The sequence below is a fragment of the Salinimonas sediminis genome (genome assembly GCF_003429285.1).
GTDB lineage: Bacteria > Pseudomonadota > Gammaproteobacteria > Enterobacterales > Alteromonadaceae > Alteromonas > Alteromonas indica.
Window position 1 is genome coordinate 57,672 of sequence record NZ_CP031769.1, and the last position, 57,671, is coordinate 115,342.

Here is a 57,671-nt window from a genome sequence, read left to right on the forward strand (position 1 = left end):
GTGGTGGATATTTCTTTTACGTTAGTCGTACCCGACCAGCTAACCGTATCGTTTAAATAAAGTGTACCTGTGTTACTTATCTCACCATCCAATAATTTGGCATTTAACTGATTCACTGAGATGTTATTTTTGTTCAGCTGAATATCCAGCGTTACCGGCACCTGGCCTATCGAAGGAATGGCCGCCGCGCTGTTGGCTTTTACCTGATAGGCGCCCATCGTTCCTCGGGCTGAAAGCTGGCCTTTAAACAGCTTGCCATCGGGCAGGCCCGGCAATGCCTGTTGTGGCCAGGAAGCGGTTAGCTGTAAAGGCAGCGAATCGTCCAACAGATTGGCGGTTAATTTCAGGCTGGCCTGATACGCGCCAGTGGCATTTATTGAGACGGTCAAATCGTCCAAAGCCCCATCGGCCTGCATGGTTATGCGCTCACTGATACCTTGCTGCACCGTTAGCGCCGCATTGCCGGTAAGCGCCAGCGGATAATTAGCTTTAAGCGTTGCTTCGCTAGTCAGATTGAGCTGCCCCTGAGGGTGTTCTACATGTAATTTCGTAAGCTGCAGGTTGGCTTGTGAAAATTGCAGTTGCTCAAAGGTAATAAGGTTTACTGTTTGGCGCGTATCGCCTTGAGTCAAGGCGATATCGGTAAATGAAAAATCATTAATAACCAAGGCAATTGGCGTGGCTATCTCAGGCAACTGAGGGGCGGTGTAAGACAGCGCATAAGAAGCAGACTGAGCAGGCGCGGTGTTCTGCTTAGCCGGTTCCAGCTCAACCTCAAGGCCGCTAAGCGTTACCTCATTCAGAATGACTTTTTTATCAGCATGTCCGTTTAAGCGAAGCGACTGCAGAGATATTTGCTGGCCAGGCAGGTTTACCTGTGTTTGCTCAATACTAATATCATTTAATTTAACAGCAATAGGCAAAGAAAACGGCTCTTGCGCCGGGGGCGTAGGTTCGTCATCTTCGGTAACGCTTAACTGCGTTAAATGAATACCCTTAGTATGTAACTTATCTACACACACCTTGTTGGCCAGCAAGCAACCTAATACCAGATTAACGGTGGCCTTATCGGTGGTCAGCTGCCAGCTCTCGTTCTGCCAACTCACGCCTTCAACCGTGAAGTCACTTAATACGGTACCGTCGATATTATCAATGCTCAGCCCACTAACGGTATTGTTGGCAATCAGCCGAATCATCGGGGCGCCAAACGGGCTGAGAATAAAAGCCAGTAACACAGTGATAAACAGAATCGGTAGCAGTATCCACCAGGCAATTGTTCTTTTTCTCATAGCTCCGGGCCTAACATAAAGTGGAAACGCCAGGTATTTTCATAGTCTGAATAACCTCTGGCAATGTATAGCCTGACCGGGCCAATAGGGGATAGCCAGTGTACACCGGGGCCAATACCATAGGCCGGGTCTTCTTCAAACTCATTAGTCGCCGTTCCAATATCGGTAAATGCCGCAATGCGCCAATTATCAGCTACCTGGTAGGCATACTCCAGCCCTACTGCAGCTAGATATTTTGCCCCGGCCGCTTCACTTTCGCCGGTAGCCGGGTTAAAAATAGTTCCTTCTGGCGCAATATCGCGATAACCAAAGCCGCGCACGCTTTGGTCTCCGCCAGCATAAAAACGCAGTGAAGCGGGAACTTCAGTAAAGTTGTTGGTTTCTATTGCGCCCGCTTCTGCCCGCACCATAAAGCGATGCTTACCTGATGACCGGATAAGACGAGATTCCATTACTGCTTTGTAGATATCGATATCCGACCCAAAGCCTTCCTGACCAGCCTGAATACCGGCGCGAAAGTATGTGCCATGCGTAATATTCAATGTGTCGTCTTTAACCAGATATTGGATAGCATAGCCAGGCAATACCAACTGAGTGGTTTGGGAAGGAGAGTCTTCGACTGTGTACTGTTCGCGAAGATAAGTAACTGAGTAGTCGCTTTGCCAGGGGGAGTCGTCATCCTGCACTACCCGATGTACCGACAACGAGAGGGTCTCACTTTCTGTATTGGTATTGCTATAGTCTAAAAACTGGTAGCCGGCTTCGTACTTCAGATAGTCATTTTTAATATCCCCGATAGGTACCAGATATTCAGCTGTCAGCGATTGTTCGGGCGCCGAGATAAACAGTTCAGCAGACGCCGAATGGCCGTGGTCATTAATCCAGGGCCGCTGCCATTTAAGCCGTAAACGTGGGCCGGTATCGGTGGCTGCGCCAAGCCCTACATTGAAGTTATCGCGGGATTTGTGGGTAAGGGTGATTTCGATTGGTACCTGTAAATCTTCTGCCTGGCTGACCACCGGGCGCGCGATAACCCGAGAAAAATAACCCGCTTGATTAAGCTGACGATTGAAGTCGGTTAGTTTGGCGGAAGAATACGGTTCGCCTGGGGCAAACGGGCGTAACCGTTCAATGATATCTTTAGCCCGGGTATCGCCTTTGAGCTTAATGTTACCAAATTTATATTGAGGCCCACTTTGGGCAATTAATAATATGTTGGCTTCGCGCTCTTCGCGCACTAAATCCAGCCGGGTGGCTTGCCAGTGAAAATCAAAATAACCATGCGAGAGCGCATAATTGAACATATCCGACTTAAACCTTTCATATACCGGCTGCTGTAACGTGTCGCCTGCCTTTAAGGCAAAGCTGTTAAAGACTTTGCGAAAATTTTCATCATTTCGTCCTGCACCGATGATTTCGCGGGTAACATTGGCAATGTGTAAGGGGGTATCCAGGGAAATCTGCAGGATGACCTCGTCATCATCAATGCTACCCAAAACGGTTTGGCTGTTGTAATAACCAAACGGTTCCACCGCGGTGGCTACGGTTTGCGCAACTTCGTCTTGCCAGAACGGATCGCTTAAAGCCTTTTGGCTTATTTTCAGGCTTTTCAAATGAACACGAATATTATTTTTCAGTTTATCTTGCTCAACCCCTTCAATTTTAAAGGATAATTCCGCATAGACAGGGCTTGCACTGAGCGTGAACAAAGCAAGCAGCAAAAAGAAGACGATTGTATGTAATTCGACCCGACGCATGAAAATGTATGAGATACCCTAAGTTGATAACGCAGCAGTGCGTATAGCGGTAAACTGACTCGTAATGTGCTGTGACCCTAATAAAGTATAGTGGTCAGTAGTGGCAGGTATTAACTGAGTATGACTACGACGTCAGCAATATAAATGAGTTCAGTGAATGTACAGTTAAAAGGCTAAAAGTGTACTGTATTGCGCTTCCTTTTCTCTATTGATTATTACACTGATAACCGCTGAAAAGATTGCGGGCAGTATACAAAATTAATCTAAATTGACGGATTTTAATTTTGTCATGTTTGGGCTAAGTATGCAGTGGTGTTGTTAAGCGATAGTGCCACTTTAGAACGCCGTTGATGCATGCCCGGAGCTATTGATACAGCAAGACTGGAAAATTACCCAACCTTTGCTTACTAAAATATGCTCAATTAACCTTCTGGTACGGTCAATAGCCCTCGTGTAATGATAACCAATATTCTACTATGTTGCTGTATTACGCTGCCCCGATAGAGGTTTAAAATACAGTCATAAGTATAGTTTGAAATATCGACTTAAACCGGTAGTATCAGCTATGGTTAGCTCACTTAAAAGGATAGTGAGTATACGTAATGCTGGCAAAGGTTTTTGCCGGACCAGCATTAAGATATCAAGGATGAAATGATGAAATATTTTCAGTGGTTCCCATTTTTAGTGTGTGTGTTACTCCTGTCGGCCCCCCTGCAGGCAGCGTCCCCGGATTCAGCTTATACCGCCTATAGCGCTTTACCCAAATTCCAGAATGTACAGCTTTCCCCCAATGGGCAAAAAATTGCTTATGTACAAAATACCCAGGTAGATGGCGAATCGACAGCGGTATTGCAGGTTTATGACTTTGAAACAAAAAAGTCGTATTACCTGCTAACGTCCGACAATAAAAAAATTAAAATAAACTGGTACCGCTGGGCCAGTGAAGAATATTTAGCCGTCAGTGCGCGCTATGAAGTGAGACAGCGCACCCAACGATATTACAGTACCCGTATGTATATTATGGATTACCAGAGTACCGGGAAAGAACCTCAGGCGGTGATTAACGTCAGGCGGTTACGCCAGACCAACCGGCTGGACCATAATCCTCAGTTTTTAGATACCGTAGTGGACTGGCTACCGGATGATCCTGAGCATATTCTCATGGCTATCGATATGGACGAGCCGCACTTACCTTCTGTCTATAAAGTCAAGTTAGGCTCTAATCGTCTGCGTCTGGTAGAAAAAGGAAAACGCTTAATTCGAACCTGGATGACCGATCAGCAAGGCAACTTACGGTTGGGCGTTAGCAATAATTATACAACCGGCGAGCGCAATGTCCTGATCAAAAAAGACGATGACTGGGAAAACCTGTTTACCTACAACGCAATGAATGAAAAAGGATATTATCCCCAAGGCTTTGATAAAGACCCAGACATCCTTTATTACAGTGCGTACCAGGGAGATTATCTGGCGCTATTTAAAATGCAGTTGAGTACGGGTGAAAGTGAGCTGGTGTTTAAAGATGACCATTACGATGTCAATGGTAGCCTAATCTACTCCAATAAAACCGGCGAAGCTATCGGCATAAATCATCCGCAAGCCCCTGGCGGAAAGCACTACTGGGATCCACGTTGGGCCACGCTACAGCAAATGCTGGATGAAGCCTTGCCTGAGTTTGATAACTATTTAGTAAGCTTTAATCAGGATGAAACCCGCTATGTTTTATATTCCGAAGCTGATAACAAAGCGCCTTATTATAGCTTGGGAGATACCCAGACCAATAAACTGAATGTATTATTTGGCCAATACCCACACTTACTTGATGTGGATATCCCTGAACATAAGAAGGTGAAGATTACCGCGCGCGACGGGCTTCAAATAGAAGCGTATTTGACATTACCTGTCACCGGTAATGCGCCTTATCCTACTATAGTTCATCCCCACGGCGGCCCAGGGGCTAGAGATTATGCCGGTTTTGATTACTTTACCGCTTATTTCACCAGCCAGGGTTACGCAGTGTTAAGACCTAACTTTCGCGGATCCTCTGGTTATGGGTTTAGCTTTGCCCAGGCACAAATGCAAAGCTGGGGCCTGGAGATGCAGGACGATATCACCGATGCGACGAACTGGCTGGTAAAAGAAGGCATCGCCAAGGCAGACAAGATGTGTATTGTAGGGGCCAGCTATGGAGGCTACGCAGCCATGATGGCCACTGTAAAAACGCCGGACTTATTTCAATGCGCAGTGAGCTTTGCCGGTGTCAGTAACCTTAAAGATCTCGTCCGCTCGCATCGCTGGACGTTAGGAAAGGAATATATAAAAAATCAGCTGGGAGATGACAGTGATGATCTGGAAGCTCGTTCGCCCTATTACTTTGTGAAAAATATCCGCACGCCGCTGTTATTGGTGCATGGTGACGAAGATCGTTCGGTGCCGGTGGCGCAAAGCCGCGATATGGCAGAAGAGCTGGAAGACCATGAAAATAAACATTTCCGTTATGTAGAACTTGATGCGGGCGACCATTATTTATCGATACAGACAAACCGACATCGTTTGTTTGCCGAAATGGACGCATTCCTGAAAACCTATTTGTAGCGTGTTACTCCCCAATGCCCTGCATGGGGCACCGTCAGTCGCTTGCTGAGCGTCTGGCGGCGGGGCCGATACCGCTGGTCGTTTACCCGGTTTTCTATAGGCCCAGCCACAGCTAAGTGAGTAAGCATAAAAAAACCACAGCCTTTCGCAAAACCTTACAGAAATGTGGGGTATTTCGTGTAAAATACCGCCTCCTATTTTCCCCCATCTACATTATTACCTCGCGTTAGCGCATTAAGGACACCATGGCAAACCCGGTTACTAGTGGTACTACGACCAAAGCGACCCCGACTTTAAACCTGTATGAATTTGTAGCGCTGATGGCAATGATGACTTCATTGGTCGCTCTCAGTATCGACTCAATGTTACCGGCGTTGTCGCAAATTGGGCAGGCACTGCAAGCCAAAGATGACCATGAAGCGCATCTTATTGTATCTATCTTTTTTGCGGGTATGGCGTTTGGGCAGTTGTTTTTTGGCCCCTATTCAGATGCGCGAGGCCGCCGCGAAACGATATTGGTTGGGTTATGTGTATTTGGCGTGGGAACACTGGTGTGCATGCAGGCCCAAGACATGAATACTATGCTGGCAGGCAGGCTGATACAGGCGTTTGGGGTGTCGGGGCCGCGAATTGCGGCAATGGCGATCATTCGCGACTTATATGTAGGTGATGCCATGGCCCGAGTTATGTCATTCATTATGATGGTCTTTATACTGGTGCCCATGCTGGCGCCTGTGGTCGGCCAAGCGGTGCTTTATTTCTTCAGTTGGCAGCATATATTTACGTTATTTTTAGTCGTGGCATTTATCGCGGGCAGTTGGTTTTTCAGCCGACAACCTGAAACGTTGCCGGCTACGCGCCGAGCCGCCTTTTCATGGCGACAATTTTGGCGCTCCTCCGGGTTTATTCTTACCCATATGTCGGTAATGGGATATACGCTGGCCATGGGCTGTATTTTTGGCGCTTTCTTAGCGTACTTAAGTGCCTCGCAAACTATTTTTCAAGAGTTCTATCACACCGGCGAATTGTTCCCCTATATTTTTGCTACCCTGGCCTTTTCAATTGGGCTGGCATCATTTTTTAATGGCACTATGGTGGTTAAGCTCGGTATGACACGGCTTATTCGGGTGGCCCTGATTGGGGTGATTGTTTTTGCGCTCGTATTTAACGCTATTTTATGGTTTTACAAGGGGTTACCGCCCCTGGCCGTAACCATTAGCGTAATGTTTTGTGGCTTCTTTTTTGTGGGTATCTTGTTTGGTAATTTAAACGCCATGGCCATGGAGCCATTAGGAGATATGGCAGGATTGGGCGCTGCGATTATCGGGTCTTTATCCAGTATGATTGCCGTGCCCGTGGCCTTGTTTATTGATAGTTTTCTAACCTCCACACTGACCCCAATTGGCATTGGTTTTCTAGTGTTTTTTGTATTAGCGGCGGTGGCGGTTAAAACCGGCGAGCGTTCACGGCAGGCACACGGTGATAGCCTCACTGCAGAAGGCTAGGCTGGCTGAACAGGGGTTGGGTAGAAGTACACTACAATAGCCATCGGGTGCATATTGTGCCCCGTCAGGTAAAGCTGGGTTAGCTCACCCGAAAAACATCGCCGGTGGGGTTATTGGGGGCATAAAAAAGCCCGACCAAAATGGTCGGGCAAAAGGGCTTTGGTTAAGCACCTAACGACAGAAATCGTTACACTCCGATAATGGCTTTCATGTCAGTCATGTAGCCGCGCAGAACTTTGCCTATCTGTTCTACACCTTGGTTTCGGATATCATCATTTACCTCTGCCAGGCGGCGGTTCTCCACCTGGTTTGAGCTATTCTTCAGGCCTTTTCCAATTACCTCGGTAGTCAGCTTTGGCATAAAACTATCCCGTAGCAATGGCACTGCTGCATTAGCGAACAGGTAGTTGCCATATTCTGCGGTATCAGAGATAACCACATTCATTTCATACAACCGTTTACGGGCAATAGTGTTGGAAATCAGCGGGGTCTCGTGTAGCGACTCATAATATGCCGATTCAGGTAGTATGCCGGCCTCTACCATTACGTCAAAAGCAAGCTCGACACCGGCTTTAATCATTGCTACTAACAAAATACCGTGGTCGAAAAATTCCTGTTCATCAATTTCGCCTTCATACACCGGCGCATTTTCAAATGCTGATTCACCGGTTTCTTCACGCCAGCCTAGTAATTCGGCATCGCCGTTGGCCCAGTCGGCCATCATTTTGCGAGAAAACTCACCGCTAATAATATCATCCTGGTGCTTTTCAAAAAGCGGGCGTAATGTTGTTTTAAGCTCTTGCGACAGGTCGTAAGCTTTTAATTTGGCCGGGTTGGATAGCCGGTCCATCATATTGGTCACACCACCAATCTTCAGGGCTTCAGTAACCGTTTGCAAACCGTACTGGATAAGTGCGGCAGCATAACCAGGGTCAATGCCATCGGCGGTCATTTTTTCAAAGCCCAAAATAGCGGCGACTTGCTGCATACCGCACAAGATGGTTTGCTCACCCATCAGGTCCGATTTAACTTCCGCAACAAAAGAGGACTCAAGCACGCCAGCACGGTCACCACCGGTAGCGCTGGCCAGGGCTTTAGCAATCGACCAACCTTCATTTTGGGGATCATTTTCAGGATGAACCGCAATAAGGGTAGGTACCCCAAAGCCGCGTTTGTACTCTTCGCGTACTTCTGTACCAGGGCATTTGGGTGCGCACATTACAACCGTAATATCACTGCGAATCTGCTGGCCTTCTTCCACAATATTGAAACCATGGGAATAACCTAATGCCGCGCCTTTCTTCATCAACGGCATGACCGCTTCGACCACACTGGCGTGTTGTTTATCCGGCGTCAGGTTATAGACTAAATCAGCCTGCGGTATCAGGTCCTGATAAGTTCCCACCGTAAAGCCATTGCTGGTTGCACGCTCATAGGAGTCGCGCTTTTCGTCAATGGCGGCCTGACGTAGCGCATAAGCTACATCCAAGCCTGAATCTCGCATGTTCAGACCTTGATTGAGGCCTTGAGCACCACAACCAACAATGACAATCTTTTTGCCTTTTAGAAATTCACAACCGTCGGCGAATTCACTGCGATTCATGAACCGGCAGCGACCTAACTGGTCAAGCTGCTGACGTAACGAAAGGGTATTGAAATAATTAGCCATAAATATTTCCGAACATCTTCTTTATCTAGTCATTATCAGTGCGTTAGTGCCCTGAAGACCTCGTCTGCGACGACTTGATACGAACAATATAGGAGACTTCTTGTTTTGAAAAATGATATATTTGCAAAATAGTATTTCATAATTTGCAATAACGTGGATTTTCGTAGCCTACAGCTGTTTAATCATCTGGCCAGCAGCCTGCATTTTGGCGAAACCGCCCAGGCAATGTACGTGTCAGCCTCAACTTTAAGCCGGGCCATTCAGCGTCTGGAAGAAGAGTGTGGTTGTGTGCTGTTTTTGCGGGACAACCGCAAAGTGGCCCTCACCCACGCCGGCCATAAAATGCTGGCCTATAGCACGCAGGTGCTCAAAGACTGGCAGATACTTCAAGCCGAATTGCGCCAGGATAGTCAGGCATTACAGGGAGAGCTAAGTCTGTTTTGCTCGGTAACGGCCAGCCAAAGCCATTTGCCCGCCTTACTGCAGCGCTTCAGGGTACAACACCCCGGCGTGGATATTCGGCTTATCACCGGTGATCCGGCGCTGGCAATTGACGCTGTAAAGCAACAAAAATGCGATGTGAGTATTGCTATTCACACTCCCGACTTTCCCACCGATTTATCGTTTTCCCGGCTTGATCGTATCCCTTTGGTATTAATTGCGCCGCGCGACTGGCGGCTAACCCAGTTAAGCCAAATAGATTGGCGAAAACACCAGGTGGTAATGCCAGAACACGGGCCTACCCGTCGTATTGTTTATCATTGGTTCGCTGAGCAAGGCATTCGGCCCAACGTATACGCTTATGTTGGCGGCAACGAGGCGATAGTGAGCATGGTAGCCTTTGATTGCGGTATTGGGTTTGTGCCTAAAATTGTCTTGGCTCACTCGAGTATGGCTGCCAGTGTGACCCAAATTGCGGTAGATGATATCGAGCCCTACGAACTGGGTTTGTGCTGTTTACAGGCCCGCCGCCATGAACCGCTCATCAATGCGTTGATTCAGCTGGAACTTAGCTGAGTAATAATTTTATCTAACGCCCGGTAACCCAGCGCTTCTGCCAGATGCTGCCGGGTCACTACTGCGCTGTTGTCAATATCAGCAATGGTGCGGGCCACTTTTAGAACCCGATGAAAAACCCGCATAGATAACTTCAGGGTATGGCATGCCTGTTGTAAAAATGTCATATCAGCAGCGGAAAGCTGACAAACGCCAGCCAGCTCGTCAGGGTGTAACTGGCTATTCAGTTTTTGTTGGCGCGCCATTTGAGCTTTGCGCGCTAAGGTCACCAGCCTACTTGCCTCAATGGCTGAATCGGGCCCAGTGGACTCAGGCGGTGTCAGCACGTAGCTTGGCAGGCGTGGGACTTCCACCTGAATATCAATACGATCCAAAAAGGGGCCGGAAAGACGGTTGATGTAGCGTAGCGTTTGATCAGCCGAGCTGCGGTTATCGTGTAAGTCACCCGTTGGACTGGGATTCATTGCAGCAATAAGCTGAAACCGGGCGGGGTAGGTGGCCTGGCTATGCGCTCGGCTAATACATATATCACCGGTCTCCAACGGCTCGCGTAATACATCTAATGCGCGCCTGCCGAATTCTGGTAGCTCATCTAAAAATAGTACACCATGGTGGGCAAGCGATATTTCGCCGGGCAAGGGCTGGCTACCCCCGCCGGTCAGGGCCACGGCAGAGCAAGTATGGTGTGGCGCGCGAAAAGGTCGCTTAAATAGATGGGTAAGCCCCAGTGGCTCGCCTTTTACCGAATGAATGGCAGCGACCTCTAATGCTTCATCCACAGACAATGGCGGCAGCAAGTGCAACAAACGGTTCGCCAACAGGCTTTTACCGGTACCAGGCGGTCCAACAAATAAAAGGTTATGACCCGCGGCCGCTGCCAGCAACAAGGTGCGTTTTGCTTGCGATTGGCCGATAATATCATCCCAGCGTGGCGCGGGGCCAGGCGCAAAGAGGCCAGCACTGGCAGTTGCCGAGGGCGCTTTTAAAGCCAGAATACCTGCAAAATGGTTGTAAACCGAGAGCAGATCCGGTGCACCAAAGCCCTTCAGCGTATCGATAAGTTCAGCTTCACTTTGGTTAGGGGCTGGGTAAAACACCCTGCTATTTGCTGCGCGCGCCGCTAACAATGCCGGTACAATACCGCGCACAGCCTTTAACGTACCGTTTAAACCAAGCTCACCAATTAGCTCGGTATTAGCAAGTTGTTGCTCAGGTAATATCTTGCAAGCGATTAAAATACCAATGGCGATAGGTAAGTCGTAACGGCCGCCCTGTTTGGGAATGGTCGCTGGAGCAAGGTTTACCGTGATACGCTTGGCCGGAAACTCGAAACCACTGTTGATCAGTGCGCTGCGCACCCTGTCGCGAGCTTCTTTCACACAGGTTTCTGCCATACCTACCAAATGAAATGCCGGCAAGCCGTTGGCTAGATGGACCTCAACCTGCACCTGTGGTGCATTAACTCCTTCACCCGCCCGAGTGGAAACGACCGCATACCCCATGTTGGCTACCTGCCTATAAAAGTATCAGGTTAGCCCTAATCCCCAGGGTTGCCTACTGGCTCTACGGCCAGACTCAGCCGCCTGGACGCTTGAAGATAGGCACTTCCCAGTTCCAGTGCAATGCCCCCATTCGCAAAAAGATAGTGGTAGCCAGAGAACCCAGTATGCAAAAAATATAAGGAACTGATAAATAAAACAAACCAGCATACATCAGGCCACCGCTAAGGCAGGCGGTGGCGTATAAATCGCCGCGCATTACCATCGGAATTTCGCGACAAATCACATCCCGTATCAGGCCCCCAAAAATACCGGTAGTGGTTCCCAGGGTGATAGCAATGACCATTCCGGTTTCGTTGATTAGAGACTTCTCGATACCAATGATATTAAATAGGCCCAAACCAAAAGCATCTACCACATTGAGGGTATAACTGGGAAATTCCCAACTCGTCCGCTGTAAAATAATGGTAACAATTGACGCTGCATAGGTAATATACAAATAGTCAGCCTGGGCTATCCAGAACACCGGTTGGTCGAGCAGGACATCACGTAATGTTCCGCCGCCCACGGCGGTGATGGAGGCAAGTACCACCACCCCAAAGCCATCGACATCTTTTTCAAATGCCATCAGTGTTCCCGAGACCGAGAAAAAGGCCACACCGATTAAGTTAAGTACATGAAACCATTCGTCAGACACTAGTGACGCCTCATAAGTTGGTTTGATTATTTGTAAAGCCAGCGGAGGAAAGTAAGTGTAAATGTCTTGAATATTACATCTACTTCATGCTATTTATTGCCACTACGCCGCTTGGTGGATCAGCCATTTCACCAATTTTAGGAAATTTTCTGCGGTACATCCGACTATCTTCTTAAAAACTGTCCTGCTAAAGACGGTTCAAATCTGGTTTGTGCAAAGCCTGCACACCTCCTTGTCTGTGCGTGAATTTCAAAACAGAACGTGCATGGTAATACTGCTTAGCTGTAAAAAATGCTGTCCACCTGTCGAATTGTTCAGACAGGCCGGTTGGGCGATTTTGCGACCTGCTGTATGATTTACCTGAACGATTAATTTGCTGCTACTTGCGGCATTGTGGGCGTTATAGCCCGACTGATAAGGAATAAACATGGCAAAGCAACCCGCTGAATACATTTGGTTCAATGGCGAAATTAAACACTGGAAAGAGGCCACCGTGCATGTGATGTCACACGCGATACACTATGGCTCATCGGTGTTTGAAGGTATCCGTGCCTATAAAACGCCAGACCAAGGAACCTGTGTATTTCGTTTGCAGGAACATAACCGTCGGTTATTTGATTCCGCCAAAGTCTACCGTATGACCATCCCTTATACCCTGGATGAGATCAATGAGGCCACCCTCAACATCATTCGTAAAAATGATTTACAAAGTGCCTATATTCGTCCTATCGCATTTTACGGCGATATTGGTATGGGTTTGCAGGTGCCTTTCGGCCAGGAAACCGAAGTGACTATTGCGGCTTTTGAATGGGGCGCTTACTTAGGTGAAGAAGCCTTGAAGAATGGGGTAGATGCGGGGATTTCGTCGTGGAACCGCCTGGCGGCTAACACTATGCCTACAGGTGCTAAAGCGGGCGGTAACTACTTATCTTCTCAGCTTATTTCGATGGAAGCCCGACGCCACGGTTATGGTGAAGGTATCGCCCTTGACCGCAATGGTTATATCAGCGAAGGCGCGGGTGAAAATATCTTTATTGCCCGCGATGGTGTCGTGACCACTACCCCTAAAACTGCCGCCATTTTGCCGGGCATTACCCGCGACACAGTCATGACCTTACTACGCGATATGGGGTATGAAGTACGCGAAGAAAACATAGCCCGCGAAGCGATGTACCTGGCCGATGAAGTGTTTATGTGTGGTACCGCGGCAGAAGTAACGCCCGTGCGCAGTGTAGATGGTATTGCCGTTGGTAATGGGGGCAGAGGCCCGATTACCGCCAAGGTACAGGATAAATTCTTCGGCCTGTTTAACGGCACCACCGAAGATAAATGGAACTGGTTAACCCCGGTTTACAAATAAACCCGCAATTTTTGGAAAGTATTATGCCCAAGTTACGATCAGCAACCACCACTCAAGGCAGAAACATGGCCGGCGCGCGCGCGTTGTGGCGTGCAACCGGAATGAAAGACAGCGACTTCGGCAAGCCTATTGTTGCCGTAGCAAACTCCTTCACCCAGTTCGTACCTGGGCATGTACATCTTAAAGATATGGGGCAATTAGTTGCCCGCAGTGTTGAAGAGGCCGGCGGTGTAGCCAAAGAATTTAATACCATCGCAGTAGACGATGGTATTGCAATGGGTCACAGCGGTATGCTGTATAGCCTGCCCTCGCGTGAGATCATTGCCGACTCAGTAGAATATATGGTTAACGCCCATTGTGCTGATGCCCTGGTGTGTATTTCAAACTGCGACAAAATTACCCCCGGTATGTTGATGGCCGCTATGCGCCTGAACATTCCGGTGGTATTTGTTTCGGGTGGACCGATGGAAGCAGGTAAAACCAAACTATCTGACCAAATTATCAAGCTGGACCTGGTCGACGCCATGGTTGCGGCAGGTGATGATAAAGTTTCTGATGAAGATTCTGGGGAAATTGAGCGTTCCGCTTGCCCTACCTGTGGATCCTGTTCTGGTATGTTCACCGCTAACTCAATGAACTGTTTGACCGAAGCGCTGGGATTGTCGTTACCCGGTAATGGCTCAATGCTGGCAACCCATGCCGACCGTGAAGGTTTATTTAAACGTGCCGGCGAATTAGTGGTTGAGTTATGCCAGCGTTGGTACGGTGATGACGATGACAGTGCTTTGCCACGCAATATTGCAAACTTTAAGGCGTTTGAAAATGCCATGAGTCTGGATATTGCGATGGGTGGGTCTACCAACACTATTTTGCATTTACTGGCCGCTGCCATCGAAGGCGAAGTACCTTTTAGTATGGCTGATATTGACCGGCTATCGCGTCAGGTACCGCACTTATGCAAAGTGGCGCCTTCCACACCCAAATACCATATGGAAGATGTGCACAGGGCAGGCGGCGTACTGGCTATTTTAGGCGAGTTAAACAAAGCTGGGCTGCTGCACAAAGATAATCATCATGTTTTGGGCAGCTCAATAGGCGAAGTTATTCACCAGTGGGATATTACTCGTACCGATAACGATGCCGCGCATCAGTTTTATCGAGCCGGGCCGGCGGGTATTCGTACCACGCAGGCATTTAGCCAAAGTTGCCGTTGGCCGGATGTAGATAATGATCGGGAAAATGGTTGTATCCGCTCTTTAGATCATGCATTTAGTACCGAAGGCGGGCTGGCCGTATTGTATGGCAATCTGGCGGTGGATGGCTGTATTGTAAAAACCGCCGGCGTTGATGCGTCTATTTTAAAATTCACCGGCAACGCCCGTATTTACGAAAGCCAGGATGAAGCGGTCGCCGCTATTTTGGAAGACGACGTAAAAGCCGGTGATGTGGTTATCATTCGTTACGAAGGACCGCGTGGGGGGCCTGGTATGCAGGAAATGCTGTATCCCACCTCTTACTTAAAATCAAAAGGGCTGGGCAAAGCCTGCGCCTTGATAACCGACGGCCGTTTTTCCGGTGGTACTAGTGGGTTGTCTATCGGCCATTGTTCGCCTGAGGCGGCCAGCGGTGGCGGCATTGGCCTGGTGGAGGAGGGTGATAAAATTATCATCGATATTCCTAATCGCAGTATCAATATCGACATCAGTGATGCAGATTTAGCCCATCGTCGTGAGGTCATGGAAGCTAGCGACAAGCCGTGGAAACCGAAAAACCGTCAGCGGCAGGTGTCGTTGTCACTGAAGAATTTTGCTTTGTTGGCCACCAGCGCCGATAAAGGCGCGGTACGTGACCCTGCGAAGCTGGAAGATGTATGAATATCAGCGACCACGATTATTTGAAAAAAATTCTGCTGGCCCCTGTTTACGATGTGGCGGTGGCCAGCGAGTTGGTGCTGATGTCCCGGTTGTCGCAGGAGTTGGGAAACGAGGTTTTTCTCAAACGTGAAGACCAACAGCCGGTGAAGTCCTTCAAACTAAGAGGGGCCTATAATCGGCTAAGCACGCTTACAGACGCCCAACAAGAGGCTGGGGTAATTGCTGCGTCTGCTGGTAATCATGCTCAGGGCTTGGCATATGGAGCCAATGTTAAAGGCATTAAAGCCACTATTGTGATGCCTGAAACAACGCCGGAAATTAAGGTTGATGCAGTGCGTCGGTTTGGCGGGAAGCTGGCCGAAGTGGTGTTGTATGGAACTAATTTTGACCAGGCCAGTACCAAAGCCAAAGCGCTGGCTCAGGAACACGGTTACACGTTTATCCCGCCTTTTGACGATCCGGATGTGATTGCCGGGCAGGGCACGGTGGCCCGGGAACTACTTGAGCAAAACGCTGACCTGGATATTTTATTTGTGGCGGTGGGTGGGGGTGGTTTAGCCGCCGGTATTGCGGTTTACCTTAAACAACTAAAACCCGACATAAAAATTGTGGCAGTGGAATCAGAAGAGTCCGCTTGCTTTATGGCAGCAAAAGCCGCCGGCAAACCCGTTCCCTTGCCCTCGGTGGGTATTTTTGCAGATGGCGTTGCTGTGAAAATCATGGGTGAGGAAACGTTTCGGTTATGCGACCGTCTGATAGATGAAACCGTTACCGTAACCAATGACGAAATTTGTGGCGCAATCAAAGATATTTTTGATGATACCCGGGTTATTGCTGAGCCCGCTGGGGCATTGTCGGTGGCAGCTATCCGTAAGTACATTAAACAGCACAATGTAAAAGGCAAGCAGCTGGGCGGTATTCTGTGCGGCGCGAATATCAATTTTCATACTTTGCGGTATGTGTCTGAACGGTGTGAGCTGGCCGAACAAAAAGAGGCGGTATTTGCCGCCAGGTTACCCGAGCGGCCCGGGGCTTTTAAAGGATTTTGCGAAGCCCTGGGGGGGAAAAACATAACGGAATTTAATTACCGCTATGGCAGTGGTGAGGATGCCCATGTTTTTGTCGGAGTGAAGCTAAAAGGTGGCCAACAGGAATTTGCTTTGTTGCATAATTCACTGGGCGATAAAGGCTACGATTGCTTTAACTTGTCGGACAATGAACTGGCTAAGTTGCACGTTCGGCACATGGTCGGGGGGCGGCCGCCCACGTTGCTCAATGAAACGGTCTTTACCTTTGAGTTTCCCGAACATCCGGGAGCTTTGCTGAAATTTTTAAATACCCTTGGCGAGCGTTGGAATATTACGCTGTTCCATTATCGTAATCATGGTGCCGCCAAAGGCCTGGTTTTGGCTGGGTTTGATATTGAACCGGCCAGCCGCGACGCCTTTAATCAGCACGTAGAGGACCTGGGTTATAGCTGTAAAGATGTCACCAGCGACCCGGCCTACCAGTTTTTCCTGGCAGGCGAGTAACCCAAAGGCGGCTTAATCAGCCGCCTTTTTTAATGCCGCCTCATCAAACACCTGAATTAAATCAAGCCCTGCATCATCTGGGGTAAAGCCGCCAATCACATAGATATTATCGCCCATAGTGGTCGCTTTATTATGGCGTCCGTCTTTTAGCGGCAACTGCGCTTCGCGCCAGGTTTGCGTGGTAAAGTCGAAGACATACGAGGCGGCAAGGTTGGTATAGTGACCAAAGGTAAATAACTGGTCTCGCCATACCGCCGCAGAATGCGCGCTAAGAGGCTGCGGCAGGTCGGGCAGCGTATCCCATACTTGCGTTACCGGATCGTAACGTTCAAAGGCTGTGACCGCGCCCTTACCATCATATCCGCCCACCACATAGATTTTGCCATCATGTTTTACCGCAGCGGTTTCCCGGGCCGTTGGCATCGGGGGCGCGAGCGACCAGGTGTTGGTCGCAACGTCATAAACGGCCATCAGGGATGAACGCTTCATGTCATTCGTTTCCCAGTCGCGATGGCCGCCACCCATAACATAGATTTTGCCATCCAAATACACTGCCGCGTTAACCCGGGTGGGATAGGGCAGCGGTGCTACCTGGGTCACCATTCTGCTTTGCGTATCAAAAACTTCTACCCGGCTTTCGTAATTGAATTCACCGTTTTCGTGAGAAATACCGCCAATAAGGTAGATTTTTCCCTGTTCGTCATACACCGCTGAAAAGTACCGGCGGGGTATAATATGGTCGTCCAGCACCTGAATGTTTTTTGTAGTAGGGTCGATGATTTCCACATCATCTAACCATTCTCCCCCGCGCGAGCCACCAAAAACGTAAATATTTGTGCCATCGTTGGCCACCCCTTCGCCAAAGCGGGCGGTTTCCAGTTTAAACGGCAGGGTAGCACTAAATACTTCTTTGGGCTGCTGAGCACACCCTCCAAGCATCAGTACGCTGCAAATCGCTACTGCTATTAGGCTACTTACACGGTTAACCATCTTTATCCCTTTTGATTTCTTATTAGTATATGGCGGCTGCACGCGGTCGGCCCGGTTGGTGACCGGGCTCAATGCAGCTCTACATTTTCAAGGTGTTGTACTATTTCAGGCCAAACCAAAGCCGTCACATCTTTGCGCAATGCCGCGCTTTCTTCTGAATATTTTAACGAGCCATCGGCAGTAGAGTCCAGCCAGTGATTTTCCCGTAAGGCGGTAATAAAGCTGGATAGTACATTTTTATCGTAAAACTCAGGAGAGCTCATGCCATAGAGTGTCGATAAACGTTCCGCTACTTTACGGCTGGTTCGTTCTAACTGTCCACGGCTGATAACCCGCTCTTTTTCAATAATGGTTAACACCACCGCGTAGCGTTGAAAAGTTTCCTGCATACAACGGCTTAACAGCCATGCGCTGTGGAAAGTTTTATCATTTGGTTCGGGCGGTAAAATACACTCCCCCTGCTGGCGCAACAAACCTTGCTCCAGCATTTGGCTGATTAGACGGTCGGTATAGGCCAGTGCCTCATCCTGGGTAAGGTGAATGAACAACTCGCGCTGTAATAGCGGATATAGCGCTGCCACCAAACGTAAAACATAGTCGCGGCGACAGGCTTTGTGGCCAAACACCGCTGCCATCGCAATACCCGGCAAGGCGAATAAATGCAGTATATTGTTGCGGTAGTACGTCAGATATACCGCAGAGTCCTTCTGCGGTTGAATCAGCTTACCATAACCATCGTTGGTCACCGCAAAACGGTTTAGCTTCAGTACATGGGCCAGCATTTGGTCCGGGGTATCTTCAGGAATGGTAAAATCGGCCGAAAATGGCGCCTGCCGCAACAGCGTTAGAAAGTTATCCAGCGCATGGCATAGTTCATTTTCGCTCATGGTGTTGTTTTTCGATGACAACAAACACAATGCTGATAATGCCATGCCATTAATCGCGGCCGCCCGGTTAATTCGCAGCATCACCTCGTTCGCCAGGTCATTAACCATGGGTGTCAGCCAGGCGGGTTTTTTGTCTGGATCTTTGGGCAGTTTTTCCCGCCACTGGGGAATTTGCTTTTCCAAATACTGGTTTAGTTGAATGGGCTCGCCAAAGTTAACGTACCCATAGCCATAATTTTTAAGTTTACGAATTGCCGAGAAGACCTGCCAGGTAGACTCTTTTTTCTTTGAGCTGCCTTTAAGCTCGTTCAGGTAGCTTTTTACTTCCATCACGTTTTCGTAACCGATATACACCGGCACAATACTGACCGGACGATTCACGCCTTTTACCAAGGCTTGCATGGTCATCGCAAGCATGCCGGTTTTAGGCGGGATCAAACGGCCGGTGCGGCTTCGGCCACCTTCAGGGTAGTACTTAACTGAATAGCCTTTGTTAAACAGCAGCTCAAGATATTCGCGAAATACAGCGGTATACAATTTATTGCCAGCGAAGCTACGGCGTAAGAAAAACGCGCCGCCCCGGCGAAAAATTTTCCCTACTGGCCAGAAATTAAGATTAATCCCCGCTGCAATGTGTGGCGTGACCATGCCCTCATGATAAATCACATAGGTTAACAGCAAATAATCCATGTGACTGCGGTGGCAAGGTACGTAAATTATTTCATGGCCGTTGCGGGCCAGTTCACGAATCCGGTCACTATGCGCTACCCCGATACCGTTATAAATTTTGTTCCAGATACGGGTAAGCAGCCTGTCGCCAAAACGTACCAACCCTTCACGGTAATCGGCGGCAATTTCATTGATGTATTTTAGAGCATCCTGGCGCGCTTTATCGGGTGAGCTTTTTTTACTGCCCCCTTGTTCACTGATAGCCCGCTTGACTGCGGTGGAACCAAGTACGGCGTTGTGTAACTCCTGCCGTTCAAGCAACGTCGGGCCGGTAAGGCTTTGTCTTTTTCGATGGAAGTGGGTACTGGCTAAACGTACCAGTTTATGGGCAATAAGTTCATCACTACCATGTTGAGTAGACATGGCATTGGATGACACAGCCTTACTAAAGCTGATGAAGTTATCGCGGCCCAAGAACATGACGATAAATAATTTACGTAGCCAGGACGGCGCTGCGACATCTGCAATCAGATCGCTCAAGCCAGGTGTTCCTTTACCCGGCGCCCGGCCCCAGGAAATGAATACCGGTACTACCTGCACATCTAACTGAGGGTTATCGCGATGTAAGTGGAACAGGTCGGTGAATACCGCTTCAATGTCTGTTTTCATTTCGCCGCGCATGATAACCCGCTGTGTTTTACGCAAAAACAAGCAGGTTGGATAGTGATGTCCCCCCAGCGAAATTTGCTCTGTCGGGCTGGGTAGGTCCATACGTAGTGTGGCCATACGTAAAGCCAGCTGGTCGGTAACAGAATTGCTGGGGAGCAAATAAATAATGGGCTTGGCGCGGTCTATGCCTAGCTCTGATTCCACATTTGACGGAATAGTATGCGGTTTTACCAGCCATTTAACCGGATAGTGAAACACCGATAGAAGCGTTCTGCGCATCCACGACATGTAAGAAATCCTGTGTAATAAAAACCGGCGCAGTGTATCACATGTATTGGCTAAATTTTAAAGTCGGGCGGGGTAGAGGCAAAGCCGAACGCCGTTCAGCCACGGCGCTCGCGCCACCTGACGACCTGCGCTCCCACTCCAGCCAGTACCATGGTAGCGAACGCGCCCCATACCCAATCTACCAGCGTCATCGTTAATGGCCACCCTGCGATAATTGAATAGGCAGTCAAATTGTAGGTGCCATAGGCGGTGGCACCTAGCATAAAGCCGTTAGCTGCGGCGGCCCCGACTGGCCGGCCCCGCGCTGGCCGCACCGCCAATACCACCACCGCTAAACAATACAACACGTAGAATACTATCCAGGGCCAGCTGACAAACTGTGCGCGTAACAAACCACTGAAATAGTCTACGTACAAAGGCATAGCAATAACGCCCAGCCAGATACCATCGAGTAAACCAAACGCGATGAGTATGGCAAGGTAAGCCAGAGCAAAGGACGTCATTGTGTTTTTCATAGTGTTGGTAACGGGTTTGTCAGCCCTTTGGTTCAGTTTGCAATATGTGAATACAACAGTAAAAGATTTCTTCTGGGGGCCGTGCAAGGCTTTTCATAGGTAATTGCGGCGAGGGCAGGTTAACCGGTACTCGATTCCGCCTACCGAGCCAGCGTAGATGAAGCTGACCGTATAATGAGGCAATTTTATTGTGCCACCGCACTATTGAGCTCCGGCCCACTGATAGCCGGGCGATTGATAGACGGGCGATTGATAGACGGGCCACGGAGGTTCGACAACACGATTGTTTACCGATAGACTATTGTTATGTTATCACATCTCTAAATGTTACTGGTATGTTTAGCCGCAATAAAAGGCAAAGCCCCCGGCCGCTGATAGAAAAGCTGGCACCGAGATAAAGCAGACGGTGCTAGATAAATCGAACAAGAGTAAATAGACATCTTATGAGTAGTTTCGCGCCCCCGATATTATCCTCTGCATATTCTCCTATAGCGGCAAACACAGGCGCCGGCGCGTCCACCATACAGCGCAACCCGCCTACCGGGCGGATTGCTGCTATCGATATTTTACGTGCCTTAGTCATGCTGCTGATGCTGGTCGACCATGTTCGGGAGCGGTTTTTCTATCACCAGCAGGTTACCGATCCTATGGACCTGGACAGCACCAGTCCGGCGCTCTTTTTTACCCGTTTGGCGGCTCATTTTTGTGCGCCGGTGTTTGTTTTTCTAACGGGGGTTTCAGCATGGCTGTACGCCCATCCCGCACACCAGCCTCCCCGATCCGCCTCAGCATTTCTGCTTAAGCGTGGGCTGTTTATTATTGGCATTGAAATAGCCGTTATTAATTGGTTGTGGATGGGCAGTTATGACACGTTATGGTTGCAGGTCATGTGGGCAATAGGGGTTAGCATGTTGCTGTTGGGGATATTATGCCGCTTGCCCTGGCTGATACTGCTGTGCCTTGGTATAACGATTGTCGCGGGCCACAACCTGCTGGATCCGATCTCTTTTACGCCGGGACAAAGAGGTTACACGCTGTGGACTATCTTGCATGACCCAGGGTTTATTTATACCAGTGAAGGCTTTGCTATCAAAGCGTCGTATCCGGTATTGCCCTGGATTGGCGTGATTCTATTGGGATATAGCCTGGGCCGGATGTACGCCCAGACCGTTTCAAGCGCACTACGTCAGCGTGTATTAATCGGCCTTGCGGTAGCGTTATGGCTGCTATTGGGGCTTTTGCGAACACGTCTGGGGTATGGCGAAGCTCTGTCTTTTACGGGGCATGCAGACTGGCTGTATAACGTTATGCAATTTGTAAACTATACCAAATACCCGCCTTCCTTAGACTTTGTCTTGTTTACCCTGGGGGGCGCCTTACTGCTGCTCGGTCTGCTAGAAAATGTCAATAACCGCTTCTCTTGGGGTATAGAGATTTTTGGCGCTGCGCCAATGTTTTTTTATATTCTACATTTGGGCGTATTATTAATGAGTTATCAGCTGGCGTTAGCTGTCTTTGGCGCTAATTACGGGCAGTGGTTTGCCTTCGATCATGTATGGCAAATTTGGCTTTGTGCGGGGCTGATGGGGGCAGGTTTGTATTGGCCAACCCGGGCCTTCTCGCGCTATAAAAGACGAAGTAAGCACGCGCTCATCAAGTATTTTTAAGCGTGAACTGGCCTAAAGCTGGGCAGTAAAAGTAAATGTGGTTTGTTGTTCGTCAGACGCAACGGCAAGCTCGCCCTGATGGGCTGCTGCAATTTGCGAAGCTATAAACAATCCAAGCCCCAGGCCTTTATGGGCGCCCTGCCAAGGGTTTCTCCAGAATGGTTGAAATAACCTGGCCTGGGTTTCTGCCGGGATAGGCTGCCCACCGTTAGCGACTTCAATAAGGAGTTGCCCATTGCGGTTATGAGCGTTGATAACAACAGGCTGGCTGCTGTCGCCATGCACCAGCGCATTTATTAGCAGGTTAGATAACAACTGAGCTAAGCGGCCGGTATCGCAGTAAATTACGCCGGTAACATCAATATTACTAATGAATGTGCGTTTATGATAATTACTTTCCAGCTCAGCCACGGTGTGCTTTAACACCTCGGCCAAATTAGCGCAGGGTACTCTTTTGATGGGGATACCTTTGCCCATTTGCCCGTGCGTGAAATCCATCACATTGTCAGTTAACAAGGAAATACGCTTGGCACTGTTTTCCATTCGCTTTAATACTGAGGCCGCATCTTTAGCCAATGGCATCAGCTTTAAAACATCTACACCCATCATAATAGACGACAGCGGGGTGCGCAGGTCATGGCCTAAAATAGCGATGTATTGTTCTCTGAGCTGCGCCATGGCCTGTTCTTCCTGAAGAGCCTGCTGAGCTTCTGAAAAACGCCTTTCAGCAGATAACTGACGGGAGATAAGCTGGGCAAATGAAGCAATCATACTGCGCGTAGTATCAGTTTTAAGCTTCATGGGAAGAGGATCTAAGCCACACAGTGTCCCAAAAAAGTCGCCCTGAGCGTCATAGATAGGGTACGAAAAGTAGCTTTCAAAGCCGTACATTTTCGGCGTTGGATGATTATGATAAACGTTGTCTTGTTCCACATGATCTATCATAACCTCTTTTTGCGAACTCCTAACCTGCTCGCAAAAAGTTGTGCTTATTTCCAGCGTATCGCCTGGCAATAGATTAAAGTTGGCGTTATCCAGCACAGCGCAGGCTGTCCAGTTATCGGGGCTTACCCGAGCTATACAAACAAAGCGCAAACCGGTTGATTCAGAAATCATGCTCAGGATAGTAGGTACGGCTTCAATAGATTGTATGGCATGAATATCTTGCTGCACTGATGGACGCATTATTATGGGTTACCCGCCTTTTTCTCTCACTACCAAATCGCACTGTGAAATAGAGTGCCTGGTCAACTAATACTGATAGACTACATGCATACCATGGCGCTACAAAATACTCAATCAACACAGCCTACTATAAGCGGTTAATCGGGGCCAGTAACAGCCTTTTTTGACGTTTTTATAGTGCTAGGTGCGATCAAATCGTACAGATTTACAGCCGCCAGCGCGTGCTGTGTAGTTCCCTGTAGTATAGCAACATGCGCATTAATATTGGTGACTTTAAAGGTGAATTGCGGTAAAGGTCGGGTCAGTGTTAAGCCGGTTGACGCCGTGCGCTTGAGCGTTTGGTATTTGACCAGCGTAAATTCATCGCCCACTTGTACGCCTTCTTTCTCCCCCATGCCTATCACGACCCCGTCGGGCACGTGATCGATAACCTGGGTGACCGTTTTTTCACATGCAATGGCATGGCTTATATCGGATACGGCAGAATTAACGGTATTCAGAGCGACTCTGCCAAAGTCGCTGCGCCAGAATAAACTGTTACTGGTATCTACCGCATTAGCCGGACTAAAGGTCCAGTCTGCTTCGCTATAATAGCTTTCCTGCAGCAACACACTTTGCCGAAAGGCGTCGATAACATAGATATCCAAAGTGAAATTACGCCGAAGTGCAGTGTTATTCCGGGTCTTACTGGTATTAACCTGTTCAAATAAACTGATATCGCGAATTTGACCGAAAATAATAAATTGTTTTCCAAGCTCTCTGGCCAATAGTGCGGCTTTTTCATTCAGCTGCAGGGGGAGGAACGTGACCGGGCGAGTTTGTTGCATAAAGGCTTTATTGTATAAAAGCACATCCAGCGAGCCGGGCTGGCGCTGCAGTTGCTGCGCAAACCGTTGGCTAATCTTTGCACCAAAATCGTAAATATCGCCGTGGGCGGCTTGGCGAGGATTAAGCAATATCAACTGACTTACCACCACAGAACGCGCATATTTATCACTTTCACACTGAAATAGCGGGGTAATATTCGCGCGGATCACCACGGTTAATTGGTTTTCTTCTAGCGTTTCTTGCAAAATCTCGACCCGCTGAATACGGCCGGTAGTATGTACTTCGGCTTTACTGCTAACCAGCAAGCCATCAATAACGACATCCTGCGCGGTGATCAGGCTCCCTGAGGTAAATGATGCATCTGCGATGGCACTTTTGATAGCCATACGGCGCACCTCATCTAAGGGCGCATTGTGGACGGCTAAAGAGGCCTGTCCCTGAATCCATTGCGCGCTTGCGATGGCGCTTACCCCGAACATTAAACAACCTATCAAGCCCCGCCGCAGATTCTTCATTTGCCATTAACCGAAGAATGAAAAAAGTTTACTTAATAAGGTGCGCTGCTGGTTATCTTGAAGCGTGCCTTTACCGGAATACTCAATAAGCGCATTGCCTACCTTTTGAGAGCTTACTGTGTTGTTGAGATCGATATCCTGGGTTCGGATGTCACCGGAAAAACGAATATATTCTTTACCCTGGTTCATCGTTATCCACTTCTCTCCGGCTACCACCAGATTGCGGTTTGGAAGTACCTCAACCACATATACCGTTATTTTTCCTTCCAGAGTGTTCGACTGACTGGTGTTAGCCGAGCTACTAAATTCGCCCTCTTGCCCATGGTCGATATTAAGATCGTCATCGGCAATATGAATGGGCCCAGCATTTACCGTTAATGGCTTTATCTGAAAACTGCTCGCTTTGTCTTCATTGTAGTCTACCGATTTTTTCGAGGAGGTTTGTTCATCTAGTTCAATTAACACCATATCGCCCACGGTGTGATTGTGATGCACTACATACAAACTGCCAGCATGCTGGGGGTTAAATAGCGAACCGGTTGGCACGCTTACTATCTCCACTGGCTGTGTTCGAGGTGGACGAAAGGCCGGGTCGCCATGCTCAGCGGTAGACGAATGGGCGGCTATTTCACGCTGAGTCACATCCGGATTGGTCGGGCTGGAAGCAACAACAGCTTCTTCCTGAGAGGGGGTCTGGCTACAAGCCGCTAATTGTAAAGAAAGGAAAACAAGCAAAAAGTGGCATTCTATTTTCATAGCAAACTCTGTCAGATGTGCTTATTGAAGCACCGTTTTGTGGGTTGTTCATGGAGTAGTGGCCTAAGTCCTTTTAAGCTGAATTGCGAAATTATAGTAACCGAGATTTTTGCCAAATTATTGTTATCTAACAGTGTTTTGCAAAAACTTTACAATCTTGACATATGCCCAATGGGTAGGGTTTTCTATGCTTAATTTTGACCTTTTCGGCCCCCAGACCATGGCGCCCACTACCGCGCCCGATCTATCCGTATCTTCTTCATCAGCCACGTCGGTAGCTGCCGAAGCAGGATTTGCTCAGTTGTTTAATTTACTCAGTAATGGGGCACCACCTAGCGCCAGCGACAGCAGTGATGTCGATAAGCCAGAGGCGCAGACAGCGGGCGAGGGGGCATTAAATGCGCTACAGCAACAATTCATGGACACCATGGGCCTGGGCTCCCTCGGCGAAGATCTGCCCTCTATGGGGGAAGTCGATGCGGGCATTAGCAATCTGCAAAACCGTTTTTTGGCGATACTGCAGCATGACCTTATGCAATCTGCCGCCAGTGCGGCCGTCCAACCGGTGAAGATGGCTGTTCCGGCTAGCGAACCTAACGCCTCCCTTTCCTCAGCGCCCACTACCAGTAGCGGGTTTAATAAAGAAAACGAAGGGACAAATAACCCCGTGGTTGATGCACAGTTGACGCCGGCTACTACCGGATGGCACGCCGTGCTGGATTATGCGTTTGGCCAAAATGGTCCCGATATTAACGACGGGTTCGATGCGCTCAATTTGTTAAATCACATACCGGTGGTGGCAGATATTTATCAGCAATCTTCGGCTACGCAGGTCAGCGTTGTGTCAGATTTAGCCGGCAGTTTTTTATATGGCGGGCCCACCGGGCTTGCCTATAGCGCCCTGGATTTAACGGTTGAAGGCATAACGGGACGTTCTATCACCCAAAATATGTGGCAGCTGGGATACGATCTTCTGTTTAGCGGCAATGCACCGGCGAGCGATGAAGTAAATTCTGCGCTCAGTGGGGCAATAAGTAAGTCTGAGAAGAGCATTAGCAGCCGCGCTTATGCCTTCGCGCGGCGTCAATTTGCCGCTGATTAGCGGCCTTGGCGGAATAATGTTGCCGGCAGCGGGGACCCGCGCACTATCTTAACGTGCAGGGCTGGACTAGAAATTGGCAGGTTTTAGACAATGCGCCGGCAGCGTAAATAGCATAATATTCCCGGGTTGGGCACCGCAGATGCCTACAGCTTTAAAGGTTGCGCTAAGGAAATAAATGATGGTGTTTCAAGAGTCGGTCTGCCATCCGACATTATTTGGGCGGCTATTGGGCCTCAAATCAGTTCGTTTGTATCATGACACTATCGTGATTGGGCAAGGCCGTAATGCTGTTACGCTGACTGCCGATGAATTATCTGCATTGCCGGAATACAAAGAAGGTTGGTTTAGCGCTCGATGGCATATATACAGTCATGCACGCGAACTAACGGTTCGGTTGTTACCCAAAAAAATGCTCGCCAGCTTACATCAGCAAGTAGTAAAAACGCTTATCGAGGCCGCGCCACAACGGATAAAACAAACCCATTTACAGTTTATTACCCAAGCCGGCAGTAGCTATTTACGCGACAGCCACATAGCGCCACTATCTGCCCGGATAGCCCAAATGGTTGCATTATATAGTGAGACATGGCCGGCCGATAAACCCTTAGATGCTGCCTCAATACAAACGCTGCACAAGTTGCAGCAAGTGAACCCGCTGGGCCACTATGCTGAGGCCCTGAGAGCGCGCTATGAAACACTGCAGCTAGAAGCCCAGCGCCATTTTTTAGATAATGTAGAAGCGAACCCACTGACCCTGGCGCAGCGCCAGGCCGTGATACGCAATAACGACCACAATTTAGTACTGGCTGCGGCCGGGACCGGTAAAACATCGGTAATGGTCGGCAAGGCGCTGAGCTTATTGGCAACCGGACAGGCCCACCCGTCGCAAATTTTAATTTTGGCCTACAATAGTGCTGCGGCAGCTGAATTAAAAGCGCGCATCCAGCAACGTGCCACCGATACTGGCGTGCCCTGCGAGGGGCGCCCAGCAGTAATGACATTTCACGCTTTAGGGCGTCATATTCTACACCAAAGTGGTATTACCCCCGCGCTATCGGTCTTTACCCATAACAAACAAGCGTTGGAAGAATGGGCAACAGAATGGCTAAAACAGGACATCGCTCATAGCGACCAACAACTGCATACCTTCATGCAGATGTTGTATCAACCGGTAGACCCTTTTCGGTTCGATAGTCCGGCGCACTATGAAGCTTACCTGCGCGATACAGAATACCGTTCCCTACAGGGCGAGCGGGTTAAGGGCTATCAGGCGCTACTGATTGCCAACTGGCTTTATATGCAGGGTATAGACTATACCTACGCTCCCGGTCCGCCAGCAAATAGCGCGATTGCCCCCGTCGACTTTCAGATTACCGGCACCCAGGTGTACCTGGTACATCATACGCTGGACCGACACCAGCAGCCGCAACCGGGGGTAGAGAAAGCAGCGTACCTCAGGTTGCTAAGTGAAACCCGCAAATGGTATCGGGCGGAGCAGGCGACCCTCATCGAAACCTTCCATTACCAGTGGAGTGAAGGACAATTAACCAGCGTCTTGAAAACCCAGCTCAGCAAAGCCGGAATAAGGCTACAGGCCCGCGATAAGGCCGACATTATTGCCCGGCTTGAAGAGCAAAACGCACTGGAGTTGGCGGCTCAGCGCTTTTTAAGTTGTCTGCAGGCCATTCGGATGGAGCAGCTGGATGAAACAGCTATTGCTACGCGGTTACAGCAACATGGGGTTATTAACGCTGAGCTATATGCCCAGGTATTAGCGCATTTTCATCGAGCCTATCAAAATGAACTTAGCGTCCAGCAAGCCATTGACTTTGATGACATGATAAGTCGGGCCACAACGTGTGTGGAAAATGCCCAGTGGAAGCCCGGTTATCGGCATATTTTGGTTGATGAGTTCCAGGATATTTCAACCTCCCGAATGGCGCTACTGAAAAGTTTACTGGAACAGGGACCGGCCCCGATCTTGACCGCGGTGGGGGACGACTGGCAGGCAATTTATCGTTTTTCCGGCGGTAAGCTTGCCCTGACTACCGAATTCGAGCGCTACGTCGGCAGCCATACTGTAACCCGGTTGGAAAAAACATTTCGCTATAACAGCAGTATAGCGCATACGGCCGGGCAGTTTGTTATGGCAAATCCATACCAATATAAAAAACGCGTAGACGCGCATGAGCAGGTAGATGAAGCGCAAATATACTTACTGGATGATTTGGTCTATGGCCAGCAGGATGCCACCCAGCGGGCTAAACATATTGTGGCTGCTATACGCAAAAAGTCGCCCGGCGATTCTATAGCAATTATGGCGCGTTATCGTTTTTTACTGGAAGATGCACGCACCACTTTACAGCCATTGAGTCAGGACAATTTGTTCTACTGGACCTTTCACGGCGCTAAAGGACTGGAAGCTGACCACTGTATATTGCTGGGCTTTAACCACGGCAAGCTCGGTTTCCCCAGCCAGAACAAAGCCGATATCTTGTTAGAGGCACTGCTACCTGCGCAGGATGAATTTGCCTATGCTGAAGAGCGTCGGCTTTTTTATGTTGCGCTAACCCGGGCGCGGCACAAATGCTACATTATTGCTGATCCGCTGGCGCCGTCTGCATTTATTACTGAGCTTACCGAACCGTCTTATCAGGTCAATATCGCCAGTGACACCTTCACCGAGGCTTTTCGCGCCGTGTATAAGTGCCCGTCCTGCGACAGTGGTTATTACAAAAAGCGCAAAGGTCAGTATGGCGAATATTATCAGTGTAGTGCTCAGCCTGGGTGCAGTAGTAAGCCCCGAATGTGCAAGACTTGCAGTGCGCCTGCCATTAATACCGGTAACGGCTGGCTCTGCCGCAATCCAGCTTGCTGATTGAGCCAGGTAGTTTGATTTAAAAAAACCGGTATTTAATAAACGTCAGCGCTAAACAGGCTTGTGCCAGCGGCCGGTTAGGGCAATAACTAGAAAGACGGCCGTTCGCCACATGCCCCTTGTTGGGTACTGCTAAACCAAGGTTGCCCGGGGCGATGAAGGTCGTTGGTAAGTGCGGCGCGATGATTCACCGTTATAACGGCCGGCTGGCGCGGTTTGTTGTTCTCGTCGAGTAAAAAATACTCCGACACATACTGCTTTAAAAATAACCGATTCTGATAACCTTCGTCGAATAATCTCACCCGGGTTACGGCCTTAAATCGCGCGCTATCAGCGTCAATTTTCAACAACTGTTTAAAAAAATGCCCTCGCGCGCTCTGCGCCTGCGAAAACAAGTTCAGCGTGCGCGCCAGTTGAGTATAACTAAGGGTTTCTTTTTGCAGTAAAAAGTCGTGATAACTGTGTGCCGGGTTCGCGGCCTGGCCCACTGTGTAGACCTGTTCATTTTCCCACGCACTTAGTAACTGCTGGCCTTGCTCAGTGTAGTCAGTCAGGGCGGCGGTATTCATGGTTACTGCATAATCGCTGATGCCGGCTGGCGTTACTTCGAACAGCATGACATCGGGCGTCAGCTTTGTGTGCTGTTCATCACTCAAACCTACCGCTTTACATTGCTCAGAGATAACGTAGTAGTAGCTGCCAGCCTGCATAGCAAAGCTGGCATTGGAGAAGATTGATAACGCCACCGCAATAAACCTGAGTTGAAAATTCATAGTAACTAAGCGAGCCCGCTGGTTGTGAAAAAAATACCACACATGGCTGTGCACGTACGGCGTTTTGAATATAGGGGATATTTCCAATACTCGCATCATAATCGACCCAGGCCAGCGATACTACCTTTGGCCGGGTGATCAAGCGGGGCTACCGGCATTATTACCGGTCACCACGCTGGCCAGTCTATTGCTCGATACAGTTAGATGGTAAGGTACAAGATTAAATTGATTCGGCCCAGCAAGTTCGACATCCCGAGCATGACCACAAAGATAGGCTTTACGAGTTTACCTACCAAAGTGCTTTAGGCATGCTAGTGCTACCTGTTCATAAACCTGTTATTTTCCGCGCGTTAACGCTTGCGAAATGTGGCCAACTGTATATACTCACAGTTAACTGTATGAAAACCCAGGCTGTTTATGCGTCCACTAACCCCCCGACAGACAGAAGTACTTGAGCTTATTAAATCCAATATGCGGGACACGGGTATGCCTCCTACGCGGGCTGAGATCGCCCAGCATCTTGGGTTCAAATCTGCCAATGCAGCTGAAGAACATCTAAAAGCTTTGGCTCGCAAAGGTGTGATTGAAATTTTGCCCGGCACCTCCCGTGGTATCCGCTTAACAACACCGCTTGAAGATGAAGCCGCGAATGAAGAAACGGGTTTGCCTTTGATTGGGCGGGTCGCTGCCGGTGAACCCATCCTGGCGCAGGAGCATATAGAAAGCCACTATCAGGTCGATCCTGCCTTGTTTCGTCCTCACGCCGACTTTTTGTTGCGGGTAGATGGCATGAGTATGAAAGATATTGGTATTTTAGATGGTGACTTATTGGCCGTACACCGTACTACGGATGTGCATAATGGCCAGGTGGTGGTTGCCAGGGTGGAAGATGATGTCACTGTTAAACGCTTCGAAAAGCGCGGTCATGAAGTGTTACTGCATGCAGAAAATGACGAATTTGCACCAATTAAAGTGGATTTGTCGGCCCAGCCTTTTACTATCGAAGGCTTAGCAGTGGGTGTTATTCGTAACGCTGACTGGATGTGATGTAAAAAGCACATTGCCAGCATTCCTGAAGCGAATGTTGGCAATAATTGTTGCCTGCGGTAACTTTTTCATTACCGCTGATGTTGGTAGCTTTACATTGCGTGTATTGACTATTCTTAAAACCTACCCGTTTTACCCCCCCTTCTATTGCTACATATGCCGTAATTAGGCGCGCTTACCGGAAAAAAATGTGTGTAACCACACTGCTTACTCAAATCAGCACGATGACGTTTATCATTTTCTAATAGCGCGCTGGTTTACCGGATGCTCACGGCATGTTCACACAGCCGCGGTGCAGACGCTTTTATTATCCAGGCGGGCATTTTATACCCTTCTACCGCTATACCCCTTTTGCTATCAAGCGTTTACCTTGCGATGAATAGCCCCTGTGCTGATTAGTAATTATCTGCCATTTTGATTTTTTAGTGCTTCGCCTGTAAAGGCGTTATCTTGTCTACGGCTATAGTCTCTGTTGCCACCGTTTTCATCGGCTGTATAGCCTCTCTCCACCCCACCAAATTAGCTGGTTGCTGGCTTTGAAAAGTCTTGCCCTGAATCAGCGACTTGCCAAAAAATTGTATAATTTTTTATCAAAAGACTAGACTCAAGGTTAAAAGTGTTTAATTCTTATACTGTTATTAACATAAGAATAACAATTACATAATACATCTATAACGGAATTAGTCGTAACAACGCGGGTCTATGGTTGGCAGGCAGGCTTCCAGGATTCGTCCATCACGGAGGTGTTGAGTGAAGAAGCTCGCAAATATCGTATTGATGGTTTTGGGGACGCTGGCAACCACCGCTGCATTTTCACATGCATTTGCTGCACAACAGGCTACCGGTGATGCTGCAACACTAAATCTTCGCAAGGGTGTTACTGATATCAGTGGTCAGGTCTATGACCTGCATATGCTGATGTTTACCATATGTGTGGTCATCGCCGTAGTGGTGTTTGGCGCTATGTTTATTTCCATTTATTTGCATCGGCGTTCGCGCGGTGCCACCCCGGCTACCTTTCATGAAAACGTAAAAGTTGAAATTGCCTGGACGGTAGTGCCTTTTCTTATCCTGATATTTATGGCATTTCCCGCTGCCCAAACGCTTATTGCAATGGAAGACACCAGTGAGCCAGATATGACCGTATTGGTCACCGGCTCACAATGGAAGTGGCACTACAAGTATATGGACTCGGATGTTTCGTTCTATTCATTGATGGCAACGCAACGCGAGCAAATCAGTAATCGATACGAAAAGGGCGAGAACTATTTACTGGAGGTCGACCGGCCTTTAGTGATTCCAACGGGGCAGAAAGTACGATTTCTGATCACCTCTGATGATGTCATCCACTCGTGGTGGGTGCCGGATTTTGCCGTTAAGAAAGATGCAAACCCGGGCTTTATTAATGAAGCCTGGACCAAGGTTAATGAGCCAGGGTTATATCGGGGTCAATGTGCTGAGCTATGCGGCAAAGACCACGGGTTTATGCCTATTGTGGTTATTGCAAAAGCGCCGGAAGACTTTGCCGTCTGGATGGGCGAACAAGAAAAAATGCAGCGTGAAGCGAAAGCTGAAGAGCAGCGTTTACTGGCCATGAGTATGAGCATGGAAGAGCTTATGAGTGAGGGTAAGAAAGTATATACCGCCACCTGCGCGGCGTGCCATATGCCAAATGGTGAAGGCTTAAAAGGTGCTTTCCCCGCCCTCAAAGGCAGCAAATTGGCAACTGAAGATATGCAGGGTCATATCGACATTGTGGTTAATGGTAAAACCGGTACCGCCATGCAGGCCTTTGGCAAAATGCTGAGTTTGCGTGAACTGGCTGCAGTGATTACATACGAGCGTAACGCCTGGGGTAACAACACTGAAGAACTGGTTCAGCCCAAAGACGTCAACGCATTCATTCAGGGACAATAGGAGGACATCATGACCAAACCCGCACAAATGACATCCCATGATGCCACACTTGCTGATGACACGGTTTCACACGAGCACCACGAACATCATATTCCTAAAGGCCTGATGCGATGGGTACTTACCACTAATCATAAAGATATAGGCACCTTGTACCTGTGGTTTGCTTTCATTATGTTTTTGGTAGGCGGAGCAATGGCAATGGTTATCCGGGCTGAATTATTTCAGCCGGGGTTACAGATTGTAGAGCCAAATTTCTTTAATCAGATGACGACAGTTCACGGGCTAATCATGGTCTTCGGGGCGGTAATGCCCGCCTTTACCGGCCTGGCCAACTGGCTGATCCCTATGATGATCGGCGCGCCAGATATGGCATTACCCAGAATGAACAACTGGAGTTTTTGGATCCTGCCGTTTGCTTTTGCCATTTTGTTGGGATCGCTATTTATGGAAGGCGGCGGCCCGGCCTTTGGCTGGACATTCTACGCACCATTGTCGACCACCTACAGCAATGACAGCACAGCTTTATTTGTATTTTCAGTCCATATTATGGGGATCTCATCGATAATGGGCGCGATCAATGTGATCGTAACCATATTCAATATGCGGGCTCCAGGCATGACCTGGATGAAAATGCCGTTGTTTGTGTGGACATGGCTGATCACTGCTTTTCTATTGATCGCAGTAATGCCGGTTTTGGCGGGTGCCGTCACCATGGTATTAACCGACAAATTCTTCGGAACCAGCTTTTTTGATGCGGCGGGCGGCGGCGATCCGGTTATGTTCCAGCATATATTCTGGTTTTTCGGGCATCCGGAAGTTTACATTATGATTTTACCGGCATTCGGTATTATCTCGCAGATCATTCCCACCTTTGCCAGGAAGCCCTTGTTTGGCTACGCCTCGATGGTGTACGCCACTGCCTCTATTGCTCTGCTGTCGTTTATTGTATGGGCCCACCATATGTTTACCACAGGCATGCCGGTTTACATGGAAATGTTCTTCATGTTTGCCACCATGCTGATATCCGTGCCCACCGGGGTGAAGGTATTTAACTGGGTAGCCACAATGTGGCGCGGGTCAATGAGCTTTGAAGTGCCTATGCTTTTTGCTCTAGCCTTTATCGTACTATTTACCATTGGGGGGTTATCGGGGTTGATGCTGGCCATTACGCCGGTAGATTTTCAGTATCACGACACCTATTTTGTGGTGGCCCACTTCCATTATGTGCTGGTTACCGGCGCTATTTTCTCGATTATGGCAGCAGTGTATTACTGGCTACCGAAATGGACCGGTCGTATGTTCAATATTACGCTGGCTAAATGGCATTTCTGGTGTTCACTGGTATCGGTAAATGTATTGTTTTTCCCCATGCACTTTGTTGGGCTGGCGGGCATGCCTCGTCGTATCCCGGATTATTCTTTGCAGTTTGCTGACTTTAACCAATGGATCAGTATTGGTGGCTTTGCCTTTGGTTTATCACAGCTTATCTTTTTAACCGTAGTAATCCAGGCGTGCCGCAAGCAGGGTGAGCCTGTGTCTGACCAGGTATGGGATGGTGCGCATGGGCTAGAGTGGGAAATTCCCTCTCCGGCACCCTACCATACCTTCGAAACCCCGCCGGTGGTGAAATAGTATGGCCAGCGGGGTGACTAACAACACAATGGTCATCAGATTGGTGGTAATTGTGTTTGGTATGTTTGGCTTTGGCTTTGCCCTGGTGCCGCTATATGACGTGTTTTGCGATGTCACGGGTATTAATGGCAAGACGGCCAACACAGCGGCCGTGTATCAACCCAGTACCATTGATAAGTCACGCACCATTACCGTGGAATTCCTTACCCGCACCCATACGGGCATGCCATGGGAATTTCAGGCTAAAACGAAGCGTATTAAGGTTCACCCGGGTGAGCTTAACACCGTGCAGTTTTACGTCAGAAACCCCATGCGTACTGACTACGTAGCGCAGGCTATACCCTCTGTATCGCCAGGCCACGCAGCCTTGTATTTAAACAAAACAGAATGTTTTTGTTTTAACCAACAACCGCTGTCAGCCGGCGGGGAAGCTTTGATGCCCATGTCGTTTTACGTTGACCCACAGCTGCCTGAAGACATCACTTTTTTTACCGTGCAATACACTTTGTTTGATGTGACGGCCCGGGCCGCCACCATGGATGTGAATGATAACCCATATCTACAACGGTCCGGCGGTTAGCCGAGATTGCTAAGCGTTTGGCCACAGGAGAAAGTCATGCAACAGCCTTACGAAAAATATTATGTACCCGCGCAAAGCCCCTGGCCCATTGTGGGTGCAGTGGCGTTGTTTCTTATCGCCGTGGGGGCCGGCAATATGGTCATCGATACCACGAAAGAAGCCGATGGCTATGGTTCACTCATCTTAGGCGCGGGCATTGTCGCACTATTGGTCATGCTGGTAGGCTGGTTCAAAAATCAAATAGATGAGTCAATGTCAGGCTTTTACAGTGCTCAGCTAGGGCGTTCATACCGGCAAGGTATGAGTTGGTTTATTTTTTCTGAAGTTATGTTTTTTGGGGCATTCTTTGGCGCACTGTTTTATGCCCGCCTCATTTCAGTCCCCTGGCTAGGCGGAGCTTCGAATAACGAGATGACCAACACGGTGCTATGGCCACAATTTCAGGCTATGTGGCCGCTATTATCTACCCCTAATGGGACTACCACTCAGCAAATGGGGCCCGCTGGCTTACCCACGATTAATACTATTATTCTGCTGATATCCTCGGTTACCTTGCACTTTGCCCACGTCGGGTTAGAACAAAACAAACGCAAGCAACTCACGTGGATGCTGGGTCTGACGATACTACTTGGGTGCACCTTCTTAACCTTGCAGGTTGAAGAATATATCCATGCTTACAAAGAGCTCGGCCTGACGCTGCAATCCGGCATTTATGGCAACACCTTTTTCATGCTAACGGGCTTTCACGGTATGCATGTGACATTGGGTACATTGATTCTAATGGTGCTATTTGGCCGAATTGTGAAAGGTCATTTTACCCCGGATAACCATTTCGCCTTCCAGGCAGGAAGTTGGTATTGGCACTTTGTTGATGTGGTGTGGGTAATGTTGTTTTTGTTTGTCTATATTCTGTAACCGCCACGCTAATAAGGACGGGGGTTAGGATGAATAAGCCCGGTAGCCATCGCGATCAGAATTATCAGCACAATACACACGGAAGTGAGTACCCGGCGGCCGATGTATTTGCTCATGGGCTTATCGGGCGGGGTGTCTTTAAGCATGATACGCATTGCCAGAAACAGGTTTACCACCATGTAAATCAGCAGCCCAACAAGAATAATTTTGATAATCACAGCAACTCCTTAATTAACTCAGGACGGCGGCTGCACATGGGGCGAATACGATTTCTGGTTGCTATAGGTATCGCTATTATAGCCATTGCCGTAATGGTTCGGCTCGGGGTATGGCAACTTGAACGTATGCACGAAAAAGAGCAGCGTTTGGCTAGCATAGCGCAAAAAAAACACCATGGCCCCCTTTCTTTGTCGGCGGTCGCTACGCTGGCTGATGACCCCAGAGATTACCCGGTAGTTGTTAGCGGCTTCCTGCATCACCGGTTGCGCATCTATATCGATAACCAGATTGAAAATGGCCGGGTGGGCTATCAGGTGGTGGCACCGCTAAGCACCGCACAAGGGTTAGTTTTAGTGAACTTTGGTTGGGTACCGGGCACCGCCTCGCGTGCCACATTACCTTCGGTCAATTTACCCGCAGCGCTACAACACGCTACCGGTACCATCGCCATACCATCGGATAACCCGATTATTCGCGAAACGGCGAGGCATATCAGTAATCAGCAGTTACTGCTACAGCAACTGGATATTCCCCGGGTGAGCAAAATCATTAACGAGCCACTGCTACCGTTTGTGGTGCAACTGACCGGGCCGGCGCCGCCTGGGTTCATCCGTAACTGGCAAGCGGTGGTGATGCCGCCGGAAAAACATTTAGGTTATGCAGTTCAATGGTTTGGGCTGGCGGTTGCCGCAACTGTAGTGGCATTCATTGTTTTCTTTGTGCGAGGGAAAGGCTATGTCAGAACGCAAAAAAAATAAGCAAATTACCCTATTAACGGTATTTGCTATTTTCGTTTTACCCGTAGTGCTGGCCAAATTGGCTCTGGACAATCAATGGTTTACCCGAGCGGCCACCAACAAAGGTGAACTACTCCAACCGGTACAGGATTTTTCTGTATATTTGGTGCGTCAGTCTCCTAAGTGGCGTCTGGTTTATCAGCTTCCTGCCCACTGCGATAATACCTGTGAAAATGCCCTCTACAGTATTCAGCAGGTATGGCACGCGTTGGGTAAAGAAGCAGACCGGGCCCAGCCCACTGTCATTTATACCGCTTCAAGTGATGCCAAAGCGATAGCCAGATTAAAGCAACAAAATTCAGTGGAGGTACTTCCCTCGCCCCCAAGGCAGGCCAGCGTGACCGGTAGCCAGATAGATGCGCATCGGCCGGTCGCCTCCTCAGTAACCAGCGCTATTTATCTGGTAGACACAATGAATAATGCCATGCTGCGCTACCCCGTTAGCGATGACCGTCAGCAAGCCATTATGAACAGCAGAGACATTCTGGCTGATGTTCGTAAGCTTCTTAAATTGTCGCGTATAGGCTAACGGGAGCGGTATATGAAAAAACTCATTTTTTGCAGTTTGATGTTGGCAGTAATAGTGATTGTGCTTGGCGCTTATACACGGCTTACCGATGCTGGATTAGGCTGTCCTGACTGGCCAGGGTGTTATGGTGAGCTGTTTGTGCCAGCCTCTACAGATAAAGTGGCCGCGGCCAATGCCGCCTTTCCCGCACGTCCGGTAGAAGCAAGCAAAGCATGGAGCGAGATGATCCATCGTTATTTCGCCGGCACATTAGGCCTGCTGATTTTTTCAATTGCGGCTTGGGCCGCCATCAAACGTGACCCCCGCATGCCCTTGGGGTTGCCCCTATTTTTATGTGTTTTAGTGGTATTTCAGGCTGCCCTGGGAATGTGGACCGTCACCTTGAACTTGTTGCCCGTAGCGGTTATGGGGCATTTGATGGGCGGTTTTGGTGTTTTAGCCTGCCTGTTTGTTATGCACCTGCGGGTAAACCCAATTACCTGCCGAGACCGGCTAAAATCAGCCCGGCGATTATTAGGTTTTGCGTTTGTTGGTATGTTTATTCTGGGGTGTCAGATAGCGCTAGGCGGCTGGACATCGGCTAATTATGCGGCGCTGGCGTGCACCAATTTTCCGGTATGCGAAGGCCAATGGTGGACTCAGATAGACTTACCCGGCGCATATACCGTACCGGTGGCAGCAAATTATGAGTTTGGGGTACATGGCTATTCAGAAAGAATGACGATGCACATTATTCACCGCGCAGGGGCCTTAGTGACCTTCGTATACCTACTTACATTAGGTATATGGTTATTACGCACCGGTTCAAAACTAATGAACACCGCTGGCGCGGCGCTTATTGTCGTGCTTAGTGCCCAGGTATTACTGGGCATCAGCAATGTAGTGATGAGCTTGCCTCTCACGGTGGCGGTAGCGCATAATTTTGTCGCAGCTTGCTTGTTACTGGTGATGGTATGGATAATTTACCAGTTGTCACATCTGGAAGGGGGTACCACATGGCTAAACCGGTCACGCTAACCCATTCTACAGCCCAGCAAAGTGCGGGCCCAGCCTTATGGCGCCAATATTACGAACTGACTAAACCAAAAGTGGTTATGTTGCTATTGCTGACCGCGCTGGTAGGCATGTGTATGGCCACCCCAAACTTGGTAGAGGCACGCATACTTATCGCCGGCCTGTTCGGAATTGGGCTGTTAGCTAGTAGCGCGGCAGTTATCAACCATGTGGTTGACCGCCGTATTGACAGTATGATGGCACGAACCTACAACCGCCCGGTAGCCAAAGGCCGAATTGGCATAACCCAGGCGCTCGGTTTTGCTACCGTGTTGGGCACGCTGGGATATGTGTGCCTTAGCCTTTGGGTAAACCCGTTAACCGCGTTACTTACCTTAGGCTCGCTAGTAGGCTATGCGGGGATCTACACCTTATTTTTAAAGCGTGCTACCCCACAAAATATTGTTATAGGGGGCTTAGCCGGTGCCGCGCCCCCTTTATTGGGCTGGACGGCGGTAACCGGCGCTGTACACCCTCATGCCTTGTTATTGGTGCTGCTGGTTTTTACGTGGACGCCACCACATTTTTGGGCCCTGGCTATCCATCGTCGGCGCGAATATGCCAACGCTAATATTCCTATGTTGCCCGTCACGCACGGGGTGGCGTTTACTAAAACCTGGGTATTGGGATATACCGCACTATTAGCGCTGGTCGGGTTTTTACCTTATCTGGTCGGGATGTCGCATCTTATTTATTTGCTTGGTTCCAGTGTGCTTAATTTGATGTTTATCTGGTATGCCTGGCAGCTTAAATTTTCTAATGATGAACGCTGGGCAATGAAAACATTCCGGTTTTCTATCGTGCATCTCATGGTATTGTTTGTGGTTCTGCTAATTGACCATTATTTGCCTGTTACTCTATGAAACAACATTCTTTAATTGGGCTGGTACTTATTGTCGCCTTTATCGGCGGTATTTGGGCAGCGGTAACGATTGCCCCGCCCGACGTTAACCCCCAGGGACCGGCTACCACGTATTTCCAGACGTACCCTGCACCGCGTGGTTTACCGTCATTTCGTTTAACCGAAGCAGGTGGCGAACCCGTTACCAATGCCACGCTGCGCGATCAATGGACAGTGATTTTTCTGGGCTATACGTATTGTCCTGATGTCTGCCCAACGACTATGGCGGGACTAAACCGTATTTACCCCCAATTGCAGCAAATCCCCACCGAATATCCCATAAAAATAATGTTCTTATCAGTAGACCCTAAACGCGATACCCCCGCACGGCTACGTAGTTACAAACAGTATTTCAATGACGATTTTATTGCTGCTACCGGCGACCATGGGCAACTTTTTGGCTTGGTACGCAGCTTTGGATTGGTCTATGCCATGAGCGAAAGTACTGATCAACCCGATTATCTGGTCGACCATAGCGCGTCTATTGTTGTGGTATCGCCCAAGGCTGAGGTGGTGGGGCGGTTTAAGCCAGATGCTATACCAGGGGCTTTAACGGTGGTCGACCCAGCCCATATCATCGCCGATATGCCGGCTATCGTGGCCGCCCATTAATGCTGAATAAAGCGTTGATTCGGCCTGCCGCGAACGAAGATGCAGACCAGGCAGTTCCGTTACTGCTCAGCGCAGGAGAAGGCTTGCTAGTGGCAATATTTGGCCAAGGCGAAATAGCCCGCACTACGGATTTTTTACGGTATGCATGGCAGCAGGAAGCGGGCCAATATGGCTTTAAAAACCACTGGGTAGCGGAATATAACCATCAAATTGTTGGGCTGATCACCTGCTGGCATAACACACTGCCAGCCGACTTTGACCGTCAAACGTTATTGTCGATTACCCATTTTTTTGGGCTTGAGCAGGCTATGGAGGTGGTATTACAAAGCCAGCAACTCACAGCCAGCCTGCATCCGCCCGCCACCTATGAGTTGGGTATAGGGCATCTGGCGGTTAGCACTCATTTGCAGCGAACGGGGGTGGGTGGTCAATTGTTAACTCACGCTGAAAATATGGCGCATCGGCTAGCAAAAACGGCCTTAGTGCTTGACGTGCATGTTAATAACCACGTGGCGCGGGCATTCTACCGCGCTAAAGGCTTTGTTGAACGTGAGCAGATCGCCTCTTTTGTGCAAATGGGGAAAACCCTCACGCCCCCAGCCAAACCCTAATCGGGATAGTTGCCATTTTTGTCAGCCACGAAAAAGGGTTGGGAATACCAGTAATAACGACCACTGTGCTTAGTTGATGGAGCGGTACAGTTTACTCTGGAGCGTCCGACCGGCAGGGTTTTATCCAGCGTCACGCTTAACTGCTGGTCCTGTACGGTAGTGTTAGCCTGACTACCCTGAAAATAACAGCTAGCCTGACTCAGGCGCACATCTTCACCCTCAATCGTTAATGTTAGTTTGCCAGGGGCCGCAGCACCATTTCGTTGTGGCTCACTACTGGTGGTATGAGTAACTGGCATGGCCAAACTCGCCATCTTGGTTTTCAGGCTCGATAGCGCTGCATATGGGCCGGCCGCCGGGAAACGCGGTAGGGCGGTGATATCACTGTACCATCCCGCTGCCCCAGAATGCTGGCCGAATCCGACATAGCCTGCTTTGCGTAATTGCGCCGACAAGCTCTGGTTATATTCGCCAAAAGGGTACGCCAGATATTTAAGTGACGTACCTGTGTGTTGCTCTATTTGAGCCTCAGCCTGCGTCACATTGTGCCAGACCCGGTCCAGCCACTGCTTTTCAGATTCGCCTTCTGCGCGGTTTAACATATGTAAATGGTTCAGCGTATGATTGGCAAACAACACCCCTTCGCTCTGCATTTTGTCTACCTCTTCCCAGGTGAGCTGATCGCCGCGCTGCCCAATTTCAGCCGGATTAATAAACACGGTATAGGGGAAACGGTATTTTTGTAAAACAGGGTGGCCGTTTTGCAGAATATTTTTATAACCATCGTCAAAGGTAATGGCCAGGGCATTATCCGGTAGCGGCTTTTTATTTTGCAGGGCTGATACGAGTTCGGGTAAGGGAATGACCGTATAGTGCTTATCAATAAACGCCATGTGCTGTTCAAATTGGTCAGGGCTGATGCTGGTACTGGCCGGGGTTTTATCAGACACGTGATGGTACAACAATATAGGCGCGCCGCAATTCGCCGGTATGGTGCACGCCCATGCAGATTGTATACACAGCAACATGCTAACTAACACAGCACACGTCACCGGGGTGGGTAACAGCCGGGTTATTCCCCACTTTCTCATGATAAACTGCACGGCAACTCCTTTAAAACTACATTAAATGTTGTGACAAACACTACTCAAATGAACGGTATTAAAGCGCATCAGCATTTGCTGGCGCTCGCCTTGCCAATGATTCTGGCCAATATTACCACACCACTGCTGGGCTTAGTGGATACTGCGGTGATGGGCCATATGGACTCAGCCGCCATGCTGGCGGGCGCTTCAATAGCCGCGCTGATCCTAACCCAAATATACTGGGTTTGCGGCTTTTTACGTATGTCTACTACCGGGCTCAGTGCGCAAGCCCGAGGTCAGGCGCCTAATTCTTACGAACCTGCCCGCGTATTGTATCAGGCCATGGGCCTGGCGCTACTGCTGGGTGGGGCATTAGTGCTTTTACAGTGGCCCGTGCTGTACGCTGGTTTATCACTGGCTGACCCATCGCCAGAGGTTGCCGGGTACGTAACTGCTTACTTCGACGTTCGGGTGTGGGGCGCTCCCGCCGCGCTATTGAATTTAGTTCTGGTAGGCTGGTTGGTCGGACAACAGCGCACCCGGGCCGTGATGTTTATTCAGATTGCCGGCAATCTTATCAATGGTGTGCTTGATTTATGGTTTGTGCTGGGGCTGGGTATGTCTGTACAGGGGGTTGCCCTGGCCAGTGTTATTGCCGAGGTCTTTATGGCGGGGGCGGGCGTCTTAGTCGCGTTGAAAATAGTTGGTTTTGAACCGGTGCAATGGCACTGGTTCAACGCTGCCGCCCGCCGTATTTTACTAAAACTAAACAGTGATATGTTGCTGCGTAACCTGGCGTTACAGCTATGCCTGGCCTTTTTGACCCTTCAAGGCGCCCGTTACGGAGCAACAGCAGCAGCCATTAATGCAGTACTCATGCAGTTTTTTGTACTAATTGCACTGGGTTTAGATGGTATTGCGTATGCGGTTGAGGCCTTGGTGGGTGAAGCGGCGGGGAACAAAAATCGCGCCGCGGTCATGGCCCATACCCGACGCGGCCTGATTTGGTCCAGCGCCTTTGCTGCGTGTTATGGGCTCATATTTTGGCAAGGCGGGCCTGCTATTATCGGCTTGTTAACCGATTTGCCTGGCCTTTATCAAGCCGCACTCTCTTATTTGCCTTTGATGATCATATTGCCGCTGGTAGGGCACTGGTGCTTTTTATTTGATGGGGTATTTGTGGGGCTTACCCGTTCACAGGCTATGCGCGATACCATGATAATCAGCGCGCTGGGCGTGTTCTTTCCGGTATGGTGGTGGTGCAGAGAGGCGGGGAATCCAGCCCTGTGGTATGCATTGCTGGCGTTTTTACTGGCGCGGGGCATAACGATGGCCGCCGTATTGTGGATCCTCAATCATCGCCGCGCCGTGATCGCCGCGGATTAAGCCCGCGAATACGGTGCCAGAAAATACCCGCATAGCCTGCCATAGCCAGGCTAAACCCTAATAGCAAAATGGTAATACTGGCCCACTTCATTATCGGGTGGAGGTAGCCCCCCAAAATCAGCAGCGCTGCACCTACCATAAACAGCGCCAGGCCCCACTTAAAACGCCGCCAGCTTACCGGCAAAGAAAATCTTGCGGATAGCAGTGGCGGCGTGTTGTCGTCAGACTTATTCACACTATAGCCTGTTAGCTGGCTACATTATGCTTAGTAATAAGAATGTTCCCCAGCTTGGTGCTCAGTGGCATCTTTTACGCCTTTAAGCTCACCAGCAAATTGTTCGATCATCTGCTTCTCGATACCTTCTTTGAGCGTAACGTCGACCATTGAACAACCATTACAACCACCACCAAACTGCAGTACGGCGTAGCCATCTTCAGTGATTTCAGCCAACATAACCTTACCACCATGGCTGGCCAGCTGTGGATTGATTTCCGCCTCAATCATATAGGTTACCCGCTCTACCAACGGTGCATCGTCAGCAACCTTGCGGGCTTTTGCATTCGGTGCTTTCAAAGTCAGCTGAGAGCCCATCTGGTCGGTAACATAATCTATTTCAGCTTCTTCCAGATAGGGGGCGCTTTCTTCATCTACCACAGCACCAAAGCCATTGAATTCAAAACGCATATCGTTATCTTCAACCGCATTAGGCGGGCAGTAGGAGACACCGCATTCAGCTGAAGAGGTTCCTGGGTTTACGACGAATACACGGATATTAGTGCCGGATTCCTGTTTCTCCAGTAATTTTGCAAAATGAGCCTGAGCTTCTTCTGATATAGTGATCATTACTATGTCCTGCGTTGAATCGTATTTGGGCGTTATAATAACAAATTTACCTGAGTAAAACAGTCAAGTATTGATGGCATTTTACTATCGGGTTAATTTAGCTTCACAACGATATATGGAAATTTGATTTATGCGTAAGTGCGTTGCGCTGACCGGCCTTAAAAACTTGCAATCCGTCCCGCTACTCCTTTTGTCACTGTTTATACTTGTCTTAACACCTGACCAAGCGCAGGCTAAATCTACTCTTGAAGGGCGTACCGCCGCTCAGTTTCTACCGGCGGATACTCGTTATAACCCTGCTATCCCGACCCCTGAAGCCTATCTTGGGGCGAATGTTGGCCAGTGGCACGTTCGCCATGACCAGATTGTTGGTTATATGACCTTACTGGCCAGCTTGTCCGATCGGATTAGCCTTACCCAAACCGGTCGTACCCATGAAAACCGACCCTTAATGTTGTTAACCATCACCGCGGCGGCTAATCAACCGAAGCTGGCTACGCTGCGCCAACAACATTTGCAGGCAGTAGCGAGCGGCAGCCCGGAACCGCACGACGCACCTTTGATAATGTACATGGGCTATAGCATTCATGGTAACGAGCCGTCAGGGGCCAATGCGGCGCTGCTGATTGCCTATTATCTGGCGGCAGGCCAAAGCGAGCGTATCGATGCCTTGTTACAGAATAATATTGTGCTGTTAGACCCTGCTTTCAACCCTGATGGGTTATCCCGGTTTGCACAATGGGCAAATATGCATAAAGGGCAAAATCTGGTGGCGGATCCTGCACACCGTGAGCACCGCGAGGGTTGGCCGTCGGGGCGTACTAACCACTACTGGTTTGATTTAAACCGGGACTGGCTGTTACTGGCTCATCCTGAATCACGAGCCCGAATTAATCAGTTTCACCGCTGGCGCCCTCATATCCTGACCGATTTCCATGAAATGGGCCCCGACAGTACCTATTTTTTTCAGCCGGGCGTGCCCAGCCGTAAAAACCCTCATACTCCAAACGGCAATGTTACCCTGACCGAAGCGCTAGCCAAGCATCATATAAAGGCCCTGGATAATGCCGGGCAGCTGTATTTCTCGGAAGAAGGCTTTGACGATTTTTATTACGGCAAAGGGTCGTCTTACCCGGATTCTCTGGGTAGTATTGGAATCTTATTTGAACAAGCCAGTAGCCGTGGTCATCTGCAGGATACCCTTAACGGGCCGTTGGCTTTTAGCGATACAATCGCCAACCAGATCACCACAACCTTAAGTACCTTTGCCGGCGCCCTGGCCAACAAACCGGCGTTACTGACTTACCAAAAAGAGTTTGCCGAGGACACCCGCCAGCTTATTAGTGATGACGACAATTATGGCTATGTTATCGCGCGTGATGCTGATACCGGCCGCTTTAATGCGATGCTAACGTTACTTAAGCAGCACCGTATTGCCTTCCAATGGCTGAACGAGGATATGCGCGTAGATTCCACGAACTACCGTGCTGGGCAAGCGATTTTTATTCCGGCGGATCAGCCTGCTTATCGATTGGTAAATTCCTTGTTTTCTACCCGGCAGTCATTTGCTGACAATACCTTTTACGATGTTTCAAACTGGAACTTGCCGCTGGCCTTCAATCTGGCCTACGGAGTAGTGGAAAAGGGGCAACGCCGCAAAGTGTCAGTAGGCTCGGCCCCGGCCCCGACAACCTTGCCGGAGGTTGCCGACCAGGCTTATGCCTATGCCATTGAATGGCATGACTATTACGCGCCAGCCCTGGTACAACAGTTGTTAGACGAAAAGGTCAGTGTGCGGTCGGCTCCGGCCTCGTTTACGGCAACGTTAAGCCGTGGCGGCTCGCATCGTTTTGCTGCGGGCACCATGATTATACCTACCCCTCTAGCACAACCGGCGCAGCTCACCTCGCTTTTGCGTACGGCGAGCAAAACCCATAATGTGGCGGTGTATTCGCTGGCCAGTGGACATACTTCCGCCGGGCCGGATATCGGCAGCCGGGATATGCTCAATGTCACTCCGCCGAAAGTAATGATTGTGGGGGGGGTAGGCACCCGCGAATACGAAGTGGGCGAGGTGTGGCATTATTTAGATACCCGGGTAGGCCTGGCGGCCTCGATTGTGGAACAACAGCGGCTTGGCGCCACCAAGTTAAGTAACTACACGCATATTATTCTGGCCAGCGGTAATTACAGCGGGCTATCTGAAAATACCCGGATAAAGCTTGAACGGTGGGTGCGAGCAGGCGGCATTTTAGTGGGGATGCGTACGGCATTAAGGTTCTTCGACAAACAGCAGTGGCTTGATATTGATATTGTCAGAAGCGAAGTGATAGATAACGCGTTTTCTAAAAAAGGGCTGACCTTCGCCGACAAATCAGCCCGCTATGCAAAAAAACTAATTGCCGGCGCCGTGTATAACGCGGATGTCGATATTACTCATCCGTTGCTCTACGGCTATGAAGGTAAAACACTAGCGTTATTTAAAACCACCAATATGATTGTCAAAAGTGATAATTCTGTGTTCACTACCCCTGCGGTATACCAGCCACAGCCGTTAGTCGCTGGATTCAGCGCCCGGGAGTTGGTGAAAATGATCAGCGGCAGCGCAGCGATAGTTGCCCAGCCGCTAGGCCAGGGGGTAGTTATCGGGTTTACCGACAATATTCATTTTCGGGGTTATTGGTATGGTACTGACAAATTAATGAGCAACGCGTTATATCATTCGGTACACCTTAAACCTTAGCTTTTTTCCCCGGCGCGGGGGTCACGGCCAGCGCCCACACCTGTATCTGTAAATGGGGGTGGGCGCGGCGCAGTAAATTGGCCAGGGCGTCCGCAGTACAACCGGTGGTCACCACGTCATCTACAATTGCTACCCGGGTAACATTGGGCAACTCACTGATCGAAAAGGCTTGGCGCAGGTTAGTGAAGCGGGCTGAACGGTTGAGCCGATGTTGCGAAAGACCCCGGCGGCGTCGTGCCCACTGACGATATACCGGTATACTCAGTTCGCGGCCCAATACGCTAGCCAGTACCTCGGCCTGGTTAAACTGGCGCTGCCAGTAACCGGTGGTACGCAGTGGCACCGGCAACAGTAATTCTGGCTGCATGGCCGTGGGTAATTGGCTACAGCTCTGGGCCAGCCATTGCCCCAGGATAGTGGCCAAACGCATATCGCCGTTAAACTTAAACCGGCTCACCATCTCATCAAATGGCCAGGCATAATAGCCGCAAGCCAGTAATAGCGAGTAGCCCGTATGCCGAAGGTGGCGCGCGATGGCAGGCCTTAGCAATAAATTTAGCGGCTGGGCATCAGCATAAAAAAACTGGGTATCATTTTTGCACCATTCACAGACTGGACCCAGGCTTGGTTGTTTGCATAACGCACATACGGTTACGGGAGAGACGGCCGATAACCAGCCCTTAATAAAAAATTTCACTGACATCGTAATGACGCTTTTCACCGATACGCTTTGACAAGCTTTATTCAAAGGAATTTGTAGAGTGGTAGAGACTAACAGACCGACCGATTTATACACCCGTACAGATGGCACAGGAATCGACCTGGTATTGCTGCATGGGTGGGGGATGAACAGTGGCGTATTCTCCGAATTTGTACCCTTGCTAAGTAATGATTTCAGAGTAACCACGATCGATTTGCCTGGCTTTGGTGAAAACCACCAGCAAGTGCCAGCCCCCTATACGGTTGCTGCCCTGGCCGACATGATAGGCCAAGTATTACCCCAGCGCTGTATTATCGCGGGCTGGTCATTAGGCGGCCTTGTCGCGCAACAGCTGGCGGTAGATAAGCCTGATCAGATTACCGGTTTAATTACCTTAGCCTCAACCCCGCGGTTTATCGCCGGAGGCGGCTGGCCTGGCATTGCCGCAGACCTGCTGAGCCAATTCGAAGAGGAGTTATGCCGCGACTACCACAAAACCCTGGAGCGTTTTTTAGCGATTCAGGCAATGGGTAGCGAAACCGCCCGGCAGGATATAAAAACCATAAAACGTCAGGTCACTGCGTATCCAAATCCGTCCCAGGTTGCCCTGGCAGCTGCCTTAAAGCTGCTGTCAGAAGAGGACTTACGCACCACTATTGGGCGTATTAGCCAGCCTACGCTACGAGTTTATGGACGGCTAGACAGTTTGGTTCCCACCAGCGCTATAGATATGGTTTGTGCTTTACAGCCTGCATCTGATGCTGTGGTGCTATCCAAGGCAGCCCATGCGCCATTTATTTCACATCCTAACCAGTCTGCAGAGATTATTCGCCAGTTTATCCTGAACCAGCCTGCCTGAGATTGCTAAGCGGATATCTGGCTCCGATAAACTTTTACTTTTGCCCTGTTATGGTCAATAATTAACCATGAGAGGGTAGAGGTGGTTATTGTGAACAGTATTATTGCTAATTCTATGAATGCGGCTATCGTGGGTGCCCGCCAGGGTTTAGATAAAGCGTCGAGTGGCATTACACAGTCGTCGATAAATATTGCCCAGCGTTCAGCCCAAACCACCCTTGAAGAACAAGGGCCGGGCCAGGTTCTGGCTAATGCCTCATTACAGGGTTTAAAAAATGTTCGGGCGGTACTCCCTACCGCAGAGCGCTCTGTGACCGATGACCTGGTTTCACTAAAGTTAAACAGCATCAACGCGCAGGCTTCTGCAAAAGTGGTTGATGTGGCCAATGATACGGTTGGCCGGATAATCGACATATTGGCCTGATACGATGAATATCGTTACGCCTATACCTACTGCGTTTGCTCTACCTACCGCCAATTTCAATACCGAAGCCGCCCGTCGGGATAATCTGCTGCGTGACACTATTCCGGCGGCGACTGAGTCTGAAAAAGGTGCCCAGCAACAAGGGCTAGGCGCAGAGGCTGACCGCGCCAGAACGCCGGGCCAAAAGCCCGCGCCAGTGACTTATGAAAAACCGCAGGCTGGCAATACCAATACCGGGCAAACCGATACCGGGCAGACACAGGCAAATCATCAGGATAACGGCACAGATCAAAGCGCGGGCCGTGAAAATGCTTCTGATCAACAGCAAAAGCAGCAGGCTGAAGAACGGCGAATAGCGCAACTTAAGCAGCGCGATCAGGAAGTAAGAACACACGAACAAGCCCATGCTGCGGTGGGGGGGCAATATGCTTCAGCGCCGCAGTATGAGTATGAAACCGGGCCGGACAATAAACGCTATGTGAGCGACGGAGAGGTGGGGATTGATGTAGCGAAAGCCGCTACAGCGCAGCAAACTATTGAAAAAATGACGCAGGTGCGACGGGCTGCACTGGCGCCAGCTGAACCTTCAGCACAAGATTTAAAAGTAGCTAATGAAGCTGCCAACCAGTTGCAACAAGCGCGTAGCGATGTAGCAAAAGAGCAAGCTCAAACCCCTGCTGCAGCACTGTTTTCGGAAATTGACAGCTTGCTTTCTGGCGAGCCCTCGCGTCGCACAACGGAGCATGCATTAGACCCGGTACAACTAGACCGCTCGGGATACGATGAGGCGGGTATGCAGCAAAAAATGCTGCAAATTCAACTTACCTACCGTAATACCTTTACCTCACGAGACGCCGGCTTCTCGGCCAGCGCCTAACCACCAAATTTAACTACAATATAAATAGCAAATAGCCTGGCGGCTTTTGTTGCTGCTGTGTATCGACCGCTAGTCTACCCAGCGGTCGCCAGCGTTTTACTTATCTTTTGCTTTAGCGAAGGCATCGGCAAAGGCATTGCCCATAGCGCCATTGGCAGGCTGGGACGCACGTTGAGGTTTCCCCCCTGGTTTGTTGCCCGGCTTTGACCCCGGTCTACCGCCCGCATTTGCGCCCTTAGCATTTTTGCCTGCGTGGTTTGTGGCCCGCGCTTGTTTAGGTGCCCCGGGGGTGTCGTCCAGGCGCATAGAAAAAGATATACGCTTACGCGCCACATCAACTTCCATCACTTTGACTTTTACAATATCTCCCGCTTTAACCACTTCCCTGGGATCGGCGATGAACTTGTCGGTTAAGGCTGAGATATGTACCAAGCCATCCTGGTGAACGCCAACATCAACGAACGCGCCAAAATTAGCTACATTACTTACCACGCCTTCCAGAATCATGCCCGGTTGTAAGTCGCTAATGGTGTCGACACCTTCTTTAAAGGTGGCGGTTTTAAACTCGGGGCGGGGATCCCGACCAGGTTTGTCCAGTTCACTGATGATATCGCGTACCGTGGGTAAACCCACTTCGTCACTGGTGAACGTCTCTGGCGATAATTTTTTCAGTAATTCGGTATTGCCGATAAGATCGTTCACCGCCACCTGGGTTTGCGCGACGATAGCATCAACCACACTATAGGATTCAGGGTGAACAGATGATTTATCCAGTGGGTTTATCCCGCTAAAAATACGCAAAAAGCCCGCTGCTTGTTCAAACGCTTTGGGGCCCAGCCGCTCAACCTTTAGCAGGGCTTTACGGTCGTCGAAGGCGCCGTGAGTATCACGAAACTGAACAATATTGTGGGCTAGCGTACGATTAAGACCAGAGACATAGCTAAGCAGGGCCGGTGAGGCTGTATTTAAATCTACCCCTACCGCGTTTACACAGTCTTCGATAACCCGATCCAAAGACTTACCCAGCTGACTCTGACTGACATCATGTTGGTACTGGCCTACACCAATCGCTTTTGGCTCAATTTTAACCAGTTCCGCCAACGGATCCTGCAACCGCCGGGCGATAGATACCGCGCCACGAAGCGATACATCCATACCCGGCAGTTCTTTGGATGCCAGCTCAGAGGCAGAGTACACCGAGGCGCCGGCTTCGCTTACCATAATTTTCTGAGCTTTGACGGTTTCATCTGCTTTGAGCATATCAGCCACCAGCTTGTCGGTTTCCCGCGAACCGGTACCATTGCCAATACTGATAAGTTCTACTTTGTACTGCTTACACAGGTTAGCCAATGTGCGAAGTGACTTATCCCATTGGTTCTGGGGGGCGTGGGGGAAAATAGTGTTCGTCGCCAGTACCTTTCCGGTTTTATCTACAATGGCAATTTTTACGCCGGTACGCATACCCGGGTCCAGGCCCATGGTGGTTTTCGCGCCAGCGGGTGCCGCCATCAATAGGTCGTTCAGGTTCTTGGCAAAAACGCTGATGGCTTCTTCTTCGGCTTGTTCGCGCAAGCTACTGAATAGCTCGGTTTCCATGTGCAAACCAATTTTTATTTTCCAGGTCCACTGCACTACTTGCTGCATAAACGCATCAGCGGGGCGACCCCGATCCATTATGCCGTAATGCTGCGCAATGATATGCTCGCAATGAGAGGGGGCTTGAGGATCTTCGCGTTGCGGATCGGCATTTATCTGGATGCTAAGCACGCCTTCATTGCGCCCCCTGAACATGGCCAGTGCGCGATGCGAAGGTACATTTTTTAGCTTTTCAGAATGGGCAAAGTAATCTTTATACTTTTGCGCTTCTTTTTCCTTGCCCTTGACTACAGTACTATCAATAAATGCATGGTCGTGCAGATATTGTCTTATTTTACCCAATAAGGCGGCATCTTCGGCAAAGCGCTCCATTAAAATGAAACGGGCACCTTCCAAAGCGGCTTTTTCATCGGGCACATTCTGCTCGGTATTGATGTAAGTGGCTGCCAGGCTTTGCGGTTCGGAATCCGCATTGGTAAATAGCGCATCGGCCAACGGTTCAAGGCCGGCTTCAATAGCAATTTGCCCTTTGGTACGCCGACGAGGCTTATACGGCAGGTACAAGTCTTCCAGAGTAGTTTTACTTTCAGCTTGTTCTATCAGGCTTTTTAACTCGCCGGTGAGTTTGCCCTGCTCTTCAATGGATTTCACGATAACGGCTTTGCGGTCGCTAAGTTCACGCAAATACGTAAGCCGCTGTTCCAATGTACGTAACTGAGTATCGTCCAGGCCCTGGGTTGCCTCTTTACGATAACGGGCAATAAAGGGCACGGTAGCACCGCTATCCAGTAACGATACGGCGGCTTCTACCTGAGCCGGTTTAACAGTGAGCTCAGTGGCAATGGTGTTTATGATCATAATGTAAATGCGATGCTCGTTTGGCATGACCAGGGCCGCCATGGGGGCTGCCGGAAATGCGGTTGAAACGTGATAAAATGTGTTAGCCAGTATAGCATTGATGGTGCTGTGAAGAAGGGTGTTTATCTCAGGTGGCGAAGTTTCTATTCGGGCTGCGCAGGAGCGGGAAAATATTGACTTATACAGTCAGTAAATGCGCGGGCAATAGTTTCTATGTTGCCAATACAAGTGTGCCATTGGGCAGGCGGTTGGTGAGCCAGAAAGCCCTCTAATTGCGTAAGATCGTTAATAATCGGGTGGGCAGACAGCGCGCAGGCTACTTCTTTAAGCATTTTAATTTGTGTCGACGCCCGCTGCGCATCACGGCAACGCACCGCTTGGGTTAATCTGACAATTAATATGGGCAAACTGGTAGAAAACCGTGTTACCAGCTTTTCTACCAGTACAGCGTTACCGCCTAGTCGGCGATAAAGCTTAAGGTGCTGCACGTCTTTACAAGTTTTCATGGGTTCCGGCCAATATTAATAAGCGACTATTTTTATGTGGTCACTTTTAGGTTATCGGCAAAATTATACAAATTATAAAAACTAAAATGAAACAAGATAATCACCAATATATAAAATAAGATGCAAGTCTCTTTAAAATATACAAAAATAGTTTAGGCGAGACTGTGGAAATAACCCAGATGTTATAACTAAGTCTATTAACCAAAAGTTTAAAATTAGTGTTATTAATATTCTTTAGTCTAGTCTCTTTGTAGATTTTATTTATTCTTTTAACAACTAACAGGCACTTTTTTATGATTAGTATTTCCCCTTCACTACGGTTAGATGATAGTGAAGTAGAGATGAGCGCCGTGCGCTCTCAGGGCGCGGGCGGGCAAAATGTAAATAAGGTGAATACCGCTATTCATCTGCGATTTAATATCGCGGCTTCATCCTTACCTGAAAATATAAAGCAGCGCTTATTTGATAAAAAAGATAATAGGGTCAGTACCGAAGGGGTATTTATTTTAAAAGCGCAAAATTATCGCACTCAGGAGCAAAACCGGCTTGACGCGGAAAACCGGCTGGCGCAATGGATTGCCAGTGCGTTGGTAGAGAAGAAAAAACGCAAGCCAACCAGAATCAGTAAAGGCGCCAAATTACGCCGTCAAGATGCGAAAAAACAACAGAGCCAACGAAAAGAAATGCGTAAAAAAATTGTCTGACCAGAAATGTTTTATTGTTTGTCGGTAGGGTCATAGTGAATATCGGTTATATACCAGTTAAATACCCCAGCTTCGGTTCGCACGGTGGCTTCATCATCTAAGGCTTTACCTACCAGCGCACGGGCCATGGGCGAGTCGATGGAAATATAGTCATTGCGGCCAAAGATTTCATCATATCCCACCAGGCGCAGGGTCATGCTTTTATCCTGCTCGTTTTCGATGGTAACCCATGCGCCAAAAAACACTTTGCCTTCTTGCTGGGGGTGGTAGTCAACGACTTTAAGATGTTCCAAACATTTTCGAAGATAACGCACCCGCCGGTCTATTTCGCGCAAACGTTTCTTGTTGTACTGATAATCCGCATTTTCGCTACGGTCGCCCAGACTCGCCGCCCAGGTAACCTTCTTAGTGACTTCGGGGCGCTCCTGGCGCCATAAAAAGTCCAGTTCTTCACGTAGTTTAAGGTAGCCCTTTCGGGTAATCAGCGGTGTTTTCACAAACTTTATGACCTGATAGATAGCGTTAATGCGAGAGCTCAATAATAGGGACGCCGGATAGCGTAATCAATGTAACCCGGTTGATTGTTTTTTAAAGTCACAGCGGAACAATAGAACAATTTGCTGGTCTGACTTATAGTTAAGGTTGTGTGTGTATTTCTCTTTTAGATGAGTAGCCCCAAATGGTCAGTGAAAAAATCAGCATCGCCCGATATCAGGATTCCACCCAGGAAGTTCACCAAGATGGCCGTTCAGACAGAAAAAATGGTCTAACTATCATGGGGTTTTTATTATTTTTAACCGGCGCGGTACTGTTTGCCGTGGGGTTGGCGGATTTATTAAGCCATATTGATAACGTGGTTACCGCTGTGTTGTTACTGGGCGGCCTGATTCTATACAAAGCAGGTAGAAAAATATTACAGCATTGTGCCACATTAAAGGTGAGACGGGAGCGTCGCGGCCACATTGCACTGTAACATTTGGTTATTAAACCAGCATTCTTTGTTCCTAAATAGTGTTAGCTTGCGCTGGTAAAGGTGGATTGCTGCGCTATACTGAAATAGTTATTCGAACGGCATACGAAAAGCTCCTATTACTATAGGAACACGCGCTTTAAACCACTGAGCGTTTATGCACGTAAGGATTAGGTCGGCACGGATATGCCGTAACCAAAAAAGCCGACGCTAAACGTCGGCTTTTTTACTGTCTGCGCTAACGAAATTTACTCGCTGGCACTTTCTTCAGCTGGCTCGTCAACCACATCCAGCAATTCAACTTCAAAAATCAACGTTGAATTTGGGGTAATAGCGCCAGTGGCGCGTTCGCCATAAGCTAATTCAGGCGGGATAACGAAACGATACTTGGCGCCTTCTTTCATCAGCTGTACCCCTTCGGTCCAGCCAGGGATAACCCGATTAAGAGGGAAAGTAGCAGGTTCACCACGATCATATGAAGAATCGAATACGGTACCGTCGATCAAGGTGCCGCGGTAATGCACTTTAACCGTGTCTTCTGCCGCCGGCGTATCGCCTTTACCTTCTTCCATCACTTCATACTGAATGCCGGACTCAGTGGTTTGAACGCCTTCTTTTTTAGCGTTCTCAGCCATGTACTCTTGGCCTTGCTTAACATTTTGCTCAGCTTGCTCCTGAGCAGCAACCTGTTGCTTTTCGCGAAGAGCCTGTTCGCCTTCCTGTGCCAGCTGTTGAATTTCTTCTTTGCTGAAAGCGAGTGAGTCGTTAATGCCGTCTTTAAAGCCTTTCTGCAATGCTTCTTTATCTAAAGGAACACCTAGCTCTTCTTGCTGAGTTGCACGGTTATTAACGTACAGACCCATGCTAGCGCCCATTGCGTAGGCATGTTTTTGATCAGCAGACATTTCTTCCTTGGAAGATTTTGCCGCTTCTTCTTTAACGGGTTTTTCGGCGGTATCGGGCTGACATGCAAATAAACCCAAAGCGGCAACTGTCGACAGGGCGACAAGCGACTTGCGCATAACGTTTCTCCATTTATCGTGAATTTTATCTGCGAATCTGTCAGGTTCCATTTGAAACGCTTCAACAGACAACGCTTTAACTTACTGTTGTATACTGTGTAGGCGAGTCCTTGCATTTACAAGGGGGATCGCTATTTATCTTATTTTGCAGGGTATGTAGAGCAACAGCTATACTTTAACAATTAGCAGCACTGCCGATACACTGCATAGCCAGCGTTTACCCAGGAAAGCCACTTTGACATGAAATATGCCTGTTTGTTCCATCGATTGTTATTACTTACTCTGACGCTGGTTATGATGAGTGGTTGTTCAATTCCCCAGACCACCCCAGAACAGCAATGGGAGCATGCTGAAAAAGGCGCTTATGCCGCGGATATTTCGGTTGATGGGCAATATGCGGTGGTTTCCGGGGCCAATAACGGAATCAATGTATGGCACGTAAAAGATAACAAACCGATGTATCACTGGTCACATCAGGGCGAAGGAGCCAATCTGGTGGCCTCTGTGCATATTTCGGCAGATGATAAAGTGGTGGTAACCTCTGATCGTGACGCCTTTGCTTTATGGGATATGACCAATGGTGAACCCATTGGTTTTTGGCGTATTGATGAGTCAAGTATCAGAGCTATTGCGGTTGCCAATGGCGGTAAAGGAGTACTGGTGGGGCGCAGTAATGGTCAGGTTATGTATTTTGAACATGCCACCGGCCGGCGGCTGGAGTTTTTCGGGCACCAGGAAAAAGTTAACAGTGTTGATATTTCGCCCAACGGTAAATATGCACTGACCGGTGGGAATGATTATGTCGCCTACTTGTGGGATACCGACAACGGCCAGATCGTACATACCTTCACCCACCCCAGTCGGGTAACGTTGGTCGCTTTGGATGATAAAGGACGCTATGCATTTACAGCAGACAGTCAGCAAAAATCGCAAATATGGGACCTGCAAACGGGTGCACCGGTGTCCAACTTGCAGTATATTGCGCGCCAGAAGATATTCACCGACGCGGTGTTTTCTGACGATGGTAAATATTTGCTGACCGGCTCGCCCTCCCGCCGAATTTATCTGTGGGATGTGAAAACCGGTGAGCCCCGCGCAGAATGGAAGGTTGCGCCACGAGAAGATGCTTCGCCACCCAGTGCGGTAGTTTATGCAGTGGGCTTTGTGGGCAACAATGAAATATTGTCAGAAAGCAGCAGCGGCTTAGCCGAGCTTTGGAAAATTGATGATGAATGAGCAAACAGCACGACACCACGGATTATTAAAGCAAGCGCTACAGGCAATAGAAGATTTGCAAACCAAAGTGGCTTTTCAGGACCATACTATTGATGAGCTTAACGAAGCATTGACCAGCCAGCAGTATCAGTTAGAAAAAGTTCAGGTACAACTGAAGCATGTATTAAACAAGGTAAAAGCGATGGAGCCGGATAATTTGGCTAAACTATCAGAAGAAACCCCACCGCCACATTATTGATTCTGCTTTACCGGCGTAAAGATTAAAGCCGATCAGTTATTTAGCTGATCGGCCCGGCGGTTTCCGGTGGATTTGTTCGCTAAGCACGCCATCCTGAACTATATTTTTTGCAGACCCTTAAAAAAGACTGCAATCATGGCCAGAAAGTTACGTACCTCACCCGCTGGAATACCTCAACACATTCACCGACTGTCCCGCCCGGCGCTGTCGGCTTTACCCGATGACGAAGACAAAGCCGTTTATCTCAAGGCTCTGGCCAATTACGCAACGCGTTATCAGGTAGCGGTACATGCAT

51 protein-coding genes (2 of these 51 cut by a window edge) are annotated in these 57,671 nt (G+C 49.2%); 30 read left to right on the forward strand and 21 right to left on the reverse strand.

Going from position 1 to position 57,671, the window contains the following annotated elements:
* On the reverse strand, positions 1-1,289 hold the start of the coding sequence (locus D0Y50_RS00305; protein WP_117314909.1) for a translocation/assembly module TamB domain-containing protein. It extends 2,449 nt beyond the left edge of the window; the window shows 1,289 of its 3,738 coding nt (coding positions 1-1,289); it begins with the start codon at positions 1,287-1,289; its stop codon lies off the left edge, out of view.
* Positions 1,286-3,046, reverse strand: a complete 1,761-nt coding sequence (locus D0Y50_RS00310) for an autotransporter assembly complex protein TamA (protein ID WP_117314911.1) — start codon at positions 3,044-3,046, stop codon at positions 1,286-1,288. The genes D0Y50_RS00305 and D0Y50_RS00310 overlap by 4 nt, the downstream gene beginning before the upstream one ends.
* Positions 3,047-3,697: 651 nt before the next feature.
* On the opposite strand from D0Y50_RS00310, the gene D0Y50_RS00315 reads away from it, so the two are divergent.
* Positions 3,698-5,641: an alpha/beta hydrolase family protein gene (locus tag D0Y50_RS00315; protein WP_117314913.1), complete on the forward strand. Its 1,944-nt coding sequence runs from the start codon at positions 3,698-3,700 to the stop codon at positions 5,639-5,641.
* A gap of 245 nt (positions 5,642-5,886) precedes the next feature.
* Positions 5,887-7,146 (forward strand): multidrug effflux MFS transporter, encoded by a 1,260-nt coding sequence (locus tag D0Y50_RS00320; protein ID WP_117314915.1) that lies wholly within the window; start codon positions 5,887-5,889, stop codon positions 7,144-7,146.
* 187 nt (positions 7,147-7,333) lie between these two features.
* On the opposite strand, the gene ilvC is transcribed toward D0Y50_RS00320, so the two are convergent.
* Positions 7,334-8,815, reverse strand: a complete 1,482-nt coding sequence (ilvC, locus tag D0Y50_RS00325; protein ID WP_108567669.1) for a ketol-acid reductoisomerase — start codon at positions 8,813-8,815, stop codon at positions 7,334-7,336.
* A gap of 153 nt (positions 8,816-8,968) precedes the next feature.
* Between ilvC and ilvY the strand changes: the two genes are divergently transcribed.
* Complete coding sequence (ilvY, locus tag D0Y50_RS00330; RefSeq protein ID WP_117314917.1) at positions 8,969-9,832, forward strand: HTH-type transcriptional activator IlvY; 864 nt, start codon at positions 8,969-8,971, stop codon at positions 9,830-9,832.
* Here ilvY and D0Y50_RS00335 read toward each other — a convergent pair.
* Both D0Y50_RS00335 and D0Y50_RS00340 read right to left on the reverse strand, forming a co-directional pair.
* Positions 9,814-11,334: a YifB family Mg chelatase-like AAA ATPase gene (locus tag D0Y50_RS00335; protein WP_117314919.1), complete on the reverse strand. Its 1,521-nt coding sequence runs from the start codon at positions 11,332-11,334 to the stop codon at positions 9,814-9,816. The two genes, ilvY and D0Y50_RS00335, sit on opposite strands and share 19 nt — an antisense overlap.
* 73 nt (positions 11,335-11,407) lie before the next feature.
* Positions 11,408-12,028: a trimeric intracellular cation channel family protein gene (locus D0Y50_RS00340; RefSeq protein WP_108567672.1), complete on the reverse strand. Its 621-nt coding sequence runs from the start codon at positions 12,026-12,028 to the stop codon at positions 11,408-11,410.
* A gap of 427 nt (positions 12,029-12,455) precedes the next feature.
* Between D0Y50_RS00340 and D0Y50_RS00350 the strand changes: the two genes are divergently transcribed.
* From D0Y50_RS00350 to ilvA, 3 genes are read left to right on the forward strand one after another with little or no spacing between them, the layout of a single operon-like run.
* Positions 12,456-13,388, forward strand: a complete 933-nt coding sequence (locus D0Y50_RS00350; protein ID WP_108567674.1) for a branched-chain amino acid transaminase — start codon at positions 12,456-12,458, stop codon at positions 13,386-13,388.
* A gap of 23 nt (positions 13,389-13,411) precedes the next feature.
* Entirely contained in the window at positions 13,412-15,262 is a 1,851-nt protein-coding gene (ilvD, locus tag D0Y50_RS00355) for a dihydroxy-acid dehydratase (protein ID WP_117314922.1), read from the forward strand.
* The gene (gene ilvA / locus D0Y50_RS00360) at positions 15,259-16,794 is read left to right on the forward strand and encodes a threonine ammonia-lyase, biosynthetic (RefSeq protein WP_117314924.1); all 1,536 of its coding nucleotides are present in this window, start codon (positions 15,259-15,261) and stop codon (positions 16,792-16,794) included. The genes ilvD and ilvA overlap by 4 nt, the downstream gene beginning before the upstream one ends.
* A 12-nt stretch (positions 16,795-16,806) precedes the next feature.
* Here the strand turns inward: ilvA and D0Y50_RS00365 are convergent, their stop codons facing one another.
* From D0Y50_RS00365 to D0Y50_RS00375, 3 genes are all read right to left on the reverse strand, one after another.
* Positions 16,807-17,784 (reverse strand): Kelch repeat-containing protein, encoded by a 978-nt coding sequence (locus D0Y50_RS00365; protein WP_117314926.1) that lies wholly within the window; start codon positions 17,782-17,784, stop codon positions 16,807-16,809.
* Positions 17,785-17,852: 68 nt separating this feature from the next.
* Complete coding sequence (gene plsB / locus D0Y50_RS00370; RefSeq protein ID WP_117314928.1) at positions 17,853-20,297, reverse strand: glycerol-3-phosphate 1-O-acyltransferase PlsB; 2,445 nt, start codon at positions 20,295-20,297, stop codon at positions 17,853-17,855.
* Positions 20,298-20,392: 95 nt separating this feature from the next.
* Complete coding sequence (locus tag D0Y50_RS00375; protein ID WP_232366361.1) at positions 20,393-20,800, reverse strand: DUF2177 family protein; 408 nt, start codon at positions 20,798-20,800, stop codon at positions 20,393-20,395.
* 455 nt (positions 20,801-21,255) lie between these two features.
* Between D0Y50_RS00375 and D0Y50_RS00380 the strand changes: the two genes are divergently transcribed.
* Positions 21,256-22,479 (forward strand): DUF1624 domain-containing protein, encoded by a 1,224-nt coding sequence (locus D0Y50_RS00380; RefSeq protein WP_117314932.1) that lies wholly within the window; start codon positions 21,256-21,258, stop codon positions 22,477-22,479.
* Positions 22,480-22,491: 12 nt separating this feature from the next.
* Here D0Y50_RS00380 and D0Y50_RS00385 read toward each other — a convergent pair whose 3' ends face one another.
* The 3 genes from D0Y50_RS00385 to D0Y50_RS00395 form a co-directional block, all read right to left on the reverse strand.
* Positions 22,492-23,664: a GAF domain-containing sensor histidine kinase gene (locus D0Y50_RS00385; RefSeq protein ID WP_117314934.1), complete on the reverse strand. Its 1,173-nt coding sequence runs from the start codon at positions 23,662-23,664 to the stop codon at positions 22,492-22,494.
* A gap of 137 nt (positions 23,665-23,801) precedes the next feature.
* Positions 23,802-24,971, reverse strand: coding sequence for a flagellar assembly protein T N-terminal domain-containing protein (locus D0Y50_RS00390; protein WP_170145426.1), 1,170 nt, complete (start codon positions 24,969-24,971; stop codon positions 23,802-23,804).
* A 42-nt stretch (positions 24,972-25,013) separates the two neighbouring features.
* Positions 25,014-25,763 carry a flagellar basal body L-ring protein FlgH gene (locus D0Y50_RS00395; RefSeq protein ID WP_117314939.1) on the reverse strand — a complete coding sequence of 250 codons (750 nt, stop codon included), beginning with the start codon at positions 25,761-25,763 and terminating at the stop codon, positions 25,014-25,016.
* A gap of 187 nt (positions 25,764-25,950) precedes the next feature.
* On the opposite strand from D0Y50_RS00395, the gene D0Y50_RS00400 reads away from it, so the two are divergent.
* Both D0Y50_RS00400 and D0Y50_RS00405 read left to right on the forward strand, forming a co-directional pair.
* Positions 25,951-26,865 carry a hypothetical protein gene (locus D0Y50_RS00400; protein ID WP_117314941.1) on the forward strand — a complete coding sequence of 305 codons (915 nt, stop codon included), beginning with the start codon at positions 25,951-25,953 and terminating at the stop codon, positions 26,863-26,865.
* A gap of 175 nt (positions 26,866-27,040) precedes the next feature.
* Complete coding sequence (locus D0Y50_RS00405; RefSeq protein ID WP_117314944.1) at positions 27,041-29,743, forward strand: UvrD-helicase domain-containing protein; 2,703 nt, start codon at positions 27,041-27,043, stop codon at positions 29,741-29,743.
* A gap of 89 nt (positions 29,744-29,832) precedes the next feature.
* Here D0Y50_RS00405 and D0Y50_RS00410 read toward each other — a convergent pair whose 3' ends face one another.
* Positions 29,833-30,516, reverse strand: coding sequence for a hypothetical protein (locus D0Y50_RS00410; protein ID WP_147318216.1), 684 nt, complete (start codon positions 30,514-30,516; stop codon positions 29,833-29,835).
* A gap of 417 nt (positions 30,517-30,933) precedes the next feature.
* On the opposite strand from D0Y50_RS00410, the gene lexA reads away from it, so the two are divergent.
* From lexA to D0Y50_RS00435, 5 genes are all read left to right on the forward strand, one after another.
* Complete coding sequence (lexA, locus tag D0Y50_RS00415) at positions 30,934-31,563, forward strand: transcriptional repressor LexA (protein WP_108567694.1); 630 nt, start codon at positions 30,934-30,936, stop codon at positions 31,561-31,563.
* 750 nt (positions 31,564-32,313) lie between these two features.
* Complete coding sequence (gene coxB / locus D0Y50_RS00420; protein WP_456300103.1) at positions 32,314-33,480, forward strand: cytochrome c oxidase subunit II; 1,167 nt, start codon at positions 32,314-32,316, stop codon at positions 33,478-33,480.
* A gap of 27 nt (positions 33,481-33,507) precedes the next feature.
* Positions 33,508-35,112 carry a cytochrome c oxidase subunit I gene (gene ctaD / locus D0Y50_RS00425; RefSeq protein WP_408640711.1) on the forward strand — a complete coding sequence of 535 codons (1,605 nt, stop codon included), beginning with the start codon at positions 33,508-33,510 and terminating at the stop codon, positions 35,110-35,112.
* Position 35,113: 1 nt separating this feature from the next.
* A complete protein-coding gene (locus tag D0Y50_RS00430) occupies positions 35,114-35,692 on the forward strand; it encodes a cytochrome c oxidase assembly protein (RefSeq protein WP_117314953.1) in 579 nt (192 codons plus the stop codon).
* Between the two features lie 36 nt (positions 35,693-35,728).
* Positions 35,729-36,607, forward strand: a complete 879-nt coding sequence (locus D0Y50_RS00435; protein WP_117314955.1) for a cytochrome c oxidase subunit 3 — start codon at positions 35,729-35,731, stop codon at positions 36,605-36,607.
* An 8-nt stretch (positions 36,608-36,615) separates the two neighbouring features.
* Here D0Y50_RS00435 and D0Y50_RS00440 read toward each other — a convergent pair whose 3' ends face one another.
* On the reverse strand, positions 36,616-36,825 hold the full coding sequence (locus D0Y50_RS00440) for a DUF2909 domain-containing protein (protein ID WP_108567699.1): 210 nt from the start codon (positions 36,823-36,825) through the stop codon (positions 36,616-36,618).
* 36 nt (positions 36,826-36,861) lie between these two features.
* On the opposite strand from D0Y50_RS00440, the gene D0Y50_RS00445 reads away from it, so the two are divergent.
* The 6 genes from D0Y50_RS00445 to D0Y50_RS00470 are packed head-to-tail and all read left to right on the forward strand — an operon-like array spanning position 36,862 to position 41,329.
* Positions 36,862-37,584, forward strand: coding sequence for an SURF1 family protein (locus D0Y50_RS00445; protein ID WP_117314957.1), 723 nt, complete (start codon positions 36,862-36,864; stop codon positions 37,582-37,584).
* The gene (locus tag D0Y50_RS00450) at positions 37,562-38,152 is read left to right on the forward strand and encodes a hypothetical protein (protein ID WP_117314959.1); all 591 of its coding nucleotides are present in this window, start codon (positions 37,562-37,564) and stop codon (positions 38,150-38,152) included. The genes D0Y50_RS00445 and D0Y50_RS00450 overlap by 23 nt, the downstream gene beginning before the upstream one ends.
* A gap of 12 nt (positions 38,153-38,164) precedes the next feature.
* The gene (locus tag D0Y50_RS00455; protein WP_117314961.1) at positions 38,165-39,169 is read left to right on the forward strand and encodes a COX15/CtaA family protein; all 1,005 of its coding nucleotides are present in this window, start codon (positions 38,165-38,167) and stop codon (positions 39,167-39,169) included.
* Positions 39,148-40,068, forward strand: coding sequence for a heme o synthase (cyoE, locus tag D0Y50_RS00460; RefSeq protein WP_108567703.1), 921 nt, complete (start codon positions 39,148-39,150; stop codon positions 40,066-40,068). The genes D0Y50_RS00455 and cyoE overlap by 22 nt, the downstream gene beginning before the upstream one ends.
* Positions 40,065-40,718: an SCO family protein gene (locus tag D0Y50_RS00465; protein WP_117314963.1), complete on the forward strand. Its 654-nt coding sequence runs from the start codon at positions 40,065-40,067 to the stop codon at positions 40,716-40,718. The genes cyoE and D0Y50_RS00465 overlap by 4 nt, the downstream gene beginning before the upstream one ends.
* Positions 40,718-41,329 (forward strand): GNAT family N-acetyltransferase, encoded by a 612-nt coding sequence (locus tag D0Y50_RS00470; protein ID WP_108567705.1) that lies wholly within the window; start codon positions 40,718-40,720, stop codon positions 41,327-41,329. Before D0Y50_RS00465 ends, D0Y50_RS00470 begins: the two co-directional genes overlap by 1 nt.
* Here D0Y50_RS00470 and D0Y50_RS00475 read toward each other — a convergent pair.
* A complete protein-coding gene (locus D0Y50_RS00475) occupies positions 41,326-42,420 on the reverse strand; it encodes a polysaccharide deacetylase family protein (RefSeq protein WP_117318577.1) in 1,095 nt (364 codons plus the stop codon). The two genes, D0Y50_RS00470 and D0Y50_RS00475, sit on opposite strands and share 4 nt — an antisense overlap.
* Positions 42,421-42,528: 108 nt before the next feature.
* Here D0Y50_RS00475 and D0Y50_RS00480 point away from each other — a divergent pair, with 108 nt between their 5' ends.
* Positions 42,529-43,800, forward strand: a complete 1,272-nt coding sequence (locus tag D0Y50_RS00480) for an MATE family efflux transporter (protein WP_117318579.1) — start codon at positions 42,529-42,531, stop codon at positions 43,798-43,800.
* Here the strand turns inward: D0Y50_RS00480 and D0Y50_RS00485 are convergent.
* Both D0Y50_RS00485 and nfuA read right to left on the reverse strand, forming a co-directional pair.
* Positions 43,766-44,035: a hypothetical protein gene (locus tag D0Y50_RS00485; RefSeq protein ID WP_117314965.1), complete on the reverse strand. Its 270-nt coding sequence runs from the start codon at positions 44,033-44,035 to the stop codon at positions 43,766-43,768. The genes D0Y50_RS00480 and D0Y50_RS00485 overlap by 35 nt on opposite strands.
* Before the next feature lie 30 nt (positions 44,036-44,065).
* Positions 44,066-44,644, reverse strand: a complete 579-nt coding sequence (gene nfuA / locus D0Y50_RS00490) for a Fe-S biogenesis protein NfuA (protein WP_108567707.1) — start codon at positions 44,642-44,644, stop codon at positions 44,066-44,068.
* Positions 44,645-44,774: 130 nt separating this feature from the next.
* On the opposite strand from nfuA, the gene D0Y50_RS00495 reads away from it, so the two are divergent.
* Positions 44,775-47,387 carry a M14 metallopeptidase family protein gene (locus D0Y50_RS00495; protein WP_117314968.1) on the forward strand — a complete coding sequence of 871 codons (2,613 nt, stop codon included), beginning with the start codon at positions 44,775-44,777 and terminating at the stop codon, positions 47,385-47,387.
* Here D0Y50_RS00495 and D0Y50_RS00500 read toward each other — a convergent pair.
* Entirely contained in the window at positions 47,377-48,090 is a 714-nt protein-coding gene (locus D0Y50_RS00500; RefSeq protein WP_108567709.1) for a ComF family protein, read from the reverse strand. The genes D0Y50_RS00495 and D0Y50_RS00500 overlap by 11 nt on opposite strands.
* Before the next feature lie 58 nt (positions 48,091-48,148).
* Here D0Y50_RS00500 and bioH point away from each other — a divergent pair, with 58 nt between their 5' ends.
* The 3 genes from bioH to D0Y50_RS00515 all read left to right on the forward strand — a co-directional run bounded on the left by bioH (position 48,149) and on the right by D0Y50_RS00515 (position 50,246).
* On the forward strand, positions 48,149-48,946 hold the full coding sequence (gene bioH / locus D0Y50_RS00505; RefSeq protein WP_232366367.1) for a pimeloyl-ACP methyl ester esterase BioH: 798 nt from the start codon (positions 48,149-48,151) through the stop codon (positions 48,944-48,946).
* 90 nt (positions 48,947-49,036) lie between these two features.
* A complete protein-coding gene (locus tag D0Y50_RS00510) occupies positions 49,037-49,369 on the forward strand; it encodes a hypothetical protein (RefSeq protein WP_232366368.1) in 333 nt (110 codons plus the stop codon).
* Positions 49,370-49,373: 4 nt separating this feature from the next.
* Positions 49,374-50,246: a putative metalloprotease CJM1_0395 family protein gene (locus D0Y50_RS00515; protein ID WP_117314972.1), complete on the forward strand. Its 873-nt coding sequence runs from the start codon at positions 49,374-49,376 to the stop codon at positions 50,244-50,246.
* A 96-nt stretch (positions 50,247-50,342) separates the two neighbouring features.
* Here D0Y50_RS00515 and D0Y50_RS00520 read toward each other — a convergent pair whose 3' ends face one another.
* The gene (locus D0Y50_RS00520; RefSeq protein ID WP_117318584.1) at positions 50,343-52,700 is read right to left on the reverse strand and encodes a Tex family protein; all 2,358 of its coding nucleotides are present in this window, start codon (positions 52,698-52,700) and stop codon (positions 50,343-50,345) included.
* A gap of 143 nt (positions 52,701-52,843) precedes the next feature.
* The gene (locus D0Y50_RS00525; RefSeq protein WP_117314974.1) at positions 52,844-53,206 is read right to left on the reverse strand and encodes a hypothetical protein; all 363 of its coding nucleotides are present in this window, start codon (positions 53,204-53,206) and stop codon (positions 52,844-52,846) included.
* Positions 53,207-53,499: 293 nt separating this feature from the next.
* Between D0Y50_RS00525 and arfB the strand changes: the two genes are divergently transcribed.
* Positions 53,500-53,910 carry an alternative ribosome rescue aminoacyl-tRNA hydrolase ArfB gene (gene arfB / locus D0Y50_RS00530; RefSeq protein ID WP_108567713.1) on the forward strand — a complete coding sequence of 137 codons (411 nt, stop codon included), beginning with the start codon at positions 53,500-53,502 and terminating at the stop codon, positions 53,908-53,910.
* Between the two features lie 11 nt (positions 53,911-53,921).
* Here the strand turns inward: arfB and greB are convergent, their stop codons facing one another.
* The gene (gene greB, locus D0Y50_RS00535) at positions 53,922-54,407 is read right to left on the reverse strand and encodes a transcription elongation factor GreB (protein WP_108567714.1); all 486 of its coding nucleotides are present in this window, start codon (positions 54,405-54,407) and stop codon (positions 53,922-53,924) included.
* Between the two features lie 182 nt (positions 54,408-54,589).
* Here greB and D0Y50_RS00540 point away from each other — a divergent pair, with 182 nt between their 5' ends.
* The gene (locus D0Y50_RS00540; protein ID WP_108567715.1) at positions 54,590-54,883 is read left to right on the forward strand and encodes a hypothetical protein; all 294 of its coding nucleotides are present in this window, start codon (positions 54,590-54,592) and stop codon (positions 54,881-54,883) included.
* A 245-nt stretch (positions 54,884-55,128) separates the two neighbouring features.
* Here D0Y50_RS00540 and fkpA read toward each other — a convergent pair whose 3' ends face one another.
* Entirely contained in the window at positions 55,129-55,902 is a 774-nt protein-coding gene (gene fkpA / locus D0Y50_RS00545) for an FKBP-type peptidyl-prolyl cis-trans isomerase (RefSeq protein ID WP_108567716.1), read from the reverse strand.
* 294 nt (positions 55,903-56,196) lie between these two features.
* Here fkpA and D0Y50_RS00550 point away from each other — a divergent pair, with 294 nt between their 5' ends.
* From D0Y50_RS00550 to D0Y50_RS00560, 3 genes are all read left to right on the forward strand, one after another.
* Positions 56,197-57,138: a WD40 repeat domain-containing protein gene (locus D0Y50_RS00550; protein ID WP_232366537.1), complete on the forward strand. Its 942-nt coding sequence runs from the start codon at positions 56,197-56,199 to the stop codon at positions 57,136-57,138.
* Positions 57,128-57,376 (forward strand): SlyX family protein, encoded by a 249-nt coding sequence (locus tag D0Y50_RS00555; RefSeq protein WP_408640664.1) that lies wholly within the window; start codon positions 57,128-57,130, stop codon positions 57,374-57,376. The genes D0Y50_RS00550 and D0Y50_RS00555 overlap by 11 nt, the downstream gene beginning before the upstream one ends.
* 135 nt (positions 57,377-57,511) lie before the next feature.
* Positions 57,512-57,671, forward strand: partial view of a transposase gene (locus tag D0Y50_RS00560; RefSeq protein ID WP_117314976.1) — the start only. Its footprint extends 653 nt past the window's final position; the window shows 160 of its 813 coding nt (coding positions 1-160); the start codon lies at positions 57,512-57,514; the stop codon falls past the right edge of the window.

Bases quoted from the DNA above. Each gene is read 5' to 3' on its own strand.
- D0Y50_RS00410 (WP_147318216.1), bottom strand. From the start codon at position 30,516: ATGAATTTTCAACTCAGGTTTATTGCGGTGGCGTTATCAATCTTCTCC.
- D0Y50_RS00435 (WP_117314955.1), top strand. From the start codon at position 35,729: ATGCAACAGCCTTACGAAAAATATTATGTACCCGCGCAAAGCCCCTGG.
- D0Y50_RS00470 (WP_108567705.1), top strand. From the start codon at position 40,718: ATGCTGAATAAAGCGTTGATTCGGCCTGCCGCGAACGAAGATGCAGAC.
- D0Y50_RS00380 (WP_117314932.1), top strand. From the start codon at position 21,256: ATGAGTAGTTTCGCGCCCCCGATATTATCCTCTGCATATTCTCCTATA.
- D0Y50_RS00495 (WP_117314968.1), top strand. From the start codon at position 44,775: ATGCGTAAGTGCGTTGCGCTGACCGGCCTTAAAAACTTGCAATCCGTC.
- D0Y50_RS00375 (WP_232366361.1), bottom strand. From the start codon at position 20,800: ATGACGTCCTTTGCTCTGGCTTACCTTGCCATACTCATCGCGTTTGGT.
- ilvC (WP_108567669.1), bottom strand. From the start codon at position 8,815: ATGGCTAATTATTTCAATACCCTTTCGTTACGTCAGCAGCTTGACCAG.
- D0Y50_RS00520 (WP_117318584.1), bottom strand. From the start codon at position 52,700: ATGATCATAAACACCATTGCCACTGAGCTCACTGTTAAACCGGCTCAG.
- D0Y50_RS00455 (WP_117314961.1), top strand. From the start codon at position 38,165: ATGAAAAAACTCATTTTTTGCAGTTTGATGTTGGCAGTAATAGTGATT.
- D0Y50_RS00315 (WP_117314913.1), top strand. From the start codon at position 3,698: ATGATGAAATATTTTCAGTGGTTCCCATTTTTAGTGTGTGTGTTACTC.
- D0Y50_RS00555 (WP_408640664.1), top strand. From the start codon at position 57,128: ATGATGAATGAGCAAACAGCACGACACCACGGATTATTAAAGCAAGCG.
- ctaD (WP_408640711.1), top strand. From the start codon at position 33,508: ATGACATCCCATGATGCCACACTTGCTGATGACACGGTTTCACACGAG.
- D0Y50_RS00320 (WP_117314915.1), top strand. From the start codon at position 5,887: ATGGCAAACCCGGTTACTAGTGGTACTACGACCAAAGCGACCCCGACT.
- D0Y50_RS00395 (WP_117314939.1), bottom strand. From the start codon at position 25,763: ATGAAAATAGAATGCCACTTTTTGCTTGTTTTCCTTTCTTTACAATTA.
- D0Y50_RS00480 (WP_117318579.1), top strand. From the start codon at position 42,529: ATGATTCTGGCCAATATTACCACACCACTGCTGGGCTTAGTGGATACT.
- D0Y50_RS00390 (WP_170145426.1), bottom strand. From the start codon at position 24,971: ATGTTCGGGGTAAGCGCCATCGCAAGCGCGCAATGGATTCAGGGACAG.
- cyoE (WP_108567703.1), top strand. From the start codon at position 39,148: ATGGCTAAACCGGTCACGCTAACCCATTCTACAGCCCAGCAAAGTGCG.
- D0Y50_RS00540 (WP_108567715.1), top strand. From the start codon at position 54,590: ATGGTCAGTGAAAAAATCAGCATCGCCCGATATCAGGATTCCACCCAG.
- plsB (WP_117314928.1), bottom strand. From the start codon at position 20,297: ATGTCGTGGATGCGCAGAACGCTTCTATCGGTGTTTCACTATCCGGTT.
- arfB (WP_108567713.1), top strand. From the start codon at position 53,500: ATGATTAGTATTTCCCCTTCACTACGGTTAGATGATAGTGAAGTAGAG.
- D0Y50_RS00405 (WP_117314944.1), top strand. From the start codon at position 27,041: ATGATGGTGTTTCAAGAGTCGGTCTGCCATCCGACATTATTTGGGCGG.
- D0Y50_RS00430 (WP_117314953.1), top strand. From the start codon at position 35,114: ATGGCCAGCGGGGTGACTAACAACACAATGGTCATCAGATTGGTGGTA.
- D0Y50_RS00465 (WP_117314963.1), top strand. From the start codon at position 40,065: ATGAAACAACATTCTTTAATTGGGCTGGTACTTATTGTCGCCTTTATC.
- D0Y50_RS00550 (WP_232366537.1), top strand. From the start codon at position 56,197: ATGATGAGTGGTTGTTCAATTCCCCAGACCACCCCAGAACAGCAATGG.
- D0Y50_RS00475 (WP_117318577.1), bottom strand. From the start codon at position 42,420: ATGAGAAAGTGGGGAATAACCCGGCTGTTACCCACCCCGGTGACGTGT.
- ilvD (WP_117314922.1), top strand. From the start codon at position 13,412: ATGCCCAAGTTACGATCAGCAACCACCACTCAAGGCAGAAACATGGCC.
- nfuA (WP_108567707.1), bottom strand. From the start codon at position 44,644: ATGATCACTATATCAGAAGAAGCTCAGGCTCATTTTGCAAAATTACTG.
- D0Y50_RS00335 (WP_117314919.1), bottom strand. From the start codon at position 11,334: ATGGGGTATGCGGTCGTTTCCACTCGGGCGGGTGAAGGAGTTAATGCA.
- D0Y50_RS00525 (WP_117314974.1), bottom strand. From the start codon at position 53,206: ATGAAAACTTGTAAAGACGTGCAGCACCTTAAGCTTTATCGCCGACTA.
- D0Y50_RS00365 (WP_117314926.1), bottom strand. From the start codon at position 17,784: ATGGTTAACCGTGTAAGTAGCCTAATAGCAGTAGCGATTTGCAGCGTA.
- D0Y50_RS00310 (WP_117314911.1), bottom strand. From the start codon at position 3,046: ATGCGTCGGGTCGAATTACATACAATCGTCTTCTTTTTGCTGCTTGCT.
- ilvA (WP_117314924.1), top strand. From the start codon at position 15,259: ATGAATATCAGCGACCACGATTATTTGAAAAAAATTCTGCTGGCCCCT.
- D0Y50_RS00450 (WP_117314959.1), top strand. From the start codon at position 37,562: ATGTCAGAACGCAAAAAAAATAAGCAAATTACCCTATTAACGGTATTT.
- fkpA (WP_108567716.1), bottom strand. From the start codon at position 55,902: ATGCGCAAGTCGCTTGTCGCCCTGTCGACAGTTGCCGCTTTGGGTTTA.
- lexA (WP_108567694.1), top strand. From the start codon at position 30,934: ATGCGTCCACTAACCCCCCGACAGACAGAAGTACTTGAGCTTATTAAA.
- D0Y50_RS00385 (WP_117314934.1), bottom strand. From the start codon at position 23,664: ATGCGTCCATCAGTGCAGCAAGATATTCATGCCATACAATCTATTGAA.
- D0Y50_RS00350 (WP_108567674.1), top strand. From the start codon at position 12,456: ATGGCAAAGCAACCCGCTGAATACATTTGGTTCAATGGCGAAATTAAA.
- D0Y50_RS00500 (WP_108567709.1), bottom strand. From the start codon at position 48,090: ATGTCAGTGAAATTTTTTATTAAGGGCTGGTTATCGGCCGTCTCTCCC.
- D0Y50_RS00515 (WP_117314972.1), top strand. From the start codon at position 49,374: ATGAATATCGTTACGCCTATACCTACTGCGTTTGCTCTACCTACCGCC.
- D0Y50_RS00445 (WP_117314957.1), top strand. From the start codon at position 36,862: ATGGGGCGAATACGATTTCTGGTTGCTATAGGTATCGCTATTATAGCC.
- D0Y50_RS00400 (WP_117314941.1), top strand. From the start codon at position 25,951: ATGCTTAATTTTGACCTTTTCGGCCCCCAGACCATGGCGCCCACTACC.